The organism is Pseudooceanicola sp. NS-SX9 (genome assembly GCF_057380705.1).
Map to the genome: position 1 here is coordinate 2,136,810 of NZ_CM170818.1, position 55,051 is coordinate 2,191,860.

General features: G+C 65.7%; 56 protein-coding genes, 1 tRNA gene and 1 pseudogene (2 of these 58 only partly in view). 29 read left to right on the forward strand and 29 right to left on the reverse strand.

Translation table 11 applies throughout. The features are described from left to right. On the forward strand, positions 1–413 hold the 3' portion of the coding sequence (locus AC2ITM_RS10205) for a lipid-binding SYLF domain-containing protein (protein WP_486466542.1). Its footprint begins 163 nt before the window's first position; 413 of the gene's 576 nt are visible here — the last part of the coding sequence; the start codon falls outside the window, past its left edge; it ends in the stop codon at positions 411–413. Between the two features lie 108 nt (positions 414–521). Here AC2ITM_RS10205 and AC2ITM_RS10210 read toward each other — a convergent pair whose 3' ends face one another. Further along, a complete protein-coding gene (locus tag AC2ITM_RS10210) occupies positions 522–785 on the reverse strand; it encodes an usg protein (protein WP_486466543.1) in 264 nt (87 codons plus the stop codon). A gap of 195 nt (positions 786–980) precedes the next feature. Between AC2ITM_RS10210 and gyrA the strand changes: the two genes are divergently transcribed. Beyond that, entirely contained in the window at positions 981–3,722 is a 2,742-nt protein-coding gene (gene gyrA, locus AC2ITM_RS10215; protein ID WP_486466544.1) for a DNA gyrase subunit A, read from the forward strand. A 28-nt stretch (positions 3,723–3,750) separates the two neighbouring features. Further along, positions 3,751–4,590 carry a LysR family transcriptional regulator gene (locus AC2ITM_RS10220; RefSeq protein ID WP_486466545.1) on the forward strand — a complete coding sequence of 280 codons (840 nt, stop codon included), beginning with the start codon at positions 3,751–3,753 and terminating at the stop codon, positions 4,588–4,590. Positions 4,591–4,991: 401 nt separating this feature from the next. On the opposite strand, the gene AC2ITM_RS10225 is transcribed toward AC2ITM_RS10220, so the two are convergent. From AC2ITM_RS10225 to AC2ITM_RS10235, 3 genes are all read right to left on the reverse strand, one after another. Continuing rightward, a complete protein-coding gene (locus AC2ITM_RS10225; protein WP_486466546.1) occupies positions 4,992–6,467 on the reverse strand; it encodes a carboxypeptidase M32 in 1,476 nt (491 codons plus the stop codon). After that, on the reverse strand, positions 6,464–7,606 hold the full coding sequence (gene ctaA / locus AC2ITM_RS10230) for a heme A synthase (RefSeq protein ID WP_486466547.1): 1,143 nt from the start codon (positions 7,604–7,606) through the stop codon (positions 6,464–6,466). Before ctaA ends, AC2ITM_RS10225 begins: the two co-directional genes overlap by 4 nt. A gap of 62 nt (positions 7,607–7,668) precedes the next feature. Continuing rightward, on the reverse strand, positions 7,669–8,403 hold the full coding sequence (locus tag AC2ITM_RS10235; RefSeq protein WP_486466548.1) for an RNA methyltransferase: 735 nt from the start codon (positions 8,401–8,403) through the stop codon (positions 7,669–7,671). A 214-nt stretch (positions 8,404–8,617) separates the two neighbouring features. Between AC2ITM_RS10235 and AC2ITM_RS10240 the strand changes: the two genes are divergently transcribed. Further along, positions 8,618–9,235 (forward strand): thiamine phosphate synthase, encoded by a 618-nt coding sequence (locus AC2ITM_RS10240; RefSeq protein WP_486466549.1) that lies wholly within the window; start codon positions 8,618–8,620, stop codon positions 9,233–9,235. Here the strand turns inward: AC2ITM_RS10240 and olsA are convergent, their stop codons facing one another. From olsA to AC2ITM_RS10255, 3 genes are all read right to left on the reverse strand, one after another. Further along, positions 9,236–10,072 (reverse strand): lyso-ornithine lipid O-acyltransferase, encoded by an 837-nt coding sequence (olsA, locus tag AC2ITM_RS10245; RefSeq protein ID WP_486466550.1) that lies wholly within the window; start codon positions 10,070–10,072, stop codon positions 9,236–9,238. It lies immediately after the preceding gene. A gap of 7 nt (positions 10,073–10,079) precedes the next feature. Then, entirely contained in the window at positions 10,080–10,832 is a 753-nt protein-coding gene (gene olsB, locus AC2ITM_RS10250; protein ID WP_486466551.1) for an L-ornithine N(alpha)-acyltransferase, read from the reverse strand. A gap of 144 nt (positions 10,833–10,976) precedes the next feature. Beyond that, a complete protein-coding gene (locus AC2ITM_RS10255) occupies positions 10,977–11,123 on the reverse strand; it encodes a DUF3553 domain-containing protein (RefSeq protein WP_486469417.1) in 147 nt (48 codons plus the stop codon). Positions 11,124–11,195: 72 nt separating this feature from the next. Between AC2ITM_RS10255 and AC2ITM_RS10260 the strand changes: the two genes are divergently transcribed. Then, on the forward strand, positions 11,196–11,798 hold the full coding sequence (locus tag AC2ITM_RS10260) for a histidine phosphotransferase family protein (protein ID WP_486466552.1): 603 nt from the start codon (positions 11,196–11,198) through the stop codon (positions 11,796–11,798). 85 nt (positions 11,799–11,883) lie between these two features. On the opposite strand, the gene AC2ITM_RS10265 is transcribed toward AC2ITM_RS10260, so the two are convergent. From AC2ITM_RS10265 to AC2ITM_RS10295, 7 genes and pseudogenes are all read right to left on the reverse strand, one after another. Beyond that, positions 11,884–13,149: a glutamate-5-semialdehyde dehydrogenase gene (locus AC2ITM_RS10265; protein ID WP_486466553.1), complete on the reverse strand. Its 1,266-nt coding sequence runs from the start codon at positions 13,147–13,149 to the stop codon at positions 11,884–11,886. Positions 13,150–13,167: 18 nt separating this feature from the next. Continuing rightward, complete coding sequence (gene proB, locus AC2ITM_RS10270; RefSeq protein ID WP_486466554.1) at positions 13,168–14,289, reverse strand: glutamate 5-kinase; 1,122 nt, start codon at positions 14,287–14,289, stop codon at positions 13,168–13,170. Beyond that, the gene (gene obgE / locus AC2ITM_RS10275; RefSeq protein ID WP_486466555.1) at positions 14,277–15,317 is read right to left on the reverse strand and encodes a GTPase ObgE; all 1,041 of its coding nucleotides are present in this window, start codon (positions 15,315–15,317) and stop codon (positions 14,277–14,279) included. The genes proB and obgE overlap by 13 nt, the downstream gene beginning before the upstream one ends. A gap of 47 nt (positions 15,318–15,364) precedes the next feature. Next, positions 15,365–15,904, reverse strand: coding sequence for a GNAT family N-acetyltransferase (locus AC2ITM_RS10280; RefSeq protein ID WP_486466556.1), 540 nt, complete (start codon positions 15,902–15,904; stop codon positions 15,365–15,367). Positions 15,905–16,011: 107 nt separating this feature from the next. Then, positions 16,012–16,281, reverse strand: a complete 270-nt coding sequence (rpmA, locus tag AC2ITM_RS10285; protein WP_160890948.1) for a 50S ribosomal protein L27 — start codon at positions 16,279–16,281, stop codon at positions 16,012–16,014. 31 nt (positions 16,282–16,312) lie between these two features. Then, positions 16,313–16,684, reverse strand: a pseudogene (rplU, locus tag AC2ITM_RS10290) (50S ribosomal protein L21); the annotation flags it as partial. Positions 16,685–16,911: 227 nt separating this feature from the next. After that, positions 16,912–17,802 carry a DUF2059 domain-containing protein gene (locus AC2ITM_RS10295; protein WP_486466557.1) on the reverse strand — a complete coding sequence of 297 codons (891 nt, stop codon included), beginning with the start codon at positions 17,800–17,802 and terminating at the stop codon, positions 16,912–16,914. 178 nt (positions 17,803–17,980) lie between these two features. Here AC2ITM_RS10295 and AC2ITM_RS10300 point away from each other — a divergent pair. Further along, a tRNA-Ser gene (locus AC2ITM_RS10300) sits at positions 17,981–18,070 on the forward strand. Between the two features lie 145 nt (positions 18,071–18,215). On the opposite strand, the gene AC2ITM_RS10305 is transcribed toward AC2ITM_RS10300, so the two are convergent. The 7 genes from AC2ITM_RS10305 to AC2ITM_RS10335 all read right to left on the reverse strand — a co-directional run bounded on the left by AC2ITM_RS10305 (position 18,216) and on the right by AC2ITM_RS10335 (position 26,203). Next, positions 18,216–19,301, reverse strand: coding sequence for a hypothetical protein (locus AC2ITM_RS10305; RefSeq protein ID WP_486466558.1), 1,086 nt, complete (start codon positions 19,299–19,301; stop codon positions 18,216–18,218). Further along, the gene (locus AC2ITM_RS10310; RefSeq protein WP_486466559.1) at positions 19,298–20,089 is read right to left on the reverse strand and encodes a hypothetical protein; all 792 of its coding nucleotides are present in this window, start codon (positions 20,087–20,089) and stop codon (positions 19,298–19,300) included. Before AC2ITM_RS10310 ends, AC2ITM_RS10305 begins: the two co-directional genes overlap by 4 nt. Beyond that, complete coding sequence (locus tag AC2ITM_RS10315) at positions 20,090–22,081, reverse strand: glycosyltransferase (RefSeq protein ID WP_486466560.1); 1,992 nt, start codon at positions 22,079–22,081, stop codon at positions 20,090–20,092. 3 nt (positions 22,082–22,084) lie between these two features. Then, positions 22,085–22,801 carry a hypothetical protein gene (locus tag AC2ITM_RS10320; protein WP_486466561.1) on the reverse strand — a complete coding sequence of 239 codons (717 nt, stop codon included), beginning with the start codon at positions 22,799–22,801 and terminating at the stop codon, positions 22,085–22,087. 185 nt (positions 22,802–22,986) lie between these two features. Next, entirely contained in the window at positions 22,987–24,033 is a 1,047-nt protein-coding gene (pdxA, locus tag AC2ITM_RS10325; RefSeq protein WP_486466562.1) for a 4-hydroxythreonine-4-phosphate dehydrogenase PdxA, read from the reverse strand. 124 nt (positions 24,034–24,157) lie between these two features. Then, positions 24,158–24,922, reverse strand: a complete 765-nt coding sequence (locus tag AC2ITM_RS10330; protein ID WP_486466563.1) for an RlmE family RNA methyltransferase — start codon at positions 24,920–24,922, stop codon at positions 24,158–24,160. 168 nt (positions 24,923–25,090) lie between these two features. Beyond that, entirely contained in the window at positions 25,091–26,203 is a 1,113-nt protein-coding gene (locus AC2ITM_RS10335) for a Ppx/GppA phosphatase family protein (RefSeq protein WP_486466564.1), read from the reverse strand. Between the two features lie 181 nt (positions 26,204–26,384). On the opposite strand from AC2ITM_RS10335, the gene AC2ITM_RS10340 reads away from it, so the two are divergent. The 11 genes from AC2ITM_RS10340 to AC2ITM_RS10390 all read left to right on the forward strand — a co-directional run bounded on the left by AC2ITM_RS10340 (position 26,385) and on the right by AC2ITM_RS10390 (position 34,965). Then, positions 26,385–26,693 (forward strand): virulence factor, encoded by a 309-nt coding sequence (locus AC2ITM_RS10340; RefSeq protein WP_486466565.1) that lies wholly within the window; start codon positions 26,385–26,387, stop codon positions 26,691–26,693. A gap of 35 nt (positions 26,694–26,728) precedes the next feature. Then, positions 26,729–27,658, forward strand: a complete 930-nt coding sequence (locus tag AC2ITM_RS10345; RefSeq protein ID WP_486466566.1) for a methylenetetrahydrofolate reductase — start codon at positions 26,729–26,731, stop codon at positions 27,656–27,658. Positions 27,659–27,824: 166 nt separating this feature from the next. Further along, positions 27,825–28,784 (forward strand): methyltetrahydrofolate cobalamin methyltransferase, encoded by a 960-nt coding sequence (locus tag AC2ITM_RS10350; RefSeq protein ID WP_486466567.1) that lies wholly within the window; start codon positions 27,825–27,827, stop codon positions 28,782–28,784. A gap of 233 nt (positions 28,785–29,017) precedes the next feature. After that, positions 29,018–29,299, forward strand: coding sequence for an STAS domain-containing protein (locus AC2ITM_RS10355; RefSeq protein ID WP_486466568.1), 282 nt, complete (start codon positions 29,018–29,020; stop codon positions 29,297–29,299). Next, a complete protein-coding gene (locus AC2ITM_RS10360) occupies positions 29,290–29,655 on the forward strand; it encodes a response regulator (protein ID WP_486466569.1) in 366 nt (121 codons plus the stop codon). Before AC2ITM_RS10355 ends, AC2ITM_RS10360 begins: the two co-directional genes overlap by 10 nt. 11 nt (positions 29,656–29,666) lie before the next feature. Next, positions 29,667–31,826, forward strand: coding sequence for a chemotaxis protein CheA (locus AC2ITM_RS10365; protein ID WP_486466570.1), 2,160 nt, complete (start codon positions 29,667–29,669; stop codon positions 31,824–31,826). Then, positions 31,819–32,277: a chemotaxis protein CheW gene (locus AC2ITM_RS10370; protein ID WP_486466571.1), complete on the forward strand. Its 459-nt coding sequence runs from the start codon at positions 31,819–31,821 to the stop codon at positions 32,275–32,277. Before AC2ITM_RS10365 ends, AC2ITM_RS10370 begins: the two co-directional genes overlap by 8 nt. Next, positions 32,274–33,146 carry a CheR family methyltransferase gene (locus AC2ITM_RS10375; protein ID WP_486466572.1) on the forward strand — a complete coding sequence of 291 codons (873 nt, stop codon included), beginning with the start codon at positions 32,274–32,276 and terminating at the stop codon, positions 33,144–33,146. The genes AC2ITM_RS10370 and AC2ITM_RS10375 overlap by 4 nt, the downstream gene beginning before the upstream one ends. Before the next feature lie 3 nt (positions 33,147–33,149). Beyond that, positions 33,150–33,536: a response regulator gene (locus tag AC2ITM_RS10380; RefSeq protein ID WP_486466573.1), complete on the forward strand. Its 387-nt coding sequence runs from the start codon at positions 33,150–33,152 to the stop codon at positions 33,534–33,536. A 68-nt stretch (positions 33,537–33,604) separates the two neighbouring features. Next, positions 33,605–33,949, forward strand: a complete 345-nt coding sequence (locus tag AC2ITM_RS10385; RefSeq protein ID WP_486466574.1) for a hypothetical protein — start codon at positions 33,605–33,607, stop codon at positions 33,947–33,949. Positions 33,950–34,209: 260 nt separating this feature from the next. Then, positions 34,210–34,965: a LuxR family transcriptional regulator gene (locus tag AC2ITM_RS10390; protein ID WP_486466575.1), complete on the forward strand. Its 756-nt coding sequence runs from the start codon at positions 34,210–34,212 to the stop codon at positions 34,963–34,965. Between the two features lie 433 nt (positions 34,966–35,398). Here the strand turns inward: AC2ITM_RS10390 and tsf are convergent, their stop codons facing one another. Both tsf and rpsB read right to left on the reverse strand, forming a co-directional pair. After that, positions 35,399–36,274 (reverse strand): translation elongation factor Ts, encoded by an 876-nt coding sequence (gene tsf / locus AC2ITM_RS10395; RefSeq protein WP_486466576.1) that lies wholly within the window; start codon positions 36,272–36,274, stop codon positions 35,399–35,401. 80 nt (positions 36,275–36,354) lie between these two features. After that, the gene (gene rpsB, locus AC2ITM_RS10400) at positions 36,355–37,125 is read right to left on the reverse strand and encodes a 30S ribosomal protein S2 (protein WP_486466577.1); all 771 of its coding nucleotides are present in this window, start codon (positions 37,123–37,125) and stop codon (positions 36,355–36,357) included. A 212-nt stretch (positions 37,126–37,337) separates the two neighbouring features. On the opposite strand from rpsB, the gene AC2ITM_RS10405 reads away from it, so the two are divergent. Continuing rightward, complete coding sequence (locus AC2ITM_RS10405; RefSeq protein WP_486466578.1) at positions 37,338–38,231, forward strand: PfkB family carbohydrate kinase; 894 nt, start codon at positions 37,338–37,340, stop codon at positions 38,229–38,231. 109 nt (positions 38,232–38,340) lie between these two features. Beyond that, a complete protein-coding gene (locus tag AC2ITM_RS10410; RefSeq protein ID WP_486466579.1) occupies positions 38,341–39,027 on the forward strand; it encodes a DUF502 domain-containing protein in 687 nt (228 codons plus the stop codon). Here AC2ITM_RS10410 and AC2ITM_RS10415 read toward each other — a convergent pair whose 3' ends face one another. Genes AC2ITM_RS10415 through AC2ITM_RS10425 form a run of 3 tightly spaced genes read right to left on the reverse strand, consistent with a single transcriptional unit; the run spans position 39,028 to position 41,158 of the window. Next, on the reverse strand, positions 39,028–40,068 hold the full coding sequence (locus AC2ITM_RS10415; RefSeq protein ID WP_486466580.1) for a patatin-like phospholipase family protein: 1,041 nt from the start codon (positions 40,066–40,068) through the stop codon (positions 39,028–39,030). It lies immediately after the preceding gene. Between the two features lie 17 nt (positions 40,069–40,085). Continuing rightward, positions 40,086–40,388: a pentapeptide repeat-containing protein gene (locus AC2ITM_RS10420; protein ID WP_486466581.1), complete on the reverse strand. Its 303-nt coding sequence runs from the start codon at positions 40,386–40,388 to the stop codon at positions 40,086–40,088. Next, a complete protein-coding gene (locus AC2ITM_RS10425) occupies positions 40,385–41,158 on the reverse strand; it encodes a 3-hydroxybutyrate dehydrogenase (protein WP_486466582.1) in 774 nt (257 codons plus the stop codon). The genes AC2ITM_RS10420 and AC2ITM_RS10425 overlap by 4 nt, the downstream gene beginning before the upstream one ends. Positions 41,159–41,651: 493 nt before the next feature. Between AC2ITM_RS10425 and AC2ITM_RS10430 the strand changes: the two genes are divergently transcribed. Further along, a complete protein-coding gene (locus AC2ITM_RS10430; protein WP_486466583.1) occupies positions 41,652–43,376 on the forward strand; it encodes an extracellular solute-binding protein in 1,725 nt (574 codons plus the stop codon). A 153-nt stretch (positions 43,377–43,529) separates the two neighbouring features. Here AC2ITM_RS10430 and AC2ITM_RS10435 read toward each other — a convergent pair whose 3' ends face one another. Then, the gene (locus tag AC2ITM_RS10435; RefSeq protein ID WP_486466584.1) at positions 43,530–44,153 is read right to left on the reverse strand and encodes a helix-turn-helix domain-containing protein; all 624 of its coding nucleotides are present in this window, start codon (positions 44,151–44,153) and stop codon (positions 43,530–43,532) included. Positions 44,154–44,217: 64 nt separating this feature from the next. On the opposite strand from AC2ITM_RS10435, the gene AC2ITM_RS10440 reads away from it, so the two are divergent. From AC2ITM_RS10440 to AC2ITM_RS10450, 3 genes are all read left to right on the forward strand, one after another. Then, entirely contained in the window at positions 44,218–44,871 is a 654-nt protein-coding gene (locus tag AC2ITM_RS10440) for a DsbA family oxidoreductase (protein WP_486466585.1), read from the forward strand. A 120-nt stretch (positions 44,872–44,991) separates the two neighbouring features. Then, positions 44,992–46,200 (forward strand): multidrug effflux MFS transporter, encoded by a 1,209-nt coding sequence (locus tag AC2ITM_RS10445; RefSeq protein ID WP_486466586.1) that lies wholly within the window; start codon positions 44,992–44,994, stop codon positions 46,198–46,200. A gap of 186 nt (positions 46,201–46,386) precedes the next feature. Beyond that, entirely contained in the window at positions 46,387–47,601 is a 1,215-nt protein-coding gene (locus tag AC2ITM_RS10450; RefSeq protein WP_486466587.1) for an NADP-dependent isocitrate dehydrogenase, read from the forward strand. A gap of 229 nt (positions 47,602–47,830) precedes the next feature. Here AC2ITM_RS10450 and AC2ITM_RS10455 read toward each other — a convergent pair whose 3' ends face one another. Further along, positions 47,831–48,391 carry a type 1 glutamine amidotransferase domain-containing protein gene (locus tag AC2ITM_RS10455; protein WP_486466588.1) on the reverse strand — a complete coding sequence of 187 codons (561 nt, stop codon included), beginning with the start codon at positions 48,389–48,391 and terminating at the stop codon, positions 47,831–47,833. Positions 48,392–48,574: 183 nt separating this feature from the next. On the opposite strand from AC2ITM_RS10455, the gene AC2ITM_RS10460 reads away from it, so the two are divergent. The 3 genes from AC2ITM_RS10460 to AC2ITM_RS10470 all read left to right on the forward strand — a co-directional run bounded on the left by AC2ITM_RS10460 (position 48,575) and on the right by AC2ITM_RS10470 (position 50,234). Then, positions 48,575–49,201, forward strand: a complete 627-nt coding sequence (locus AC2ITM_RS10460) for a YitT family protein (protein WP_486466589.1) — start codon at positions 48,575–48,577, stop codon at positions 49,199–49,201. Positions 49,202–49,267: 66 nt separating this feature from the next. Continuing rightward, complete coding sequence (locus AC2ITM_RS10465) at positions 49,268–49,891, forward strand: YitT family protein (protein WP_486466590.1); 624 nt, start codon at positions 49,268–49,270, stop codon at positions 49,889–49,891. Between the two features lie 10 nt (positions 49,892–49,901). Continuing rightward, positions 49,902–50,234 carry a DMT family transporter gene (locus AC2ITM_RS10470; RefSeq protein ID WP_486466591.1) on the forward strand — a complete coding sequence of 111 codons (333 nt, stop codon included), beginning with the start codon at positions 49,902–49,904 and terminating at the stop codon, positions 50,232–50,234. Between the two features lie 139 nt (positions 50,235–50,373). Here AC2ITM_RS10470 and AC2ITM_RS10475 read toward each other — a convergent pair whose 3' ends face one another. Then, the gene (locus tag AC2ITM_RS10475; RefSeq protein ID WP_486466592.1) at positions 50,374–51,246 is read right to left on the reverse strand and encodes an NAD(P)-dependent oxidoreductase; all 873 of its coding nucleotides are present in this window, start codon (positions 51,244–51,246) and stop codon (positions 50,374–50,376) included. A 94-nt stretch (positions 51,247–51,340) separates the two neighbouring features. Here AC2ITM_RS10475 and AC2ITM_RS10480 point away from each other — a divergent pair, with 94 nt between their 5' ends. The 3 genes from AC2ITM_RS10480 to trkA form a co-directional block, all read left to right on the forward strand. Then, entirely contained in the window at positions 51,341–53,818 is a 2,478-nt protein-coding gene (locus tag AC2ITM_RS10480; RefSeq protein ID WP_486466593.1) for a penicillin acylase family protein, read from the forward strand. 97 nt (positions 53,819–53,915) lie between these two features. After that, entirely contained in the window at positions 53,916–54,863 is a 948-nt protein-coding gene (locus tag AC2ITM_RS10485) for an aldo/keto reductase (RefSeq protein WP_486466594.1), read from the forward strand. Positions 54,864–54,974: 111 nt separating this feature from the next. Then, positions 54,975–55,051: the 5' end (the start) of a Trk system potassium transporter TrkA gene (gene trkA / locus AC2ITM_RS10490; RefSeq protein WP_486466595.1), read on the forward strand. It continues 1,300 nt past the right edge of the window; 77 of the gene's 1,377 nt are visible here — the first part of the coding sequence; the start codon lies at positions 54,975–54,977; its stop codon lies off the right edge, out of view.

The following is a 55,051-nucleotide window of genomic DNA, read 5'->3' on the forward strand; positions in this document are numbered from 1 at the left end:
TTCCCGCAACGCGCGAGATCGCCCAGAAATCCGCCGGCATGCTGGTCATGCCGCTGATCACCGAGGCGGGCCTGGGCATCGGCGGCGGCTACGGCCGCGGCGCGCTGCGCGTCGGTGGTGCCACGGTCGATTACTACTCGGCCACCCGCGCCAACATCGGCCTGCAGATCGGCGCCCAGCAATATGCCCATGTGCTGTTCTTCATGACCGACGCCGCCCTGGCCGAATTCCGCCATTCCGACGGCTGGGCCGCCAGCGCCGATGCAACGCTGGTCTTCTCGAACCAGGGCCAGACGATCCGCGCCGATACCGTGACCGCGACCCAGCCGGTCATCGCGGTGATCTTCGGGCAGGCGGGCCTCAAGGTCGGCGCCACGATCGAGGGCCTGAAATACTCGCGCATCCTGCCCTGAGGGCCCCGGGGCGCGCGCACCCCGCCCCCATTTTCTTGTCGAAAAATACCTCCGCCGGAGGCACCGGCCCGCAAGGGCCGGTTTTCTTCGCCCCAGGGCGCATCCGCCTCAGTGATAGCGGAACTCCCCCACCACATTGCGCCATTCCCCCGAAGCCAGCCGCCGGCGATGCGCAAAGCGCACCGAATGCAGCGGCCCCTCGATCTCTTCCTGCCAGAAGGCGATGAAACGGAACAGCCGCGGATGGTCCGGCGCCAGATCGTAATCCTGCCAGACGAAGCTGTTCAGCACATGCCGGTGATCCGGCATCCGGTACAGGAATTCCGCCGTCGTCAGCCCGTATCCCTTCAGCAGCATTTCGGTTTCCGTCATGCGATCCTCCTGCCTGCGACGTGACCTCACGGAAAGACTGGCATGGTAGTATTAATTTTCAACAAAAACAGCATGTTGTCAGCCACACCGCCCGGCTGCCAACGCAAGGGGTGGGCAAGGATTGCACCCAAGATAAGCCCGGTGCTATAGTCCCCCCAACAAGATGTAGAAGATCCGACCAGACAGGCGACGCTCGTGACCGATACTCCGGAAACCCCTGAAAACGAAGACGAAAAAGCGGCGCCCAGCGTTTCGGTGCCCTCCGTCTCCATCGCCGAGGAGATGAAGACCTCCTACCTCGACTATGCCATGTCGGTCATCGTCAGCCGGGCCATCCCCGACCTGCGCGACGGCCTAAAACCTGTGCACCGGCGGATCCTCTTCGCCATGAACGAGGTCGGCAACACCCACGACAAGCCCTACCGCAAGTCCTCGCGCCCCGTGGCGGACACGATGGGTAAATATCACCCCCACGGCGACGCGGCGATCTACGACGCGCTGGTGCGGATGGCGCAGGACTTCTCCATGTCGCTGCCGCTGCTCGATGGCCAGGGCAACTTCGGCTCGATGGATGGCGACAAGGCGGCAGCCTTCCGCTACACCGAAGTCCGGATGGACAAGGTCGCCAACTACCTTCTCGACGACATCGACAAGGATACGGTGGACTTCCAGGACAACTACGACGGCAAGGACCGCGAACCCACCGTCCTGCCGGCGAAATTCCCCAACATGCTGGTGAACGGCGCAGGCGGCATCGCCGTCGGCATGGCCACCAACATCCCGCCCCACAACCTGGGCGAGGTCTGCGATGCCACCCTGGCGCTGATCGACAACCCCGACCTGTCGACCGAAGACCTGATCCAGTATGTCCCCGGCCCCGACTTCCCCACCGGCGGCATCGTGCTGGGCCGCTCGGGCGCCCGCAAGGCCTATCTGGAAGGCCGCGGCAGCGTCATCCTGCGCGCCAAGACCCATATCGAGGAACTGCGCAAGGACCGCTACGGGATCATCATCGACGAGATCCCCTATCAGGTGAACAAGGCCGCGATGATCGAGAAGATCGCCGAGCAGGTCCGCGAGAAACGCCTGGAGGGCATCGCCCATGTCCAGGACGAATCCGACCGCGACGGCGTGCGCGTGGTGATCGAACTGAAGCGCGACGCCACCCCCGATGTCGTGCTGAACCAGCTGTTCCGCTTCACGCCCATGCAGACGACCTTCGGCTGCAACATGCTGGCGCTGAACGGTGGCCGCCCGGAAACCCTGTCGCTCTACGGCTTCCTGTCGGCCTTCATCGACTTCCGCGAGGATGTCGTCGCCCGCCGCACCGCCTACCTGCTGCGCAAGGCCCGCGAACGCGCCCATCTGCTGTGCGGTCTGGCCGTGGCCGTGTCGAACGTGGACGAGATCGTCGCGACGATCCGCGCCTCGGCCGATGCATCCGATGCCCGCGAAAAGCTGATGACGCGGCGCTGGCCCGCGCATTCGATCCTTGAATACATCAAGCTGATCGACGACCCGACCCACACGGTCAACGAGGACGGCACCTACAACCTCTCCGAGGCCCAGGCCCGCGCGATTCTGGAACTGCGCCTGCAGCGCCTGACCCAGCTGGGCGTCAAGGAAGTCACCGACGAGCTGCAGGAACTGGCCGGCAAGATCCGCGAATACCTGGAAATCCTCGGCTCGCGCGAGCGGATCATGGAAATCATTTCCAACGAGCTGCGCGAGATCAAGGACCAGTTCGCCGTGCCCCGCCGCACCGAGATCGCCGACTGGTCCGGCGACATGGAAGACGAGGACCTGATCGAACGCGAGGACATGGTGGTGACCGTGACTGCGGGCGGCTGGATCAAGCGCACGCCGCTGACCGATTTCCGCTCGCAAAAGCGCGGTGGCAAGGGGCTGTCGGGCGGCGCGATGAAGGATGACGATGCCGTCACCACCCTCTTCGTCGCCAATACCCACACGCAGCTGCTGTTCTTCACCACCGAAGGCATGGTCTACAAACTGAAGACCTGGCGCCTGCCCGCGGGCGGGCGGACCTCGAAGGGTAAGGCGATCGTCAACATCCTGCCGATTCCGACGGGCGTGTCGATCGCTGCCATCATGCCGGTGGACCGGGACGAATCCGAATGGGGCGATCTGCAGATCGTCTTCGCGACCTCGGCCGGGACCGTGCGCCGCAACGCGCTGTCGGATTTCACCAACGTCATGCGCAACGGCAAGATCGCGATGAAATTCGAGGGCGAGGATGAAGGCATGCGCCTGATCAACGCCCGCATCTGCTCGCCCGAGGACGACGTGATGCTGTTCACCCGTTCGGGCCGGGCGATCCGGTTCCGCTCAGAAGATGTGCGCGTTTTCAACTCGCGCAACTCGACCGGTGTGCGCGGTGTGAAGCTTTCCGAGAATGACGAGGTCGCCTCGATGTTCGTCCTGCCGCATTTCCTTGCAGAGAGCGACGAAAGAGCCTCTTATCTGAAAATGCGCCGGGCAATGGCCGGTGATGTCGAACAAACCCAGGATGACGAGGACGGCAATGCCGACCTGCCGCTCAGCCAGGAACGCTATGCCGAGATGTCGGCCGCCGAGACCCTGATCCTGACGATCACCGACGGCGGGCACGGCCACGTCAGCTCTTCGCACGACTATCCGGTGCGGGGCCGTGGCGGCCAGGGCGTGACGGCCTGGGAAAAGAGCATGCGCTCGGGTCCGATCATCGCCGCCTTCCCGGTGGAATTGGATGACCAGATCATGCTGGCAACCTCCCGCGGGCAATCGATCCGCGTGCCGGTGGATGGGATCTCGTTCCGCTCGCGCAGTGCAGGTGGCGTGCGGGTGTTCAACACCGGCGCCGACGAACATGTTGTTTCTGTTGCCCGGATCGTGGACCAGGGTGATGAGGCCGAAAACGCTGGCCCGACCGAGGATTGATCCGGCGGGCGCTTGAGGACGATTAGACGTGAAGAATTGGGACGACCTGAGGTACCTGGTAGCGGTTCACAAGACAGGCTCGATGAGCGCTGCGGCGCGGTTGCTGGATACCAATCCGGCCACCGTGTCGCGGCGCCTGGCGCGCCTGTCGGAAACCCTGGGATTTGATCTTTTCCTGAAGACTCCCCAAGGGTGGACGGCGAACGAGGCCATCACGGATCTTATCGAAAGCATAACTGCCTTCGAGAACGAGATCGAAAGCTACCTGAACGCCCGCGACCAGCACCCCGATCAGGTTACCGGCCATATCAACATCGGCTGTCCTCCTTCCATCGCCAGTTTCGTCCTTTTCCCCGGTTTGCGCCAGTTCCTTGCCGACAACCCCGGGCTTGAAATTACCTTCACCGGTCAGTTCTATCAGGACGCCCTGGGCGACAACGACCTGTTCGTTTCGGCGGCGAGGCCGCAGCAGGGTCGGCTGGTGGTGCGCTACATCGGCAAGTACCACACCAATGTCTTTTGCTACGAAGACAGCCCCCGTGATGCCGGCTGGATCGGCCTGCACACCAAACACGACCGCTACCCCCCCTCGCAACATGCCCGCAGCATCCTGGGCGGCACCGATCCGGTGATCCGCGTGGAAAGCCTGACCGAGGTCCTGGCCACCGTCCAGGGCACCCGTCTGCCCGGCCTGATGCCCGCCATCGCGGCCCGTCAGGACACATCCCTGGTGCCCTTCGACCCCGAGTCGGAACCCCAGCAGACGCCGCTTTACCTGTGCTTCCACGAGACCCGCCGCAAGGATCCGCTGCTGCAACTGGTGGCGGACTGGATTGCCGAACAGTTCAACGCCATCGAGGGGCTCTGATCCCGGCGGGGATCCGAAATCGGGAACACCCGCCCGTGCACTGCGCAGAAAGCGGCGTCCGGGCGGCCCCGAACGACAGACCGGAGAGAAAAGACCTTTGCGTTCCGGTTTGAAAACGTTATTGTACAGCTTGTGACTTAATCGTCTCGACACAGAGTTTCCGTGGCAGAGTTTATCCCGATCCTTCGGGAATCCGATGTCCCTTGGAAGATCACTTTAAATGCCTGTTCAGCGGCGTTTCTTTGGAAACGTAGGGATCTTCTGAATAAGGCTTGACGCTTCTACCCCGTCAATCCCTTCACTTGGGCCAGCCTGAACAGCTGGCCCAATTTTTTTGGCGATCAGGATAGGCAAAGAAAAACGGCCCCTTGCGGGACCGTCTTCATGCGATGCATCAGCTGTTACAGGTCGTAGATGCCCTGGAACTTGGCCTCGATATACTGCAGCAGCGGCTCGGCATCGGGGGCCTTGCCGCAGGCGCGGGTGATCGTCTCGCGCGGCTCGTAGAGGCTGCCGTGGCGCTGCACCTTCTCCTTCAGCCAGGACATGGCGGGGCGGGTATCGCCCTGCGCCAGCGCGGCATCCAGATCCGGCAGGTCCTGCCGCAGCGCCTGGTGCAGGCAGCCGGCATAGACATTGCCCAGGGCATAGGTCGGGAAATAACCGAACAGCCCCAGCGACCAGTGCACATCCTGCAGGCACCCGAGCGATGGGCGCGGCACGGCATAGCCGAAATCGGCCTCGAACCGGGTGTTCCAGGCCTCTTGCAGATCGGCCACTTGCAGAGCGCCGCCAATCAGCTGCTGCTCAAGGTCAAAGCGCAACATGATGTGCAGGTTGTACTGCAATTCATCCGCCTCGGTGCGGATCCAGTCCTTCTGAACGCGGTTCACGGCGGCATAGAAGGCCTCGGGCGTGTCGATGCCGATGTCGCCGTAGGTGGCGCGGAAACGCTCGAACAGCCAGCCGGTGAAGGCGCGCGACCGGCCCAGCTGGTTCTCGAAGATCCGGCTCTGGCTTTCGTGCACCCCCATCGAGACCCCCTGGCCCAGGGGCGTCAGCAGGTAGTCGGGGTCGATGTTCTGCTCGTAGCAGGCATGACCCGTCTCGTGGATGGTGGAATAGAGGCAGTTGAACGGATCGTCGGGATTGGTCCGCGTGGTGATGCGCACGTCATCCCCCGACCCGGACGAGAACGGATGCACCGCCTTGTCGATCCGGCCGCGGGTCAGGTCATAACCGAAGGCCAGGGCGACCTCTTGGGTCATGGCCATCTGGGCGGCTTCGGGGAAGGTTCCGCTGGTGCCCTTCGGCGCGGGTTTCTCCAGCACGCGGGCGCGCAGGTCGACCAGCCGGGGGCGCATCGCATCGAAGATCGCGCCCAGTTCGGCCGCCGTCGTGCCCGGTTCGTAATCGGCGATCAGCGCGTCATAGGGCGTGCCGTCCCCCGCCAGCGCCGTGCCCTCTTCGCGGCGCAGCGCGATGACGCGCTCCAGCACCGGGGCGAAGGCGGCGAAGTCGTCATTGGCGCGCGCCTCGGCCCACTGGCCCTGCGCCAGCGAGGTGACGCGGGCGATCTCGGTTGCCAGACGCGCCGGGATCTTGACCGAGCGGTCGTAGCTGCGGCGGATCAGGCGGATCTGCGCAGCCTCGGCCTGGGTCATCGCGGTGCCTTCGCAGGCGGCAAGCCAGTCCGCGAGGCGCGGATCGGTGCGGCGCGCGTGCAGCACGCTTTCCATCGCCGCCATTTCCTCGCCCCGTTGGGTGGCAGCGCCCTTGGGCATCATGGTTTCCTGGTCCCAGCCCAGGCGGCCGGCGACCTGCGCCAGCGCCTCGGTTTCCTTCTGGAAGGCCAGCAGATCGGAAAGCGCGCTCATGCCCGGCCCTCCCGGATGCCGGCGACCACCGGATAGCCTGCCATGAAGCGGGCGCGGATGATCAGCGCGAAGGTCAGCACCGCAACCAGCTGGTGGGTGATGGCGACGTGCACCATGGCGGCCGTCATCACCGTGGTGATGCCAAGCGCCACCTGCACGACCATGGCCCCCCAGGCCCAGGCAAAGGCCCGGCGGGTGGCGGCATTGGGCGAACGGCGGGACTTGATGAAGCAGACGGTGCCGAAGATGAACACCAGATAGCCGAAGCAGCGGTGGATGAACTGCACCAGCCCCGGGTTCGCCAGGAAGTTCTGCCACAGCGGATGGATGTCAAAGGCATAGGGCGGGAAGAACTGCCCACCCATCAGCGGCCAGTCGGTGAACGAGCGGCCCGCGTCGATGCCCGCCGTCAGCGCGCCCAGCAGCACCTGAAGGAACAGCATATGCATCCAGCCCGTCGACATGCCGAACAGCTTGCGCTCGCGCAGGCGGCGCGCCTGCATCAGGTCGCGTTCCTCGCGGCCGAGGCCGTAGAAGAACCAGGCGATGCAGCCCAGGATGGTGAAGGCCACGCCCAGGTGGATTGCCAGCCGGTACGAGGCCACGCGCAGCATGTCGCCACCCAGCCCCGAGGACACCATCCACCAGCCGACCGCGCCCTGGATGCCGCCCAGGATGCCGATGCCGAAGCAGCGCTTCTTCCAGCCCTGCGGGATCAGCCCGAAGGCCCAGAACCCGAAGAAACCGAGCGCCCAGACCAGGCCGATGCTGCGGCCCAGGTTCCGGTGGCTCCATTCCCACCAGTAGATGTGCTTGAAGTCGGAAAGCTGCATCCAGCTGTTCTGCTCGGTGAACTGCGGGATCTGCTTGTAGAGGTCAAACTCATGCTGCCAGTCGGCCTGGCTGAGCGGCGGCAGCGCCCCCGACAGGGGCTTCCACTGGGTGATCGACAGGCCGGAATCGGTCAGGCGCGTCAGCCCGCCCAGCACGATCATCGCCACCACCATCAGGAACAGCAGCGCCATCCAGACCCGGACCGCCCGCCGCGACCCGCGCCGCGCGCCGTCGATGGCACCGGTGCGGATTGCAGGTTTCTGCGTGTCCGAAACCTCTTCGAAAATGCTTCTCTTCTGGCTCATACCAGTCTCCTTCGGCCCGGACAGGGGGCTGCCCGGAGATGAATTCGGGGGGGGTGGGCGCGTTACTCGCCGCGGTCCTTCCAGCGCACCATCTGGCGCAGAATGCCATGCAGCATCTGCACGTCCGAGGTGGTCAGGGGCATCCGGCTCCAGAAGTTGCGCAGCACGGTCTTCATGCCCTCGGCCTTGGTCTCGGGGAAGAAGAACCCGGCCGTGTCGAGGCGGGACTCGTAATGTTCGGCAAGCTTCTGGATCTCGATGTTCGAAGCCCAGTCAGAGCCCGCAAGCTCGGTCCGCTCGGCCTCGACAGCAGCGGTCTGGCGGCGCCATTCATAGGCCGTCAGCAGCACGCATTGCGCCAGGTTCAACGAGGCGAATTCCGGGTTCACCGGCACGTTGATGATGGCATTGGCGCGTGCGATGTCGTCGTTTTCCAGCCCCGCGCGTTCCGGGCCGAAGAGGACGGCCACCTTTTCACCGGCGGCGATCTTCTCTCGGGCCAGTTCCATCGCGCGTTCCGGGGTGACGACGGGTTTCGTCAGGCCGCGGGCCCGGGCGGTGGTGGCAAAGACATAGGTGCAGTCGCCGATCGCCTGGTCGGTGGTTTCGGTCAGCAGTGCCTCGTCCAGCAGGCGGCCCGCGCCCGAGGCCATGGCGACGGCCTTCTGGTTCGGCCAGCCGTCCCGCGGCGCGACAAGGCGCATCCGGTCGAGGCCGAAATTCCACATCGCGCGGGCGGCGCCTCCGATATTCTCTCCCATCTGGGGACGGACGAGGACGAAAACGGGCTGCGACATGGGGTTCCTTTCTCTGTTGTGTTTCGTCTAGCCGGGTGGGCCGGAGGTGTCGAGGGCGTGTGGCAAGCCACATCGCATCATATCTGCGTGGGCCGTGGGGGAAGCCTTGGGGATTGCATATTTGGGGAAAGATGAAAGGCAGGGCGCCGCGCAATCCCTTTGCCTCTGTTGCGGCGGCGCGGTATAGCGGCGCGAACTTTCGAGAGGATCGGACATGTCGCAGGACGAAAAGCCCCAGATCTACCTGATCTCGCCGCCGGAATTCGATCTGATGGAATTCCCCGTCCAGCTGGCCCGCGTGCTGGACGCCCAGGAGATCGCCTGCGTGCGGCTGGCGCTGGCCACCCATGACGAGGACCGGCTGTGCCGTGCCGTCGACACCCTGCGCGAGGTCACCGAGGTGCGCGACGTGGCGCTGGTGATCGAACGCCATATCCTTCTGGCCGAGCGGCTGGGGCTGGATGGCGTGCATCTGGACGACGGCTCGCGCTCGGTGCGCAAGGCGCGCAAGGCGCTTGGCAATGATGCCATCGTTGGCGCCTTCTGCGGCACCTCGCGCCATGACGGCATGAGCGCGGGCGAGGCAGGCGGCGATTACGTCTGCTTCGGCCCCTCCAGCGAGACCGCGCTGGTCGATGGCACCGTGGCGCCGTTCGAGCTGTTCGAATGGTGGTCGCAGATGATCGAGATCCCGGTGGTCGCCGAAGGCGGGCTGGACATCGAGACCATCACCCGCCTGTCGCCGGTCACCGATTTCTTCGGCATCGGCGAGGAAATCTGGCGCGCCGAGGATCCGGTGGCCGAGCTTGCCCGGCTGACCGCCGCCTTCTGATCAGCGGTCCTGCTGGAAGTCCCAGGGCATGCCTGACCGCACCGCCGCCTCGCAGGCATCGGACAGATGCTTGCGGGTGGCGAAATCGGCCACCTTCAGCGGCGCGTGGTAGATCACTTCGACGCTGCCCTGACGGCGGTGGCCCAGCACCTTTGCCAGGTGCGCCCCGAAATCCATATCGCCCCACCAGCCGTAAAAGCGCGGCTCGGCCCCTTCGGGGGGGCGGTAGAGGACCGTCACCGGCTGGATCCACAGACGCTCGCGCAGGCCTTCGGCAAAGAAGGCGGCGAAAAGCGAGGATTTGAAGCGCAGCACCCGGCGGCCGTCGGTCGAGGTGCCTTCGGGGAAGAACATCAGCCTGTGCCCCGCCAGCAGGCGGTCGCGGAAGACCTGTTCCTGCAGCTTGGCCTCGGCGCGGTTGCGGTTGATGAAGACGGTGCCGGTGGCCCGGGCCAGAACGCCGATGCCGGGCCAGCCGGCGACCTCGGATTTCGAGACGAAATAGACGGCGCGGGGGGCGGAAAGCGTGAAGATGTCGCTCCAGGAGACGTGGTTCGAGACCATCGCGCCCGGGTGGCGCATCGGCTGGCCGCTGACGCGCAGGCGGATCCCCGAGATGCGGAAGAACGCCCGGCAGACGGTCTTCTGGAACCAGGGCGTGACGGGGCGGTGATCGCCGCAAAGCGGCCGTTCGACCAGCCGCACCAGCAGCAGGCACACAAGGCCCAGCCCGCAGACCAGCAGGAAGGGCACGGCGCGCAATGCGAATAGCGCCCAGCCCGCCGCGGTCAGCTTGGGTTCGGGGGGCGTGTCGTCGGAATACCAGGTGTCGCTCATGCGGGCCTCAGGGACGGGTCAGGATCAGGCGGCTCTGCTTTTCGTTCAGCTGCGCGCTGTCGAGGATCAGGCAGATGTCCACCGTGTTGAAGGCATGGTCGATGAAGGCCCCCTCGCCCACGAAACCGCCCAGCTTGAGGTAGCCCTTGATCAGCGGCGGCACGGCGCGCATGGCGGCAACGCGGTCGATCCGGTCGACCGGCAGCAGGTCCATCGGCTGGAAGGTCCGGGCGCGGACGCGCAGGTTTTCGGGGGCCAGGTGGCGGGCGTGCAGCAGCGACAGCGCGGGGGCCAACGGCGCGATGTCGGTGCCGTGGAACGAGGCAGTGCCGAAAAGGATCTCGATCCCGCGGGCGCGGACGTAATCGGCCACCGCGTTCCACATCACCATCATGGCCGGGCCGCCGCGGTAATCGGGATGCAGGCACGAGCGCCCCAGTTCCAGCAGGCGACGACCTGAATTGCGCAGCAAGGTCAGGTCGTATTCGTCCTCGCCATAGAACTGGCCGGCATCGCGTGCGGCCGTGTCGGTCAGCAGCCGGTAGACCCCCACCACCGGATCGCCCGGCCGCGCCAGATCCAGCAGCAGCAGGTGGTCGAAGAAGGGATCGAAGCGGTCGCGCTCCAGCCGGTGGACGTGATCGACCAGATCGCCGCCACCGCCCAGCTCTTCGACGAAGACCTGGTAGCGCAGGCGCTGCGCCGCCTGCAATTCGGCGTCGCTCTGCGCCAGGCGCACTTCGAATTGGGGCTGGGTCATGGGGGTCCGTTCGGGCAGATCGCAGGTTCGGACCTTCTAGGGAATGCCCAAGGCCCGTGCAAGAGAGCGCCCGGGACCCTCACGCGGTTTCGATTTCCCGCAAGTCCCGGTTGTGTTAACCTTTTGGTAACCACATTTCGGCCATCAGTCGAAGATGGGAACCAGCTCGATGCGGGAGCCATCGATGACGACCTTCCCCTGGTCCGGAAAGTTGACTGTGATGCGTCCGGCGATATTTGATTGCACCTGTCCGACGCCCCAGTCCGGCTGGTTGGGATGGCGGACCCGCATTCCGGGTTCGAGGAGATCGTTCAATGCGCTCACTTCGGGCTCCTGCACGTTTAGAAAAGGTTAAGCCTACACATGATGCAGAATAGCCATCTCCTAGCCTCGCTCATAGGGTCGCGCATCTGCCATGACCTGATTTCCCCTGTCGGCGCCATCCAGAACGGGATCGAACTTTTGTCGCTGGAAGGCGCGGTGCGGGGCCCGGAGATGCTGCTGATTTCCGACAGCGTCAGCGCCGCCTCTGCCAAAATCCGCTTTCTGCGCATCGCCTTCGGCATGGCGGGATCGGGCCAGAAGATCGGCAAGCGCGAGGTCGCCTCGATCCTTGATGACCTGAGCCAGAACGGCCGCGTCACCTATGACTGGACGCCGATCGGCGATTTCGACCGCACCCAGATCCAGGAGGTCTTTCTGGCGCTGCTGTGCCTGGAAAGCGCGATGCCCCATGGCGGCGTCATCTCGGTCACGCGGGCCGAAGACGACGGATGGGAGATCAGCGGCCCGGCACAGACCGCCCGCCCCGATCCGAAGCTGTGGAAGACGCTGGAAACCGGCGAGGGCGCCGAGACGGTGATGCCCGCCCATGTCCAGTTCGCACTTCTGCCTGCGGTGGTGGCGGAAAGATTCGGCACCATTACCATCCGCGAAAGCGCGGACAGCCTGACCATCACCCTGTAAAGCGTTCACCACCTGATGCCCGGGCAGGCAGGCTGCCCGGAAATCAGGCGCGGGATGCGGTACAGGCCCGCATCCGCCGATGCCCTTAGCGGCGCACGGTGCCGTCGCCCACCACCAGATATTTGAAGCTGGTCAGCTGTTCGGCCCCGACGGGACCACGGGCATGCATCTTGCCGGTGGCGATGCCGATTTCCGCGCCCATGCCGAATTCACCGCCATCGGCGAACTGCGTCGAGGCATTGTGCATCAGGATCGCGCTGTCCAGCCGCTCAAAGAAATGGTCGGCCGCCTGCTGGTCCTGGGTGATGATCGCCTCGGTGTGCTGGCTGCCATAGGCGCGGATGTGCTCGATCGCCTCGTCGACCCCGTCAACCAGCTTGGCCGCGCAGATCATGTCCAGGAATTCCTTGCCGAAATCATCGGGCTGCGCCGGGGTCACGCCGGGGATCTTCTGCAGCTCGCCGGCACCGCGCACCTCGACACCGGCCTTCAGCAGGGCCTCGATCACGATCGGGCCGTGCTGGGTGTAAAAGCGCCAGTCCAGCAGCAGGCATTCCATCGCGCCGCAAATGCCGGTGCGGCGGGTCTTGGCGTTCAGCACGACCTCGACCGCCATGGCGGGATCGGCCGTGGCACCGACATAGGTGTGGCAGATGCCTTCCAGATGCGCAAAAACCGGCACGCGGGCCTCGCGCTGGACCAGCCCCACCAGACCCTTGCCGCCGCGCGGCACGATCACGTCGATGTATTCGACCATGCCCAGCATCTCGCTGACGGCGGCGCGGTCGCGGGTCGGCACCAGCTGGATCGCGGCCTCGGGCAGGCCGGCCTGGCGCAGACCTTCGACCAGGCACTCGTGGATCGCGCGCGAGCTGTGGAAGCTTTCCGAGCCGCCGCGCAGGATCACCGCATTGCCCGCCTTCAGGCACAGCGCCCCGGCATCGGCGGTGACGTTCGGACGGCTTTCGTAGATGACACCCACGACGCCCAGCGGCGTGCGCACCCGGCGGATGTTCAGCCCCGAGGGCATGTCCCAGTCGGCCATCACCTTGCCCACCGGATCGGCCTGTTCGGCCACGGTGCGCAGGCTGTCGACGATGCCGCGGATGCGCCGTTCGTCCAGCATCAGCCGGTCGATCATCGCCCCCGACAGGCCCTTGGCCTCGGCATAGGCCAGATCCTCGCAATTCGCGTCGATGATCGCCTCGCGCCGGGCCCAGACCGCATCGGCCGCCCCGACAAGGGCGGCGTATTTGCGTTCCTGGCTGGCATAGGCCAGCTCGGCCGCGGCGGCACGGGCGGCCCGGCCGATGCCGGTCATGACCTCGTGAATGTCCTGAGCGTCCTTCATGTCCTCACTCCCCTTCCGTCAGGCGACGCGCTGCGGCAGCGCCATGTCATCGCGGTGCACCAGCGCGGCGCGCCCCGGATAGCCCAGCAGGGCCTCGATCTCGTGGCTTTGATGGCCGGCAAGCTGCGCGGCCTCCTCGGCGGTGTAGCGGGTCAGGCCCTGGCCCAGGACATGGCCCGCGGGGCTGACGATCTCGACCGCGTCGCCACGGCCAAAGCCGCCCTCGACCCGGACCACACCGGCCGGCAGAAGCGAGCGGCCGTGATCCAGCGCCCGTTCCGCCCCGGCATCCACATGCACCCGGCCACGCGGCTTCATCGCCGCGATCCAGCCCTTGCGGGCGGTCTGCGGATCACCGTCGGCGGCAAACCAGGTGGCCGCCGCGCCCTCCTGCAGCGCCCGCAGCGGATTGGGCCGCGAGCCCAGCGTGATCGCCATCGCACAGCCCGCCTGGGTGGCGGTCTTGGCGGCCATCAGCTTGGTCTTCATGCCGCCCTTCGACAGGCCCGAGGCCGCATCGCCCGCCATCGCCTCGATCTCCGGGGTGATGCGGTCAACCAGATCAAAGCGCCGCGCCGTGGGATCAAGGTTCGGGTTCGCGGTATAAAGGCCATCGACATCCGACAGCAGCACCAGCCGGTCGGCGCCCACCGTCACAGCGACCTGCGCCGCCAGGCGGTCGTTGTCGCCATAGCGGATCTCGTCGGTGGCGATGGTGTCGTTCTCGTTCACGATGGGCACGGTGCCAAGCGACAGCAGCGTTTCCATCGTATTGCGAGAGTTGATGTAGCGGCGGCGGTTGGCGCTGTCTTCCAGCGTCACCAGCACCTGCGCCACGGTGATCCCGTGGGCGCCAAGAGCCTTGTCATAGGCGGCTGCCAGGCCGATCTGACCCACGGCGGCCGCCGCCTGCGCCTGTTCCAGCGCCAGCGTGCCAAGGCCCAGCCCCAGCACGCCCCGGCCAAGCGCGATCGAGCCCGAGGACACCAGCACCACCTCGGTCCCCTGCCCGCGCAGCCAGGCCACATCCTGCGCCAGGCCGGTCAGCCAGTCGTCGCGCAGCCGGCCCGTGGTGGAATTCACCAGCAGGGCCGAGCCGATCTTGACGACGACGCGCTTTGCACCGGTCAGGGACGCCACGGCGCTTCCTCCTCTTCGTCGCCCGCCTTGCGACGCAGGCGGTCTTCGTCGATGCGGGCGCGCAGGGCACGCAGAACCTCGGTCGTGCCTTGGCCGGTGGCGCCCGACATGAACATCACCGGGGTACCGGTGACCTCTTCCAGGAATTCGCGCTGCATCTCGCGCAGCTCGTCATCCAGGCTGTCGATCTTGTTCAGCACGGTGATCCGGGGCTTGTCGGCCAGGCCCGCGCCATAGGCTTCAAGTTCGCCGATGATGGTCTCGTAATCCTGCGCGATCTCGTCCGAGGTGCCGTCGACCAGATGCAGCAGCACGGCGCAGCGTTCGACATGGCCCAGGAACAGATCGCCCAGGCCGCGGCCTTCCGAGGCGCCCTCGATCAGGCCGGGAATGTCGGCCACGACGAATTCGACGCCATCGACACCGACGACGCCCAGATTCGGGTGCAGCGTGGTGAAGGGATAATCCGCCACCTTCGGCCGCGCATTCGAGGTCGCCGCCAGGAAGGTCGACTTGCCGGCGTTCGGCAGCCCCAGCAGGCCCACATCGGCAATCAGCTTCAGCCGCAGCCAGACGGTGCGTTCGACCGCCGGTTGCCCGGGGTTGGCCCGACGCGGCGCCTGGTTGGTCGCGGATTTGAAATAGGCGTTGCCGAAACCGCCGTTGCCGCCCTTGCACAGCACCACGCGCTGGCCGACCTCGGTCAGGTCGGCGATCACCGTTTCCTCGTCTTCCTCAAGGATCTCGGTGCCGACAGGCACACGCAGGATGATGTCGTTGCCATCGGCACCGGTGCGCAGACGGCCCGCGCCGCCCTGGCCGTTGCGGGCGAAGAAGTGCTGCTGATAGCGGAAGTCGATCAGGGTGTTCAGCCCCTCGACCGCCTCGGCGATCACATCGCCACCACCGCCGCCGTTGCCGCCATCGGGCCCGCCGTATTCGATGAATTTCTCGCGCCGGAACGAGACGGCGCCGTTACCGCCGGCGCCGGACTTCAGATAGACCTTTGCGAGATCGAGGAATTTCATGTCACTGTCCCTGCCGCAAAGGTCGCTGTCCTAGCGCGCCCGGCGGCTCAATCTAGTTTTCGGATATATGTCCAGGTCGCGACGGAAGCGCCGCGCGCCACCGAATAGCTTTCCGCATCCCCGACATATTCGAAGCCGTTCTTGGTGAGAACCCGTGCCGAAGCCGGATTGTCCTGGAAAACCGATGCAAAGATCGAACGATCCCCCAGCGGGTTCGCCTCGACCAGCGCGGTGACGGCCGCAGACGCCATGTTGCCACCCCACCAGGCGGGTGCCACCCAGTAGCCGATTTCCGACTGCCCGGCATCCATCCGCTTCAGGCTGATGATGCCCTTCAGCTCGGCCCCGCCCACGCGAGAGCTGTCGAGCGCCCAGATCACCTCGCGCGGGTCGGCCGCCATGGCACGGGCCAGGAAGGCCTCGGTCAGGCCGGGCGGCAGCGGATGCGGGATCGAGGTCGTCATCTGCGCGACGCGGGCGTCGGCGGCGTAGAACTCGATCAGGCCGGCATCGGCCTTGGTCAGCGGACGAAGATCGACGTCTTCGCCCCGGATGAAGGGCTGCGCGAACGCGGTGTCTTCTGCCATTGGGTCCTCCCTCGGGCTGTTGCGTCCCTCGCTCCACCGGCAAAACGGCAGAGGGGACCGGCGGGTTGGCCGATCCCCTCAATGAACCATCACTGGTGAAGGTCGGCTTACTCCGCGGCCTCTGCCACTGGCAGAACGGAGATGAAGGTGCGACCCTTCAGGCCCTTGTGGAACTTCACGTTGCCTTCGACGGTGGCGAAGATCGTGTGATCCTTGCCCATGCCGACGCCGGCACCCGGGTACCATTTCGTGCCGCGCTGACGCGCGATGATGTTGCCGGGGATGACGACTTCGCCGCCGTACTTCTTGACGCCAAGACGGCGGCCAATGGAGTCGCGGCCGTTGCGGGAGCTACCGCCAGCTTTCTTGTGTGCCATATCTGGTCTCTCCTACTCTGGATTACTCGGCTGCGACTGCAGCGACGGAGCCTGCACCGATCGCGGCTTTCACGCCGGTGTCGGCAGCGCCGGAGGTCAGGATCTCGGTGACCTTGATCAGCGTCAGCTGCTGACGGTGGCCCTTCGTGCGCTTCGACGAATGCTTACGACGACGCTTGACGAAGTGGATGACCTTCTCGCCCTTGATCTGGTCGATGACGTCAGCCTGAACAGCGGCACCTTCGACGAAGGGCGCGCCAACGGTCACATCGTCACCGCCGAGCATCAGGATGTCGTTGAATTGGACTTTCTCGCCGGCATCAGCTGCCAGCTTTTCGACGCGCAGCACATCGCCCGACTGGACCTTGTACTGTTTGCCGCCGGTTTTCAGAACCGCGAACATGACGTTCTTCCTTTTGCTTCGCGTCCTTTGGCCCCCCGGGATCCCGGGTGTTGGTGGTGACCGGCACCGCCATCGAACAGCGCGCCCCGCCAGGGGCGACATTGAAATGCCCGGCAAGGCGGGTGCCTGCCGGGATGGGCGGCTTATCCTTCCGCAGCGACACGATGTCAAGCCCGGAAGACCGGCCCGCCCCCGGAAAGGCGGGCCTTTTCACCGTATCGAGAGGCCTAGAGGTCGGTCGAGGGCTCGACCCCCTTCAGCTTGGCGGCTGCGGCCTCGAACTGCTGGGCCATGACCTCGTACTGGACGTCGTTCATCAGCTTGTAGACCGCCTGCATCTTGGGATCTTCCAGCGCCTTGGCGTAGGTCTCAAGCTCGGCATTGCTGAAATCGCGGTAGGTATAGGCCGCGTTGGTCAGCGCGTTCATCCGGCTCTGGTCCTTGTTGGACTTGGCGTTGTTGACCAGGCTGTCGTGCAGCGTCTTGTCATCGACCTGGAAGTCGATCACGCCCGCATCGCGCGCCGCCAGCAGAAAGCGGTACTGCACCTCGGCCATCGGCGCCACGGCATCATCGGCGGCCTCGACCGCGGCGTTCAGCCGGTCGAGCAGCGCCACGCGGTCGCTCTTGCCCTCGTCCAGCAGCTTACTGAGGGTTTCCTCGGCATTGGCGCTGCGGTCCTGGTCGGTATCCATGTGCGAGGCGTTCTCGGCCGCGACCAGGCGTTTGCCCAGGTCGGTCTCGTAGAACTTGGTCGCGAAATCCATGTCGGGGTCGGTGATCTTCTGCTGGATCATCTTGGCGCCCATCGCCTTCAGCTTGTCGGGTGCGAAGACGTCATCGGTCAGCACCTTCCAGGTGGTGGCGAAATCGCTTTGCTGCAGGTTCAGCATCTGCGGCCCGGCGGCGGCGCTCAGCTGGATGCTTTCCAGCGCCACGTCGAATCCGGTCGCCTTGAGGAACTGATCCACCTGCGCATCGGTGGCCGCCCTGCCCGGCAGCGCGTAGGCCGCCAGCAGAATCAGCGAGGCCAGGACCACAGCCCCCGCACGCCGCAGCGCACCGGCCTGTCCCGCCTGAACCGCCATCGCGGCTCCGCTTTGCTCTGCTTGCCTCATTGCTGCTTACTCCTTCTGATACTGTGTCCCATGGGACCTTTTACCCGGCTTCCACGGCGACGGGGGGACTGTCACGGCCCCCTTACGCAAAGGTAGGCGGAATATTGGCCTTCGCAATGCAAAAAGCCCTTGAACCCTATCACAAGTCTCTGTAAATCGCCCCTCACCACACCAACACGGAGAGGTGCCGGAGTGGTCGAACGGGGCGGTCTCGAAAACCGTTGAGCCTTTACGGGTTCCCAGGGTTCGAATCCCTGTCTCTCCGCCACTTTCCTTCCGGCAACGGATCGGAAAGACGGCGCAAGCCGAAAGACCGAACGGGGCGTTCAGCATCAGCTGGGCGCCCCGTCGTCGTTTCAGCCCTTTGGATCGCAGCGGGAAAACGTGCAGAATCATCGGGCTGCCCGGGTGACTTAAGGTGATGCGTGAAGATGGGATTCGGCGGTGGCCTGCCCCGGCCCGTGCAGCCCCTCCAGGAAACGCACCTGGGCATCGTAGGATTCGACCATCCGCAGATCGGCATCCACATGAGCCCGGAAGCGCGGCGCAGGCGGGCTGCCCTGCAGCAGCGTCCACAGACGGTCATGATCGCCCTGCGCCTCCATGTCGCCGGGGTTCAGATCGCGTGCCATCCCGGCATAGCGCAGCGCCATGTCGGGGCGGTCCTGACGCTCATGCGCGCGGGCGATGGCAAGGCACAGGTAGCCGCGCAGATAGAGGTCTTCCGGCAGGGCGTTCAGATAGGCCACGGCACGCGCCACCGGCAGCCGCCCGAGGTCCATCAGGTACAGCAGCGCGGCCAGGTCGGGATAGCGGCTCAGCTCGCCGCGCAGGGGCGCCAGCAGCCGGTCCAGGCGATCCTCGGCCAGCGCCGAAACCAGCGCGTCCAGCCCGAAGCGGGCCTGCAGGAAGGCCGGAATGGTATGCGGGCAATTGCGCAGGCTGATCACCCGGGGCGAATTCACCTCGGTCAGACAGAACAGGTCGCTCGAGACCTTCTCTCCGACCAGGATCCAGGGGCGGAACTCGGGGTTGCGCATGAACAGCGCCGACAGCGCGGGCGGCGGCCCCTCGACCCCGGCGCAGCGCAGGAAGAAACCGCGCCGCAGCCCGCCGTAGATCTCGGGCGCCATGGCCAGCACCTTGGCGCCCGGCAGGTCGGCCCCATAAAGCAGCGCCCCGTAGGCCCCCATCGAGCCGCCGAAAACCAGCACCTCGTCATAATCCGCCGCAATCCCGCGCAGGAACTGCCGGGTCCGGGCCCGCGACGGCGCGCCCTGCCCCAGCGGCACGCCATCGAAGAACCAGCCGTTGTCGGGGCAGTTCAGCAACAGCTGGTCGCAGTCGCCCCGCGCCAGCACGTCGTAATAGGCAAAGCGCCCCTGCGGACAGTCTATCCCCGACAGCGCGATCACCAGCCGCCGCTGCCCGCGCTGACGCAGCAGTGCCCAGTCGCTGAAAGGGCGGTCGCGGGCCGGGGCGGCGGTGTCGGATGTCATGCGCCCTCCAGCATCCAGGCGTGGCGGGTGCCCGCGAGCGCCTGCACAAGATCGGCATGGTTCTGCACCAGATCGGCCAGGCCTTCGGGATTCATGCGCAGGTTGCCGGGCGTGGCATCGACCGCCGCACCGTCCAGGATCCGCCCGCCGATGGTACAGACATCAGGGGCGAAATGGCCGTCGGGGGTGAACATGTCCTCGTAATCCAGCCGCATCACCCCGGGCAGCTGCGCCAGCAGCCCCTGCACGCGGGCATCCTGCGCCTCCAGCCGGTCGATCACCCCCAGCGCGGCGGGAATGTCGAGGGTCAGCTTGGGCTTCTCCTGCACCATCTGCTCGGCCCGTTCGGCGGACCATTTGCCGGTCGCGATCGAGATCTGCTCGGACACGTGGACCCGCAGCTTGTTGCGCCGCCGGATATGCACCACATGGGCGCCGGACTGCTTCATGAAACCGATCACGAAGGGTGCACGCCCATCGACATCCTCGCGCTGCGGGATCAGGTTCAGCCCGAAGTACTTGACGTCCATCACCAGCTTGCGCCCCCCAGCGCCAGCGCGCAGCTGGGTGATGTAATCGCGAAAGAGCCGCGGATGATGCTGCGGATGCACCAGGTCGGGCTGCTGCAGGACACGTTCGCGCACATAGGCGTAGAAACGGTTCGGCCGGTCGAGATCGCCATGGAAGATCTCGTCGCAATTGAGCGCCCCAGCGCCGGTCAGAAGAGTGCGGAAGACGGTGGTGCCACTGCGCTGCCGTCCAATGACAAAGATCAGGTCACTGCTCATCTAGGCCCCCTGACGCGAGACAGCCTGGGCATAGAGCGCCCGGGCAAGCTGACGCGCGGCGGCGGGATCGGCGGCGCACATCTCCTCCATGGCGTCGCGCAGCATGGCGCGACTGCCGACATTCTGCCCCCGCGACCAGGGCCAGGACATGGACCCCTTGCGGAAGCGATAGTGGAACCCCTGTTCGGGCAGCAGCAGACCACGATAGCCGCGCGCGGTGAAGCGCAGCCAGAAGGACCAATCATCGCCTTCGCCATTGCGCCTTGTGGCATCAAAGCCGATGTCGCGCAGGATGGCGGTGGGCAGAAGCGCGGTCATGCGATAGTCGTTCTCCAAAAGGTGCAGATGGTCCCCCAGCAGATGCTGCAGCACGGGCTCGGCGCTTTCGCCGAAATTGCGCCTCTGGGGGATCACGGCATCGGGACACAGGGGCGAGCCGTTCCAGGCGTCCAGCATCTGCCGCAGCAGGTCGGGCGCCAGGATGTCATCGGTATCAAGGAACAGCGCCAGCGGGGTGTCACAGGCCTCGATCAGCGTGTTACGCGCGGCCAGCAGCCCTCCGTTCGGCTGCTGCACGATCTCCAGCTGCGGCAACAGGGCACGGGCGTAATCGAAGTGACCCAGCGCAGAGGGGCTGGAGCCATCGTCGCAGATCAGCACCCTAGGCGGTGCAGTGGTCTGCCAGACCAGACTGTCGACGGTCTCGCGAAAGCTTTCGTCGGGCTGGTAGGCGGGGATCAGCACGGTCAGCGCCTCGGGCCCCATGGGGACACGCGCACTGGCATGGGTCATGGCTCCCCGCTTCTGCTGCAGACGCGCGTCATATAGCTGCCCCATCTCTTCGGCGATCTTCGCGGGATCAAGGGTCTCGCGGCAATGGGCGCGGACACGCTCGACGATGGCGGGGGCATCGGCGGCCATCTCGGTCAGGCGGGTCTGCAGGGTGCGGACATTCGCCATGGACCGATCCAGAACAAATTGAGAACAATCCGGTGGAAAGAACTCGGCCATGGGGGTGCCGTCACGCACCACCGGCAGAAGCCCCGCATCGATGGATTCCACGCAGGCATAAGAGAACGTCTCGGCCGAACCGAGGCTGGGACAGATGGCCCCGGGTTCCAGCAGCGCCCGGGCATCCTCGCGCGGCAGATAGCCGGTGAAGGACAGCCGGTCACGCAGCGCGGGCGTCAGCCGGGCGCGCACATAGGCCTGCATGTCGCGCTGGCGGAAGGGCGTGTCGACCACCCGTCCGATCAGGCGGATCTGGCGCAGCGGCAGGACCGGCTGGATGGCATTCGCCAGATAGACCAGCTTGTCGATCCCCTTCGAGATCGAGATCCGCCCGATATACTGGATCTCGGACCTGAGGGCGGGAAAGGCGCCCCCCGCGGCAAAGACATAGGGTTCCCGCACACAGGTGACATTGTCGCGGATGGCATAACCCTCCAGCCGCAGGCGTGCCGTCTGCGAGGGCGCGATCACCAGATCCGAGACCCGGCATTGCTGACGCTCGCACAGGTGGTTGATGCGGGCCCCCTGGTCCATGTCGATCTGGTCGGCCTCGTGGAAATCCTCGATGAAGCCGTGGTTATAGGTGACAAGCAGATGATCCCTGCCCCCCGGCGTGGCCTGCAGCCCCTGATAGGCCGCAAGGCAGGGCGCCAGGAAATCGGTGCCCTCAACCACGTCGATGCGCCAGTCGGCAATCACCCGGCGCAGCGCGGGGGCCAGGTGGGATCCGACGAAGAGGTTGTGAGAACATACCGGAAACATCCGCCAGACCTGCCGTGGGTCCAGATGTTCCACATGGACGTGATCGGGCCGGAAGGGGCGCGTGTCGCGGAACGGCACCGGCTGCGGCCCCTCGGTCCAGGTGAACAGGAACACCTCGTGACCGGCGGCGCGCATGGCGGGCACCATGTACTCCAGGTAGGTGGCAATCCCGCCCGAGGGCGTGAACGGCGTCTCGCGCGAGACATAGAGGATGCGCATGGCTCACGCCTCCTCGGATTGCAGCGCGAAATGGTCCAGATGCAGGGTGAATTCCCCGGCCAGAGGCAATTCCAGGATCAGGATCGCCTCCGAGGTCGTATCAAAGGCCATGTCCTTCAGCGCCGCTTCTCCGACGCGGATGCTGTGTTCGAAGGGCATGGACGAAACGGGAACATGTCGGTTCAGATGGTCCTTGCGCGTGCCATCCCGCTGCTGCAGCCGCAGGGTCACCGTCAGTTGCCGGGGGATCTGCGCAGTGTTGCGGGCGCCGATTTCGAAGAAACTGATCATGTCGAGGCGCAGCGCCTTCGCCCGCCGCAGCGCCGGCAGGTCCAGCGCGCATTCCAGCGTCAGCCAGCGCGGCTTGGCGGCCAGCGGAAAGACCGGGTTCACCGACAGCCGCGACACCCGCGGCCCGGCGCCGGGCCCGGCGGGCAGGCTGCGCAGGCAGACGGTGGCACCGCTGTCGCCGACCTCGGGGTCCAGACCGATCCAGACGCCCGGGGCGAAATGCTGGTAGGGATCGGCGGCGAAGGCGGGCATCGGCGCCCCCTCGGTCAGCAGCGTCCCCAGCCCCGAATGCAGCGTGCTTGCCACGGCGATCTCGGCCGGAGCAAAGGAAGAGACCTGGCTTTCCACCTCGGCCCGCAGGGTGCGGATCATCCGCTCCATCCCCTGAAGTTGCAGCCTGATGCGATCCAGATTGGCCTGTGCCGTCATCGCGTCCCCCGTTTCACGGCGATGTCGCGATCCGGGCAAAGCGTCGTCCCGGACCGGGCGCGGGTTCTCCGCGCCACGCCTCCGGGGATCCGGCGGCGCGACTCCGTTCTAGGCGGGACTTCCTTAGCGAAAGGTAAAGGCGGGCCCGGCGGGCCTTTTGCAAGCCGGGCCCGCGTCTTTGCAAATCAGCCGGCGCGGCGCGCCTGCACCATGGCAGCGGCCTGCTGCAGCGCCAGCATCATCGAGCGCGGATCGGCCACGCCCTGGCCCGCGATGTCGAAGGCCGTGCCATGATCGGGCGAGGTCCGCACGAAGGGCAGCCCCAGGGTGATGTTCACCCCTTCCTCCAGCCCAAGGTACTTGACCGGGATCAGCCCCTGGTCGTGATACTGCGCCACCACCACGTCGAAGGCCCCCTTCCTGGCCTGCATGAAGACCGTATCCCCCGGCCAGGGTCCCGAAGCCTCGATCCCCTCGGCCCGCGCCGCGGCAATGGCGGGGGCGATGATCTCGATCTCTTCGCGCCCGAACAGGCCGCCCTCGCCGGCATGGGGGTTCAGCCCTGCCACCGCCACCCGGGGCGCGGCAATGCCGAAGGCCCGGCAGCCCTCGTGCGCCAGCCGGATCGCCCGCATCTGGGCGTCGAAATCCGCCAGCCGGATGGCCTCGGACAGCGCCACATGGATGGTCACCAGCACCGTGCGGATCACATCATTGGCCAGCATCATCGCCACAGGCACGTCGCCCGCGTAATGCGCCAGCATCTCGGTATGGCCGGGGAATTTCACTCCGGCCGCCGAAAGGGCCTCCTTGTGGATCGGCGCCGTCACGATCCCCGAGGTCCGCCCCTCCATCGCCAGGGCAATGCCCTGCCGGATCGCGGCAAAGGCCGCCGCACCGGCCTGGGCGGAAATCCGTCCATAGGCGGGGGGCACATCCATCGGCACACCGGTTTCGATCAGCCGCAGGTGACGATCCGACAGCGGCGCCTCCTCGGGGCCGGATACCCGCTGCAGCACATGTCCCGGCGCCACCAGCGCCCGCGCCCGCTCGGCCACGGCCCAGTGCCCCAGCAGAACTGCCTCGGGCGCGCCATCGGCCATCACGGCCCGCAAGGCGATCTCGGGGCCGATGCCCGCCGGATCCCCCAGACTGACCCCCAGCGGCCTTGCCCCACCAGAGCCCACCACAGCCCGCCCTTCCCTCATCCCGCCTGCCAGATCACCGCTCATGCCGTTTGCCTTTTCACACATGCCAAAGGCCCCTCTCAGGGCCTTTGCAAATTCCACAGATCCGTATGCAAAGTCATCCACCGTGTTACAAAGGGCATCCCACCCATTTGCAAACTCGGCCGTATCACGCTTCGTCGACCTCGTCCGCGCCGTCGTCAGCCGCACGCAAGCCGTGCCCCCGATAGCCCGTCGCCACGACAAATTTCTCAGAGGAATCCGATCGCGAGGCCGGCGGCTTGACATTCGCCACCTTGGTAAAGCGCTGCTTCAGGATCGCCTGCAGCTGCCCCTCGGCACCGCCCGCCAGAACCTTGGCCACGAAGGTGCCCCCTTCAGCCAGCACATCGAAGGCCAGATAGGCCGCCGCCTCGCACAGCGCGATGATCCGCAGGTGGTCGGTCTGCTTGTGCCCCGAGGATGCCGCGGCCATGTCGCTCATCACCACGTCGGCCTCGCCGCCCAGCCAGCCCTTCACCAGCTCGTCCGCCCCGTCCGACAGGAAATCAAGCTGATGCACCTCGGCGCCCGGGATCGGCTCGACCTCCTGCAGGTCGACGCCGATGATCCGGCCCACCGACTTGCCGGACTTCTCGCCCAGCGCATTGATCCGCGGCACGGCCACCTGGATCCAGCCGCCCGGCGCACAGCCCAGGTCGACCACCCGCGCCCCCGGCACCAGGAAGCGGAACTTGTCGTCCAGCTCCATGATCTTGAAGGCCGCGCGCCCGCGATAGCCCTCGGCCTTGGCGCGCGTCACATAGGGGTCGTTCAGCTGCCGCTGCAGCCAGCGGGTCGAGGACAGCTTGCGCCCCCGTGCTGTCTTCACCTTGACGGTCAGGTCACGGTAGCCCCGCCCCGAAGAGTTCTTGCCGGTCGGTTTCTTCGCCACGCCCTGCCCTTTCGCCTTTCCAAAAATATGTCGGGGGAGCGGCCGCAGGCCGCGGGGGCAGAGCCCCCGGCCCGCTGGCCGCTCTCGCGCCCGTAGAATACCAGAACGCGGCGCTTGTCAAAACCCGACAGCGCATACCGGCCCCCACGTCCCCCGCCGGGGCCGCAGTCAGTAGGGCGCATCCTCCAGCACGCCATCGGCGCTCATCTGGGCATAAAGCAGCCCCTCCCGCAGCCCGCGGTCTGCCACGCTCAGCCGGTCGGTGGGCCAGCAGCGCAGCAGCGCCTGCAGGATGGCACTGCCCGACATGATCAGCGCATGACGGTCCTGACCGATGCGGGGATCCTTGCGGCGCCCCTCGGGGCCCATCTCCAGGTAGCCGCGGATCACCCGGTCGATCTGGTCCGAGGTCATCCGCAGCCCGTCGACCTTGGTCCGGTCATAGCGCTTCAGCCCCAGGTGGCTGGCCGCCACCGTCGTCACCGTCCCCGAGGTCCCGACGATCTGGAACCCGGCGCGCGCCTGCACATCCTTGTAGGGCGCGAAATCGGCCAGCGCCTCTTCGAAGAACCACGACATCAGCGCGAAACGCGCCGCATCGTCCTCGACGTCGCGGAACTGGTCGCGCAGCGTCGCCACCCCCAGCGGCACGGAAATCCAGTCCACCACCTTGGCGGCGGGGAACGGGCTTTCCGGCGGGTGGAACCCGGCATGCAGCCGCATGATCGCCCGCGGACGCTCGCGCTGCGGCACCGAAGTCAGGTCGATCCACACCAGTTCCGTGGACCCCCCGCCGATATCGACCACCAGCAGCTGCTCGGTCCGGGTGGACACCAGCGGCGCGCAGGAGATCACCGCCAGGCGGGCCTCTTCCTCGGGCTCGATGATCTCCAGCTTCAGGCCGGTTTCCCGGCGCACCTGCTGGATGAACCCGGCCGCATTGGTCGCCCGGCGGCAGGCCTCGGTCGCGACCAGCCGCATGTGCCGGACCCGGTGCCGCTTCAGCTTCTGCTGACAGATGCGCATGGCCTGGATGGTACGTGCCATCGAGACACGCGAAAGCCGCCCGGATCGTTCCAGCCCGGAGCCGAGCTGAACCGATTTCGAGAAGCTGTCGACCACATGAAACTGACTGCCCTTCGGTTGGGCAATCAGCATGCGGCATGAGTTCGTTCCCAGATCCAGCGCAGCGTAAAGCTCCGCCGGATCGGGCGGGTTGGATGCGGGACTCTCGACCGGTTTAGGGAAAGCGCCCGCACCTTTCGGACGCCTGGGCGCCATGGTTGCGCCCTCCATATCGTGTTGATTACCAGAGTAATCATTCCCCCTCGCCTCCGCAAGATCCTTCCGCGCGCCCGGTTGCGGCCCGCCTCCCGATCTGCTTTGCAGCAGGGATCCGAAGCCGGCCCTTGCCAGGCCCCCCGTGCTTCATTATACATTCGTTTAAATAGGAGGAGGGCACATGCCCGACGTCACCATCGTCTACTGGCGCGACATCCCGGCCCAGGTCATCGTCGGCAAGGGCCGGCGCGCCACCAAGGCCGTGCTGCCGGAACGTTTCGAACAGGCCATCGACCGCGCCGCCATGAAGGTCGGCGCCTCGGATACCGATGCCTATCTGGCCGAGTGGCGCAAGGCAGAGCCCTTCCCTGTCGAAGGCGACCCGCAACAGGTCGCGAATGACGAAATCGCCCGCCTCGATCAGGCGTATGATCGGGACAGGATCAAGCAGCTGATCGCCAATGACGGCTGGGACGCCCCGCGGGGCTGACCATGGTCAACCGGCGCAAGATAAAGGAACTGGCCATGTCCCTACTTCCCTTCCGCCGCAAGACCACCGCCCCGGCGCCCGGCCCCGCCCCGATCGAGGGGATGCTCTCGGGCTATTCGATCGAGGTGATGCCGCGCACCGCCGCCAAGGTTGCCGATTTCCGGGCGCTGCTGCCCGGCGGCACCCGGGTTTACATCGCCCATATCGACGGCACACCCATCGACGACATGGTGGCCACCGCCCGGCGCCTGGCCGCCGAGGGGTTCGAGGTGATGCCGCATGTCCCGGCCCGGCTGATCCCGGACCGGGCCACCCTGGCCGACTGGATCGCCCGCTACCAGGGCGAGGCCGGCGTCACCCAGGCGCTGCTGCTGGGCGGCGGACTGGCCCGCCCGGCGGGGGATTTCGACAATTCGATGCAACTGATGGAGACCGGCCTGTTCGACGCCGCGGGCTTTGTCCGCCTGCATGTCGCCGGCCACCCCGAGGGCAACCGCGACATCGACCCCGACGGCAGCGACCGCGCGGTGACGCAGGCGCTGCGCTGGAAGCAGGCCTTCCGCGACCGCTCGGATGCCGAGATGGCCATCGTCACCCAGTTCGCCTTCGAGGCCGCCCCCGTCCTCGACTGGGCGCGCCGGCTGCGGGCCGAGGGCATCGCCCTGCCCGTGCACCTTGGCATCGCGGGGCCTGCCAAGCTGCAGACTCTGATCCGCTTCGCCATTGCCTGCGGCGTCGGCCCCTCGCTGAAGGTGCTGCAGAAACGCGCCCTTGATGTCACCAAGCTGATGCTGCCTTACGCGCCGACCGAGATCCTGACCGATCTGGCGCAGGCCGCCGCGAGCGACCCGGATTTCCCCATCGAACAGCTGCACCTCTTCCCGCTGGGCGGCATCCAGCCCTGCGCCGACTATGCGATCCGCCACGGCGGCGCCGCCACGCAGCCGCGCAGCGCACGCGGCTGAACCCGGACACCGACAGCGCGCTTGCCGCCGCCCGGCCAAGCCACTAGCAAGGGCCCGAAACCACCCCGGGATCGGCCCGGGGCCGGAACCGCGCGGCACCGGGCTTGCGCCCCGGCGCCGCGCCCGTCATACCCTGACGCCAACCGCCGCCTCAGAAGGATCAGACATGACCCGCACCGTCCTCGAATCCCAGTCCAAGACCGTGACCATCGGCTTTGACGAGCCCTTCTGCGTCATCGGCGAACGCATCAATCCCACCGGCCGCAAGAAACTGGCGGCCGAGCTGGAGGCGAGCGATTTCTCGACCGTGGAACGCGACGCGCTGGAGCAGGTCGCCTGTGGCGCCGCCGTGCTCGATATCAATGCGGGCGTGGTCTACAACTCGAACCCGAACCCGAACGAGACCGAGCCGCCGCTGATGCGCCAGATGATCGAGCTGGTGCAGGGGCTGGTCGACGTGCCGCTGTGCATCGACAGCTCGGTTCCCGGTGCGCTGGAGGCCGGCCTTGCGGTCGCCAAGGGCCGCCCGCTGGTCAATTCCGTCACCGGGGAAGAAGACCGGCTGGAGCTGGTGCTGCCGCTGATCAAGAAATACAACGTTCCCGTGGTGGCGATTTCCAACGACGATACCGGCATTTCCGAGGACCCCGAGGTCCGCTTTGCCGTCGCCAAGAAGATCGTCGAGCGCGCCGCCGATTACGGCATTCCCGCCCATGACATCGTGGTCGACCCGCTGGTGATGCCGGTGGGCGCGATGGCCACCGCCGGTCAGCAGGTCTTTGCCCTGGTGCGCAAGCTGCGCGAGGAACTGGGCGTGAATACCACCTGCGGCGCCTCCAACATCAGCTTCGGCCTGCCCTCGCGCCATGGCGTCAGCGCCGCCTTCCTGCCGATGGCGATCGGAGCGGGCATGACCTCGGCGATCATGAACCCCACCCGCCACGGCGAGATGGAGGCGATCAAGGCCGCCAACCTGCTGATGAATCACGATCCGAACGGCGGCGAGTGGATCCGCTTCTCGCGCATCACCGATGCGATGAAGGAAGGCGCCAGCTTTGCCGAGGCCGCGCAGGCCGCCGGTGCCGCGGCCGGTGGCCGGGGCGGGCGTCGCCGCCGCCGCGGCTGATCCCTGGATCCGCTCTGAAAACGCTGCGCCGGCCGGACCTTCCGACCGGCGCTTTTTCTTTTCCGGCAACGTGTTGGTGCAACCCCACCCGGCAGTTTCACTCAAAACCGAGCGAAACGCCCTTGCCGCGTAACTTCGTCTTAACGGCCCGCGCTCTATCACCCTATCGACGCATAGGAACAATTGGAGTCTGGCATGCTTTCGCTTCGCCCGCTTGCCCGGAGCAGGTGCCCATGACCGCGCCGCTGGTCCTTCCCCCCAAGCTGGATCTTCCAGCCGCCGGGCCCCTCGCGGATACGCTGCGCGGGCACCTCGACGCGGACCTGCAGATCGACGCCGGAGAGGTGACGCATCTCGGCGCACTTTGCCTTCAGGTGCTGCTGTCCGCCGCCAGCTCGCTGCGCGCCGCTGGCCACAGCATGACCATCCTCCATGCGACCGACCGCCTGGTGGAACAGATGGCCCAGATGGGCTTTACCCCCGAAACCGTGGCGGAGGGTCGGGAATGGGCCTGACAGTACTGGCAGTCGACGACAGCCGCACCATGCGGGACATGATCCGCATGGCGCTGGCCCCCGCAGGCTTCACCGTGCATCTGGCCGAGGATGGCGTGCACGGGATCGAGGTCCTGCAGGGCATCGAACCCGATGCCATCATCACCGACATCAACATGCCGCGCATGGATGGCTTCGGCTTCATTGACGCGGTGCGCGACCAGGAATCGCATCGTGCCACGCCGATCCTGGTCCTGACCACCGAAAGCGCGCCCGAACTGAAGATGCGGGCCCGCCAGGCCGGGGCCACCGGCTGGATCGTCAAACCCTTCGATCCGGCCAAGCTGGTCAAGGCGCTGCACATGGTCGCCGGCTAGAGGAGAGGCAGATGTCCGATCAGAATGACCCGATGGCAGAAATCCGCGCCTCGTTCTTCATTGAATGCGAGGAATTGCTGGAAGCGCTGCAGGATGGCCTGCAGGAGCTTGACGATGGCTCCGAGGATCCGGAAACCATCAACGTTGTCTTCCGCGCGGTCCATTCGATCAAGGGCGGCGCCGGGGCCTTCGGCCTAGAGGCGCTGGTCCGCTTTGCCCACCGATACGAAACCGTGCTGGACGAAGTGCGCAACGGATCGCTGCATCCCGACAGCGAGGCGATGAAGCTGTTCTTCCTGGCCGCAGACCAGCTGTCGGATCTGGTGCGCGCCAGCCGCGACGACATGCCCCTGCCCGAGGAAACCAGCGAAGAGCTGCTGTCGCGCCTGGATGCGCTTCTGGGCGACGAAGGGGCCGCCGAAGAGGTGTCGTCCGCCGATTTCACACCGATGGGGCTCAGCCTGTCGCTGGATCTGCCGGATCTCGACGCGGGGCCGGTGCTGAACCACTTCACCGTCCGCTTCAAGCCCGAGCAGGAGCTGTTCGCCACCGGCAACGAGCCGCAGATGCTGCTGCGCAACCTGGCGGGCTTGGGGACAGCGAAGGTAAGCTGCGACATGTCCGAGCTGCCGCCGCTGACCGAGCTGGCGCCGGAAACCCCCTATCTGCAATGGATCATTGATCTCGAGACCGAGGCCTCGGAACCCGAGATCCGCGATATTTTCGAATTCGTCGATGGCCTGTGCGAGGTCGAGATCAGCGGCGATGGCCTGCCGGGCCCCGCCCCGGAGGATCCGCCGCAGCCGATCGAGACCGCACCGCCACCACCCAAGCCGGCTGCGGCCGCCGCGCCGGCAGTGGCGCCGCCGCCACAACCCACCGCACAGAGCGTCGCGCCCCCCCCTGCAGAGTCCGGCAAGGAAGCCGAAGGGGACCGCAAGAATGCCGCCGCTGCCAAATCCGTGGTCCGCGTTGACCTGGAGCGGATCGAGCGGCTGGTGAACCTGGTGGGCGAGCTGGTGATCAACCAGGCGATGCTGTCGCAAAGCCTCGACGAGGCTGGCCTGTCGCCGCATTCCGATGCGATGAACGGGCTGGAGGAGTTCCAGCGCCTGACCCGGGACATCCAGGATTCGGTGATGATGATCCGCGCGCAGCCGGTGAAGTCGCTGTTCCAGCGCATGTCCCGGATCGTCCGCGAATCCTCGGCCGCAGTGGAAAAGGATGTCCGTTTCGTCACCGAAGGCGAGGCGACCGAGGTCGACAAGACCGTGATCGAACGTCTGTCCGACCCTCTGACCCACATGATCCGCAATGCCGTCGACCACGGTCTGGAAACCGCAGACAAGCGCCTGGCCGCAGGCAAGCCCCGCGCCGGCACCGTGACCCTGACGGCCGCGCATCGCTCTGGCCGGGTCATCATTGAAGTGGCCGACGACGGCGCCGGCATCAACCGTCCCCGCGTGCAAGAGATTGCCGCGAACAAGGGCCTGATCTCTCCCGATGCGCAGCTTTCCGACAGTGAGATCGACAACCTTTTGTTCCTGCCAGGATTTTCGACTGCCAGCAAGGTGTCGAACCTCTCCGGTCGCGGCGTCGGCATGGATGTGGTCAAGACCTCGATCCAGTCCCTGGGGGGGCGAATCTCGATCAATTCCGAACCGGGCAAGGGCACGACGTTTTCGATCAGCCTGCCGCTGACTCTTGCAGTGCTCGACGGGATGGTGGTCAATGTCGCGGGCGAAACGCTGGTCCTGCCGCTGAACGTGGTGGTGGAAACCCTTTCTCTGGGCCCCGACGACGTTCAGATGCTACGCCCTGGCGCCTATGTGGTGCGGGTACGCGGCGGTTTCGTGCCACTTTATGATCTGGGGATGATGCTGGGCTACCGCAGCACCCGCAAGACCGGCGAGGGCAGTATCGTTCTGCTCATCTCACTGGAGGACGGCAGCCGTGCCGCCCTTGTGATCGATGGCATCCAGGACCAGCGCCAGGTCGTGATCAAGGGCCTGGACGACAGCTTCTACCGCGCCCCCGGCATCGCCGCCGCGACGATCCTGGGCGACGGGCAGATCGCGCTGATCCTCGATCCGGCGGATGTCATCGCCGGCATGGGGCATATGCGCGGCTCGGATTTCATGTTCTCGGAAAGGATGACCGCAAATGAGTGAACATGGCCAGACCAGTGACCTGGAGCTGCTGACCTTCCGTGTCGCCGACCAGGAATATTCCCTCGACATCATGTCGGTGCGCGAGATCCGAGGATGGACCCGGACCACGCCAATGCCCCATGCCCCGGATTACATGCGTGGCGTGATCAACCTTCGCGGCACAGTGCTGCCGGTGATGGACCTGGCGCGACGGCTGAACCTTCCGTCTCAGGAAACCAATGACCGCAATGTGATCATCGTCGTGAAGATGAACGGGACATTGACCGGCCTCCTCGTCGATGCCGTATCCGACATCGTCGCCATCACAGAGGACGACCTGCAGGTCCCGCCCGACATTTCCTCGGATCCACAGTTGTCGGTGGTACGTGCCCTGACCGTCATCGATGATCGGATGATCCGCGTGCTCGACTTGGCGGCCGTGGTGCCCAGCCGCAGCGACGAGGCCGCATGAGCCCTTCTGCAACCGACACCTCGGCCATGGTGATGGATGACAAATCCTTTGCCACGCTCTCGGCACTTGCCAAGGCCGAGGCCGGTCTGGTCTTGCCGGTCGGCAAGATGACAATGGTACAATCCCGGCTGCGCAAGCGGCTGATTGCCAGCGGGCAGCCGGATTATCAGAGCTACTGCAAGCTGGTCTCTTCGCCCGAGGGCGAAGAGGAACGCCGACAGATGATTTCGGCGCTGACGACAAACGTGTCTCACTTTTTCCGCGAGTCTCACCATTTCGACATCCTGCGCGAAAAGCTGGTGCCAGTGCTGCTGCGCAAGGCGCGCGCGGGCGAGAAGATCCGCATCTGGTCTGCCGGATGCTCCAGCGGGCAAGAGCCCTATTCGATCGGCATGTGCCTACTGACCGCCGCCCCGGAACTGGCCAGCAAAGACCTGTTGATCCTCGGCACGGATATCGACCCGGCGATCCTAGAAAAGGCCGAGGCCGCGACCTATGGCAGCCAGCAGATTTCCGGCGTGCCCGAGGCGATGCGCAAGCTCTACCTGGAATCTGCCGGAGGCGATCACTTCAGGGTCGCCCCCAATGTCCGCCGTCTGGTGCGTTTCCGTGAACTCAACCTCTTGCGCGACTGGCCCATGAAAGGCCAGTTCGATGCCATCTTTTGCCGGAACGTCGTGATCTATTTCGACGCGGATACCCAGGCCTCCCTCTGGCCGCGATTCCGGCAAAGGCTCACCAGCGAAGGCTGGATCTTCCTCGGGCATTCCGAGCGGATCTCGGATGCCGCGCTTCCTCTCTTCGAACCCAATGGAATGACGGCCTATCGCGTGGCCGGTTCCACGCCTCTCACTTCCCGGAAGGATTGATACATGGCCCTGAGAGATCAGATCAGAATCATGGTGGTGGACGACATGTCCACAAGCCGGGGATTGATTACTCAGGCGCTGGACGCTTTCGGGATCCGCAATGTCGCCAGCACCTCGGATGGCCCCTCGGCCCTGAAAGAGCTTGAGACCAAGCCCGTGCACCTGGTGATTTCGGACTTCAACATGCCCGGCATGGACGGCCTGCAGCTGCTGCATGCACTGCGCACCGGCGCCAAGACCAAGGGGGTCGGATTCATCCTGATCACCGGCAAGGCGGACAAGGCGATCATTGACAAGGGCCGTGCTCTGGGCATGAACAACTTCCTGAAAAAGCCCTTCGAGCCAAACGATCTGAGGGCCTGCATCGAAGCGGTCGTCGGGCGTCTGTGATGCGGGCCCCGTCGAAAGGTCCCCCGCAGGACGAGCCCTCGGACAGTCTGGACATTGAGGCGGCAGCAATGGCCGAGGTTCTCGTCGGGCAACTGGCCAGCCTGCGCGGCCTGACCGCCGGACTGGAGGATGCGCTTTCTGCCAGTTTGTGTTCCTGCAAGCCGCTGACCGAGGACGCCTTCCTGTCCTTCCAGCGTATCGACTACATGCGCCAGTCCCTGAAGGATATGGAAGGGATGCTGACCGAATTCGGGCCTCTTTTCACCTGGAAACCAGGGCAGAGCCTTAGCCGCAGCCGGCTGCGGGCCAGTGTCGACATGGGCGACAGCATCTCGATGCTGCTGCGCGACGCACCGCCCCCCCTGGCCGAACGGGACGAGGATGGAGAAAGCGGGATACCTGACCTTTGGTAGCGCAGCCAGCGGGCGCTTTCGAAATGCCCGATCCCAAGGCCCGCCGCCGCCGGATCGGGCCTTTACGTGCTTCAGGCGGCATACCGAGGGGGATTTGTGGCCCCTCGGCCCCAGATCGCCTCCGTGCCTTTCTGGCAGGGCCAGGACCATATCGACAGTCGGGCCGTTCCGGCATAGCACCAAGTCCGAGGATGGCACGCGGTCCCGTCGACGACCCCGGCAAGACCACCTCCGGTTTCCGAAGCATGAGAGGCGGCACCATGACCCATCGGGAGGACCTGGAGCAATTGATCAATGCGCCCTCCATCGAGGAACTTTGGGCGGTGCATTGCGCGCGGATGGCCGAATACGGCTTTGACCGGCTGATCTACGGCTATACCCGCTATCGGACCGCCACGTCTTTGGGGGATCCCGAAGATTTCGTCATCCTGACCAACCAGACCCAGGAGTATATGGACGGGTTCCTGGGCAACGGGCTGTATTTCCACGCCCCGATGGTCCGCTGGGCGCTCGACAATGACGGCGCCTGTTCCTGGAAGATCCTGGCCGAAATGCTGGCCTCGGGGACGATCACCGAGAGCGAGCGCAAGGTGATCGAGTTCAACCGCTCCATGCAGGTCACTGCCGGCTATTCGGTGTCGTTCAAATCGCTGTCGCCGCGCACCAAGGGGGCGATCGCCCTGACGGCCCGGCCCGACCTGACACAGGACCAGATCGATGCCATGTGGCACGAGCACGGCCGCGACATCATCATCCTGAACAATATCGCGCATCTGAAGATCCTGACCCTGCCCTACAACAGCGCCGCCCGCGAATTGACGCGCCGCCAGCGCGAGGCGCTGCAATGGGTCGGCGACGGCAAGACCACACAGGACATCGCCCTGCTGATGGGCCTGACCCCGGCCACCGTCGAAAAGCACCTGCGCCTGGCCCGTGACACGCTCAACGTCGAGACCACCGCCCAGGCCGTGCTGAAAGCGGCCTTCCTGAACCAGATGTTCATCCTGGATGCCTGACCGACCGGACAGGTTTGTCAACCGCAGATTGCCCTTTTACCATTAACCTCATGGTAAGGTTTCCCTTACTTTTCGAAGGACCGTCGAATTGGCATATCAGGGCCGTTCCCTGAGTGATGGCCTTTGGCCATGGAACAACAGGATCCCGCCCCGACATTATCAGGGCCCCGGGTTCCGACCGGGCAACCGGATGCCGGGCATGGCGGTCTATTGGTCGACCGCAGGCACGGCTTCATCGGCGGGAGGTTTCGCATCCCCAAGAAGATCCTCCCCAACCGTCACGGTGCCGGCCCGTCCAGCCGGCACCGTTTTTCCATTCCGAAAACCCGCAGTGGCCGGCGCCTCCACAGCCTTGCCTTTGCCGTGCAAAGACCTGTCAGGCATGAAAAAAGGGCCAGAGAAACTCTGGCCCTTCTTCCACATGTCGAAAGGATCAGACCTGCGCGGCCTTGGCCACTTCTGCGGCGAAATCCTCTTCTTTCTTCTCGATACCTTCGCCGACTTCCAGACGGACAAAGCCCACGACTTCGACGCCGGCTTCCTTGGCGGCCGCTTCGACGGTCAGGTCGGGGTTGATCACGAAGGCCTGGCCCAGCAGCGTCACTTCGCCGAGGAACTTCTTCATGCGGCCCTTGATCATGTTCTCGATGATCGCTTCCGGCTTGCCGGATTCACGGGCCTGCTCGGTCAGGACCGAACGCTCGCGCTCGACCAGGGCCGGATCCAGATCCGCTTCGCCCAGCGAGGCGGGGTTGGCAGCGGCGACGTGCATCGCGACCTGACGGCCGAACTCTTCGTTCGAGCCCTTCAGCGCGACCAGAACACCGATGTTGCCCATGTTGGGGGCAGCCGCGTTGTGGACGTAGGACACGACCTGATCGCCTTCCAGCGACGCCATGCGGCGCAGGGTCATGTGCTCGCCGATGGTGGCGACCTTGTCGGTGATCAGCGCGTCAACGGTCTTGCCGCCGACCTCTGCGGTTTTCAGCGCCTCGATGTCGGACACGGTCAGGGCTGCGCCGACGATCGTCGACACCATGTCCTGGAAGTCCTTGTTCTTCGCAACGAAGTCGGTTTCCGAGTTCACCTCGACGGCGACACCCTTGCCACCTTCGACGGCCAGGGCAACCAGGCCCTCGGCAGCGGTGCGGCCGGCCTTCTTGGCGGCTTTCGCCAGGCCCTTGGTGCGCAGCCAGTCAACGGCAGCTTCCATGTCGCCATCGGTCTCGGTCAGAGCCTTCTTGGCATCCATCATGCCTGCGCCGGTCATTTCGCGCAGTTCTTTAACCTGTGCAGCAGTGATCGCCATGGGGGATCTCCTTACGTCTGAATAGGGTTCCGGCCGCGACTAGCACGCGGCCGGTGACACTTCTGTAACGAACGGACGGCTTACGCCTGCTCTGCCTCGGCAGCTGCGAGCTCTTCCTCGTAGCCTTCGACCAGTTCGCCAACGTCGACGCCTGCGGCGCCCAGCTGTGCGGTCATGCCGTCAAGCGCAGCGCGCGAGGCCAGATCGCAGTACAGCGAGATCGCGCGGGCCGCGTCGTCGTTGCCGGGGATGATGTAGTCCACGCCCTCGGGCGAGCAGTTGGTGTCGACGATGGCGACGACCGGGATGCCCAGCTTCTTGGCTTCCAGGATGGCCAGGGCCTCTTTCTTGACGTCGATCACGAACAGCAGGTCGGGAATGCCGCCCATTTCGCGGATGCCGCCCAGCGACGCCTGCAGCTTGGCCTGCTCGCGTTCCATGCCCAGACGCTCTTTCTTGGTCAGGCCTTCGGCGCCGCCTTCCATCTTCTCGTCGATTTCTTTCAGACGGTTGATGGACTGGGACACGGTTTTCCAGTTGGTCAGCGTGCCGCCCAGCCAGCGGTGGTTCATGTAGTACTGAGCGCATTTTTCAGCGGCTTCGGCGACCGGGCCCGAGGCCTGACGCTTGGTGCCGACGAACAGCACGCGGCCGCCCTTGGCAACGGTCTCGCGGATGACGTTCAGCGCCGCGTCCAGCATCGGAACGGTCTGCGTCAGGTCGAGGATGTGGATGCCGTTGCGGGCGCCGTAGATGAACTCGCCCATGCGGGGGTTCCAGCGCTGCGTCTGGTGGCCGAAGTGCACGCCAGCTTCAAGCAGCTGACGCATGGAGAACTCGGGAAGAGCCATGGTCTTTACCTTTCCGGTTTGCGCCTTGGCGGGGGTGTGAACCTGATGGTCAACCGGTGGACGCATGGGGATGTCTCCCCCATGGGCCCGACCCCGCCTGCGGGATTGAGTGGCGCCCCTTTACACGGCGGGACCTGCCTTGGCAACCCCGGCCGGGCAAAAGACGCAAAGGCGCCCCTTGCCTTTCGCCCGGACCCCGGCACAGATGGCGCATGAGCCAAGATTCCACCATCCTCTGCATCGGCGCCGTCCTGTGGGACATCATCGGACGCTCGCCCAACCACATGGAGCGCGGCGCCGACGTGCCGGGCCGCATCACGCGCCTGCCGGGCGGCGTGGCCATGAACATCGCCATGACGCTGGCGGGCTTCGGCATGAAGCCCACCCTGCTGACCGCCATCGGCCGCGACCCCGAGGGCGATGAGCTGGTGCAATCGTGCCGGGACCTCGGCATGGACTGCGGCCATATCTACCGCTCGGAGGACCTGCCCACCGACCGCTACATGGCGGTCGAGGGCGCCAACGGGCTGATCGCCGCCATTGCCGACGCACATTCCCTTGAGGCCGCCGGCGCCAAGATCCTGCGGCCGCTGACCGAAGGCCCGCTGGGCACGCTGGATCAGCCCTTCGCGGGGCGTGTGGCGCTGGATGGCAACCTGACGCTGCACCTGCTGGAGGAAATCGCCTCCTCGCCCGCCTTCGCGCAGGCGGATCTGCGGGTGGCGCCGGCCTCGCCCGGCAAGGCGCTGCGGCTGCGGCCCTTCCTGCGCCATCCCGGTGCGCTGCTCTATGTGAACCTGGAAGAGGCCGGGCTGCTCTGCGCGACCGATTTCCCCGATGCCGAAAGCGCGGCCCTGGGGCTGCTGGCCAAGGGCGCACGGCGGGCGCTGGTGACCGATGGCGGCAAGTCGGCCTGCGATGCCACCGCCGAGGGGCCGATCACCCTGACCCCGCCCAAGGTGATGGTGACGCGCGTCACCGGCGCGGGCGACACCTTCATGGCCGCCCATATCGTCGCCGAGGCCGAGGGCGCGCCGCGCGAAGAGGCGCTGCGCCGGGCCCTGCAGGCCGCCGCACGCTACGTTTCGGGGCAGAACCCGCTCTGACCCCCAACAGGCGGTGGCCATATTCCCGGCCGCCGCCCATTGCCGCAGGCGGGCGCACCCCTTACCTTGCGGAGATCCGTCCTCCTCCTGCTTCCGGCGCCCCAGACCCATGAACGATCACATCCCCACCCCGCATCCCCGTCACGGCCTTCTGGCCCGGCTGCGGTCCTCTTTCCTGACCGGGATCGTGGTGATCCTGCCGGTGGCGCTGACGATCTGGGTGCTGTGGTCGATCCTGGGATGGATCGACGGCGTGGTGCTGCCGCTGGTGCCCGAACGCTTCCAGCCCGAACATTACATCGGCATCAACCTGCGCGGCGTCGGCATCATCTTCTTCCTGGTCTTCACGGTGATCATCGGCTGGGTCGCCAAGGGGCTGATCGGCCGGTCTCTGATCCGCTACGGCGAAAGCCTGGTGGACCGCATGCCCATCGTGCGCACCGTCTATTCCGGCGCCAAGCAAATCGCCGAGACCGTCTTTGCCCAGTCCGAACGCAGCTTCGAACGCGCCTGCCTGGTGGAATATCCACGCAAGGGCATCTGGGCCATCGGCTTTGTCTCGACCGAGGCGAAGGGAGAGATCGCCCTGCGCGCCCCGGGCGGATCGCGGCTGATGTCGATCTTCGTGCCGACCACGCCCAACCCGACCTCGGGGTTCCTGCTGTACCTGCCGGAAGAGGACGTGACCTATCTCGACATGTCGATCGAGGACGCGGCCAAGCTGATCATCTCCGCGGGCCTGGTCTATCCGAACCCGAAGGATCCGACGAAACCGGCCCGCGGCGCCGGGCGCTGATCAGCCGAACATCGCCGCCATGTCGACGGTCGAGCGCTTGCCAAGCGCATCGCGATGCTGCGTCAGGAACCCCTCGGCCGAGGCCCGCCCCGCCGCTTTCAACCCTTCCAGCAGGCCGAAGGACGGAAACACCTTCGTCACCGATCCCAGGTCGCGCATGATCTCGTCATCGGCGATCATGTGGATCAGCACGTCCTTCTTCTCGGCCGTGGTGACCATTCCCGAAGACAACAGCCGCTTGACGTATTCGATGGCGCGCAGTTCGCGCAGCAGGGTGGTGTTAAAGCTGATCTCGGCCATCCGGTTCTGGATGCGGTCCGGCAGCATCGGCAGCTCGTCGCGCTCCAGCGGGTTCAGGGCGATGATGACGATATCGTCGGGCAGCGAGGGGTCGAACAGCGGGAACAGCGCCGGGTTGCCGGTATAGCCGCCATCCCAGAAGGCCTCGACCCGGTCGGATTGCGGATCGTAGAATTCGACCGCGCGGAACACGGTGGGCAGGCAGGCCGAGGCCAGCAGCGCATCCGGTGTCACCTCCTCGCCGGCAAAGACGCGGATCTTGCCGTCGCGCACCTTGGTGGCGTTGACGAACAGCTGCGGCCCCTGGGCATGGCAGACCTCGTCGAAGTTCAGCCGCTCGACCACCGCGCGCAGCGGGTTGGCATAGAACGGCCCCGAGGCATAGGGCGTGCTGACCGCCGACAGAACGTCCAGCGTCCGCCCCATCAGCGAATATTCCGCCGCCATGCCGATCTGGCGCACCCCCGGCACCGGGATGCCCGACATGATCCAGCCGAACAGGCCGCCGTCGCGCACCAGGCTCATCTCGCCCCAGAAGGCATCGAGGGCCGCGCGCGCGCCCGCGCGGCCGCCGCGCACCCAGCCCGCCTTCAGCGCCGCCCCGTTCATCGCCCCTGCCGAGGTCCCCGAGATCGCGGCGATCTCGATGTCTTCCTCCTCCAGCAGGCGGTCCAGCACGCCCCAGGTATAGGCGCCATGGGCGCCCCCGCCCTGCAGGGCCAGGTTGATCCTGATCGTCATATCGGTCCTTTCCGGGGTCAGCCGTCGCGCCACTTGCGCAGAAGATCGGTCACGGGGATGCCGTCGATGGTCATCCCCTCCATCCCGGCCTCGCGAATCGCAAGGCCCGTCAGATCGGCATGGCTGATCTCGGCATCCGCCAGCGACAGCTGCTCCAACCGCGCCCCCGACAGATCGGCGCCAAGGATCCGCAGGCCCCGGCCGTCGATCCCCGACAGCCGCGCCCCCGCAAGCGAGCTGTCAGAGACCTCGGCCCCCGACAGGTCCAGCCGCGTGATCGCGGCCGGCGCCCCACCTTCGCTCTCCGCGCCTTCGTTCATTGCGCGGTCCAGCCGCCATCGGCGCTGATCGTGGTGCCGGTGATCTGCGCCGCAGCATCCGAGCACAGGAAGACCGCGATGCCGCCCAGCTGCTCGACGGTGACGAAATCCTTCGAGGGCTGCTTGGCCAGGATCACCTGTTCGATCACCTCTTCCTCGGACATCTTGTATTCCTTGGCGGTGTCGGGGATCTGCTTTTCCACCAGCGGCGTCAGCACATAGCCGGGGCAGATCGCATTGGCGGTGATCGGTTCCTTGGCGGTTTCCAGACCCACGGTCTTGGTCATGCCGACGATGCCGTGCTTGGCGCTGATATAGGCCGACTTGTAGGGCGAGGCGCGCAGCCCATGCGCCGAGGCGATATTGACGATCCGCCCCCAGCCCGCCGCACGCATCTTCGGCAGCGCGGCGGCGGTGGTGTGGAAGGCCGAGCACAGGTTGATCGCGATGATCGCATCCCATTTCTCGACCGGGAATTCATCGATCGGCGCGACGTGCTGGATACCGGCATTGTTGACCAGGATATCGCATTTCCCGGCCTTCTCGATCAGCGCGCGGCACTGCTCGCCCTTGGACATGTCGGCCTGGATATAGCGCACGGTGACGCCGAATTCCTTGCCCATGTCCTCGGCCAGCTTGTGGTCCTTTTCATCATCGGTGAACGAGTTCAGCACCACATCCGCCCCCGCCGCCGCGAGCGCCCGCGCGACCCCCAGCCCGATCCCCGAATTCGATCCCGTCACGACCGCCGTCTTGCCGTTCAAGCTCATGGCACTTCTCCTCGTCTGGGGCCCGGCACAGTCCGGGCCGTTCGCAGCCGAAGATAATGCCGCAGCGGCAAAAGGCGAGTACCCGTGCTGTCTCTGATCTGCGTCAGAACGCCATTCGTGAACAGCCACGCGGCCGCTGCCGCGCCCAAAATTCCCGCAGATCGAAGGCCGGAGGGGGACGCGGCGGACAAAAAAACGCCGGCACAAGGCCGGCGTCAAGTCTTTGAGGCAGGTTTCATACAGGCAAGAAACCTATCGAGCAGTACGTCCTTTATAAGCAATCTCGCGCCGGCATGGAAGCTAAAAGTTTGAAAACATGTAAATCCAAAGGTAGCCTAAAGGCCAAGAAAACAAGGGCAAGAGCAGGGCCTGAGGCAGGATGACCTTTACCATACGCTTCACCGCAAGGGTGAAACCCATGATTCTAACGGTTTTCGCGGGGGCAATGATTCTCGGCGGACCACTGCAGGCAGAGCCCTCATATGGTATCGCCATGTATGGCAAGCCCGCCCTTCCCCCAGATTTTGCGGCCCTGCCCTATGCCAATCCCGACGCGCCCAAGGGCGGCACGCTGGTCACCGGCGACACCGGCACGTTTGATTCGCTGAACCCCTTCACGCAAAAGGGTACGCCACCCTGGCAACTGCGCTTTCTCACCCATGAAAGCCTGATGATCCGCAACTATGACGAACCCTTCACCCTCTACGGTCTGCTGGCCGAATCGGTCGACACCGACCCCGACCGCCACTGGGTCGAATACACGCTGAACCCGAAGGCGAAATTCTCGGACGGATCACCGGTCACTGCCGAAGACGTGATCTGGAGTTACCGCGAACTCGGCACCGAGGGGAACGCCCGTTACGCCGGCCTCTGGAGCCAGATCGACAAGATCGAACAGACCGGCCCCGGCCGCGTGCGCATCACCTTCAAGGGCGACAACCGCGAACTGGCACTGGTGGCGGGGCTGGTGCCGATCCTGAAGAAGGCGCAGTGGGACGGCAAGGATTTCGCCAATGCGGGGCTGGACCAGATCCCGATCGGCTCGGCGCCCTATGTCATCGACAGCTATGTCGCCGGCCGCAACGTGGTGCTCAAACGCAACCCGAACTACTGGGGCAACGACCTGCCCGTGCGCCGCGGCACGGAAAACTTCGACACCATAAGGATCGAGTTCTTCGGCGACCAGGGCGTCCTCTTCGAGGCCTTCAAGGCCGGAGAGATCTCTTTCCTGCGCGAATTCAACGCCGAGAAATGGCAGCGCGACTATGATTTCCCCGCCGTCCAGTCCGGCCAGATCGTCAAGTCGGAGATTCCCACCCAGCGGCCCTCGGGGATGACCGGCTTCGTGATGAACACCCGCCGCGCGCCCTTCAACGACATCCGCGTACGCGACGCGATGCTGCTGGCGTTCAACTTCGGCTACATCAACGGCACGATCACCGGCGGCAAGCAGCCCCGCATCACCTCGTATTTCTCGCATTCGACGCTGGGGATGCAGCCCGGCCCCGCGACGGGTCCCGTCCGCGCCCTTCTGACCCCCTTCGCCGCCAGCCTGCCGCCCGGCGCGCTCGACGGCTACACCCTGCCCCAGGGCGACGGCACCGCGCGCAACCGCACCGACCTGCGCAAGGCCTCCGAAGAGCTCGACGCCGCCGGCTGGAAGGTCGGCCCCGACGGGCTGCGCCACGATGCCCAGGGCCACCCCTTCACCTTCGATATCCTGCTGCGCCAGGGCGACACCCAGAACCAGTCGATCATCGACATCTACCAGGACGCGCTCAAGCGCCTCGGGATCCGCTCGACGATCACCCTGGTCGACAATGCGCAATACGCCATGCGGGTGCAGGACTTCGACTTCGACATGACCGATTTCCGCCGCGAACTCTCGCTCTCTCCGGGCAATGAGCAGCGCCTCTACTGGGGCTCGAAGGAGGCCGACCTGCCCGGCTCGCGCAACCTGATGGGCATGAAAAGCCCCGCGGCAGACGCGATGATCGACGCCATGCTCGCCTCGCGCAGCCTCGAAGACTTCACCGATGCCACCCGCGCCCTCGACCGGGTGCTGACGGCAGGCCGCTACGTGATCCCGATCTTCATGTTCGACAAGGGCCGCATCGCCCACAAGGCCGATCTGAAATACCCCGCCCACATCCCGCTCTACGGCGACGGCTATTATTTCCTCCCCGAGGTCTGGTGGCAGGCCCCGGCCGCCCCCTGACCTTTCATCTTTCCCCAAATATGCAAAACCGGCCCGCCACCCGCGCGGGCCGCCTGCCTTTCATCTTTCCCCAAATACGGAAAAACTCACCGCCCGCCCCGGGCCGCGCCCTCACCCCGGGGCCCTCAGCCCAGTGAAATCACCGCAGTGAAATCACCCCAGCGACGTCACCCACAGGATCAGCGCATCATCCTCGCTGACCGAGATCACGTTATGCCCCATCGAGGCATCGTAATAGGCGCTGTCGCCGCGGCGCAGCTCCAGCGGCTCGTAGAACTCGGTATAAAGCCGCACCACCCCGGTCAGCACGTACAGGAACTCTTCGCCGTCATGGCGCACCCAGCCGTCGAATTCCTCCAGCTTGCGGGCCCGGATCCGCGCCCGGTAGGGCAGCATCTTTTTCTTCGACAGCCCCGCCGCCAGCAGCTCGTGCTCGTAGGTGGCGGTGGCATGGGCCTGGCCCTCGCCCTCGCGGGTCGACACCATCCGCCCCGTCACCTGCCCCGGCTTCGGCGCCGTGAACAGCTGCGGCACCGAAATCCCCAGCCCCGTCGCCAGTTTCTTCAGCGCGTCATAGGTGGGCGACATCTGCCCGTTCTCGATCTTCGACAGGGTCGAGCGCGCCAGCCCCGCCTTGTGGGCGGCAAATTCCAGCGTCCAGTCGCGCGCCCGGCGCAGCTCTCGCACCCGTTCGCCCAGATCCAGAGGCTCGGCGCCCTCCTCGGGGCCGGCCTCGCGGGCGATGCGGATCAGGTTGCGGGGATTGGTCTCGGTCATGGCGCGACGCTACCCCGCATCAGGCCGCGCTTGCAAGCGCCGCACCGGCGTCCTAGCAAGGCGCATGGCCATCAAGCTCGACATCCTCTCCGACCCCATCTGCCCCTGGTGCTACATCGGCAAGACGCTCCTCGACCGGGCGCTTGGCGAACGGCCCGGGCATCCCTTCACCCTGGAATGGCATCCGTTCCAGCTGAACCCCGACATGCCCCGCGAGGGCATGGAGCGTCAGGCCTACCTGCGCGCCAAGTTCGGCGAAGAAGGGGCCGAGGACACCTATGCCAATATCGCGGCCCAGGCCGCGGCGCTGAACATCCCCGCCGATTTCGCCGCCATCACCCGCACGCCCAACACGCTGGACGCGCACCGGCTGATCCACTGGGCCGGGATCGAGAACCTGCAGGGCGCGGTGGTCGACGGCCTCTTTGCCGCGAATTTCGTCGAAGGCCGCGACATCGGCCAGCATGACGTGCTGTGCGACGTAGCCGACAGCGCGGGCCTTGATGCGGCGCTGATCGGGCGGCTGCTGCGCACCGATGCCGATGAACAGGCGATCCGCGACCGCGACGCGCATTCCCGCTCGATGGGCATCACCTCGGTTCCGACCTTCATCGTCGCCCAGCAGCATGCCGTCCCCGGCGCCCAGCCGGTCGAGCTGTGGCTGAAGGTCATCGACGAGATCACCGCCAAGCTGGCCGAGGAAGACACCGCCGACTGAGCCGCCCGTTTGACGTGCAATCATGCACAACCGGCTGCGACAGCGCCGGGTCGTTCTGCATGTGGCGACGGGTCCGAAAACCTGCTAGCGGCGGAACAAACCGTTCAAGAGGATCCCTTCATGGCGCAACGCGTACATCCGGTGGAATTCGTCGCGATCATGGCCATGCTGATGGCCTCTGTCGCCTTTTCCATCGACTCCATGCTGCCCGCCCTGCCGGAAATGGCCCGGGCGCTGAACCTGCAGGATGCCAACGACATCCAGCTGGTGCTTTCGGCCTTCATGATCGGCATGGGGCTGGGCACCTTCGTCACCGGGCCGCTGTCCGACAGCTTTGGGCGCAAGAACATCATCCTGCTGGGCATGGCCGTCTACATCCTGGGCACCGTGCTGGCCTGGAAGGCGCCGACGCTGAACCTGCTGGTCGCCGCCCGCGTGCTTGAGGGCCTGGGCGCCGCCGCCCCCCGCATCATCGCCATCGCCATCATCCGAGACCTCTATTCAGGCCGCGAGATGGCCCGCCTGGTGTCCTTCGTGATGATGGTCTTCACCATCTTCCCGGCGATTGCGCCGCTGGCCGGGTCGGGCATCATCGCCATCGGCGGCTGGCGCGCGATCTTCCTGGCCTTCCTGGTCTTCGTGCTGATCGGCGGCACCTGGTTCACCGCCCGCATCCAGGAACCGCTGCCGAAGGAACGCCGCCGACCGTTCAGCGTCAGCGCCCTCAGCGCCGCCGCAAAAGAGATGATGGCCATCCCCATGGTCCGCCTGACCCTGGTGGTGCAGGTGCTGATCATGTCGACCATGTTCACCACCATCTCGCTGATCGAGCCCGCCTTCTCGCAGGTCTTCCACCGCGCCGACCAGTTCCCCTACTGGTTCTTCGGCCTGGGCATCCTGGCGGGAACCTCGTCGCTGGTGAATGCCTCGCTGGTGGGCAAATACGGGATGCGCAAGATCATCACCTTCGTGGTCTCGTGCTTCCTGGTGATCAGCCTGGCGATGCTGGCCTTCCACTTCTTCGGGCCGCGCGGACTGCCCTATTTCGTCGCCTACCTGATCTGGCAGGGCGCGGTCTACTACCAGATCGGCATGACAATGGGCAACCTCAACGCCCTCGCGATGGAACCGGTGGGCCATATCGCCGGGCTGGCGGCCTCGGTCATCGGGGCGATCTCGACCATCAGCAGCGCCATTCTGTCGACCATCGTGGCGCAGCTGTTCGACGGCACGATCCTGCCGCAGCTGCTGGCCTCTACCATCCTGTCGGCGCTGGCGCTGCTGGTGATGACCCGGGTGAAACGCCTGGAGCGCCACAAGGACCAGTGATCCCGCACCTTCTGGTAGCGTTATCGGAACCCCGCGGCCCCGGTCGCGGGGTTTTGACGTTTCCGGGCGCCCTCACGTCACGGAAACACCCGTATACCAAAGTATACCACCGTGGACCTTCATCAAAACTTAGTCTAAGGAGGCGCAGTAATCCCACTGCATCGCGATTCCTCCGAGGAGCCACCCATGTCCAGGATCAAGGTAGACAACCCCATCGTCGATATCGACGGCGACGAGATGACCCGCATCATCTGGTCGTTCATCAAGAAGAAGCTGATCGAACCCTACCTTGAGCTCGACCTGCTGTACTACGACCTCGGGATCGAGGAACGCGACCGCACCGAAGACCAGATCACCATCGACGCGGCGATGAAGATCAAGGAAGTCGGCGTCGGCGTGAAATGCGCCACCATCACCCCGGACGAAGCCCGCGTGGAAGAGTTCGGCCTGAAGAAGATGTGGAAATCGCCGAACGGCACCATTCGCAACATCCTGGGCGGTGTGGTATTCCGCAAGCCGATCATCTGCAAGAACGTGCCGCGTCTGGTCCCCGGCTGGACCAAGCCCATCGTGGTCGGCCGTCACGCCTTCGGCGACCAGTACAAGGCCACCGATTTCCACTTCCCCTCGAAGGGTAAGCTGACGATGAAATTCGTCGGCGAGGACGGCACCGAGATCGAGCGCGAAGTCTACGACGCGCCCTCCGCCGGCGTCTTCATGGGCATGTACAACCTCGACCAGTCGATCATGGACTTCGCCCGCGCGTCGTTCAACTATGGCCTGTCGCTGAAATGGCCGGTCTTCCTGTCGACCAAGAACACCATCCTCAAGGCCTATGACGGCCGTTTCAAGGACCTGTTCGCCAAGGTCTACGAGGAAGAGTTCGCCGAAGAGTTCAAGAAGGCGGGCATCTGGTACGAACACCGCCTGATCGACGACATGGTGGCCTCGGCGCTGAAATGGTCGGGCGGCTATGTCTGGGCCTGCAAGAACTACGATGGCGACGTGCAGTCGGACACCGTGGCACAGGGCTATGGTTCGCTGGGTCTGATGACCTCGCAGCTGATGACCCCCGATGGCAAGATCGTCGAGGCCGAGGCCGCCCACGGCACCGTGACCCGCCACTTCCGCCAGCATCAGGAAGGCAAGCAGACCTCGACCAACTCGATCGCGTCGATCTACGCTTGGACGGGCGGGCTGAAGCACCGCGCGCTGCTGGATGGCAATGACGCGCTGATGACCTTTGCCACCACGCTGGAAAAGGTCGTCGTGGACACCGTGGAGTCGGGCTACATGACCAAGGACCTGGCGCTGCTGGTCGGCCCCGATCAGGGCTGGCTGACCACCATGGGCTTCCTGGAAAAGATCGACCAGAACCTGAACAAGGCGCTGAAGCTCTGATTTCCGCCCCCTTCGTGCAAATCCCAAAGGCCGCCCCTCCGAGGGCGGCCTTTTCACATCGCGAAGCGTTAATGCGTCAGATGAAGAATGCCTGACAAAGCACTTCATTTATTAGGTAATATAGTCACACAAGGCGCCCTGTACTTGGGCCATGTCCGGGCCCTGGGCACGCCACCCGGACGCGGCCCAACTGGGTGCCATTGCTTCGCCCGGTGGCCTTTGGCACGTATCAGGCCGCCCGGCGTCCATGGCGCCCTTCCTCGATCTCCTCGATGATCCTGGCGACGAACGCATCCAGATCCCCGGGATTGCGCGCGGTCACGATCCCCCTGTCGCAGACCACCGCCGCATCCCGCCACAGGCCGCCGGCATTTTCCAGATCCGTCCGGATCGAGCCATAAGACGTCACCTCGTACCCCTTCACGATCCCGGCCTCGACCAGCATCCAGGGGCCGTGGCAGATCGCAGCCACCACCTTGCCCTGCTGGTGGAACATCTTCACCAGCTTCACCGCCTCGCCCCGGGTGCGCAGTATATCCGGGTTGATCTGCCCACCAGGCAGCAGCACCGCGTCATAATCATCGACCGAGACCTCGACCAGGGCACGGTCTGCCGCGACCTCGCGGCCCCAGTCGCCCTTCTCCCAGCCGCGGATCGTCCGGCGGTCCGGCGTGGCGACATGGACGGTGGCGCCGGTGGCGGCCAGCCGGTCGCGGGGCACCTCCAGCTCGGATTGCTCGAACCCGTCGGTGGACAGGATGACCATGCGGGCGTGGCTGATATCGGGCATGAGGACGTCCTTTCTTTCTGCCATGGGGCAAGCGCCCCTGCCCATTCAACGGGCAGCCCCCGCCCCAAGGTTCCCTCGCGATCCCGCGAGGTGCCGCCCCCGGCACGATTTCGCACTGGCCCCGCGCCGCCGCCCGATCTATACATACGGAAGCATTACTGACCCATTTACCCCCGAGGTCCCATGCCCGCACCGATCCCGATTCCGACCGAATACCGCCAGCACCACAGCCCGATCGAGGACATCCAGGGCCTTGCCATCGCCCTCCTGACCTCGGCGACGGGGCTGGTGTTCATCTCGTCGCTGGGCTTCATCACCGGCCAGACGGCGGGCCTGGCGCTGATCATCGCCTACCTCTCGGGCTGGAGCTTCGGGCTGGTGTTCTTCCTGGTGAACCTGCCCTTCTACGCGCTGGCCTGGAAACGCCTGGGCGCCGAATTCACGCTGAAATCCTTCTTCTGCGTCACGGTCGTGTCGGTGGCGGTCGATTACATCCCCCTCGGCATGACATTCGCACATCTTGACCCGATCCTCGGCACGGCGATCTTCGGCGTGCTGACGGGCTACGGCCTGCTGGGGATCTTCCGGCACAAGGGCTCGCTCGGGGGACTCGGGGTGATCGCGCTGATGATCCAGGACAGGACCGGGTTCCGCGCGGGCTATGTGCAGATCATCGTCGATGCCTGCCTGTTCACCGTGGCCTTCTTCCTCTTCGACACCCGCACCGTCGCCTATTCCCTGTTCGGAGCCCTGATCCTGAACGCCGTCATCGCCTTCAACCACCGCCGCGACCGCTACATCGCCGACTGACGCGCGGGCCCGATTGACCGCCCCGCCCCCCCCGCTTAGCAAGACGCGACACCACCGGAGCCCCCCATGACCACGTCCGAAGACCCGATCACCAAGACCACCGGCCACAGCCTTCTGGCCGATGCCCAGGGGATCTTCTTCGGCAGTTCGATGGCGGGCTTCGGCATCATCGTGCTGACCCATCTGGGGCTGGTCACCGGCCAGACGGCGGGCCTGGCGGTGATTCTGTCGTACCTGACGGGGCTGTCGTTCGGGCCGGTCTTCTTCGTGGTGAACCTGCCGTTCTACTGGCTGGGCTACCGCCGCATGGGCCTGCGCTTCGTGCTGAAGACCTTCATCGCGGTGGCGCTGCTGTCGGTCATGTCCAAGCTGCTGCCGACCCAGATCGCCTTCGCCCACCTCACCCCCTGGACCGGCGCGATCCTCTTCGGCTTCGTCACCGGCGCGGGGCTTCTGGCGCTCTTCCGGCACGGCGCCTCGCTGGGGGGCATCGGCATCCTGGCACTCTACCTGCAGGAAAAGACCGGCTTCCGGGCGGGCTGGACACAGCTGATCTTTGATGGCTGCCTGTTCCTGGTGGCCTTCTTCCTGCTGCCCCTCGACAAGTTCGCCTGGTCGCTCCTCGGCGCCGTCATCGTGAACTTCGTCATCGCCATCAACCACCGCCGCGACTGGTACGTCGCCACCTGAGGAAGTCCTCATGCCCGCCTGGCTGATCCTGATCCTTGCCGTCGCCGCCGAGACCATCGGCACCACCGCCCTGCAGGCCAGCCAGCAGTTCAGCCGCCTCGTGCCCTCGCTGATCGTCGTGATTTCCTATGCCCTGGCCTTCTGGCTGCTGTCGCTGACCCTGCGCCAGATGCCGGTGGGCGTGGTCTACGCTATCTGGTCCGGCATGGGCATCGTCTTCATCGCGCTGATCGGCTATTTCGTCTTCGGGCAAAAACTCGACCTGCCGGCAATCCTGGGCATGGCGCTGATCGGCGCCGGGATCCTGCTGATCCAGCTCTTCTCGAAATCTTCGGGCCACTGAGGCCCTTCACCTTTCCGCCAAATACGGCCGCCGGCAGGCGGAACCGCGTCCCGCGCGCGCCGCCGCCCTTTCATCTTTCCCGCAAATATGCCCGCCGGAGGCTGGCGCCGGGCCCGCCCGGCGCCAATCCCGCAGCCGCTCAGCCCATCACGCTCAATCGCTTGATCAGCGCCGAGGTATCCCAGCGGCCCCCCCCCAGCTTCTGCACATCCTTGTAGAACTGGTCGACCAGTGCCGTGACCGGCAGGCTGGCGCCAATCTGGTCGGCGGTGGTCAGACAGATATCCAGATCCTTGCGCATCCAGTCGACGGCAAAACCGTGATCAAAGTGATCCTCCAGCATGGTGCGATAGCGGTTCTGCATCTGCCACGAACCCGCCGCCCCCTGAGAGATCACCTCGACCACCTTGTCGCCGTCCAGCCCCGCCTTCTGGCAGAAATGCAGCGCCTCCGAGAGGCCCTGCACCAGCCCCGCGATGGCGATCTGGTTGCACATCTTGGTCATTTGCCCCGCGCCCACATCGCCCATCAGCCGGCAGATCTTGGCATAGGCCTCGATCACCGGGGCCACGCAGACGAAATCGGCCTCGGATCCGCCGCACATCACCGACAGCTGGCCATTTTCCGCCCCCGCCTGCCCGCCCGAGATCGGCGCATCGACATAGCCCAGCCCCCGCGCAGCCGCTGCTTCGGCCAGCGCGCGGGTGACGGCTGCCGAAACCGTGGTGTGATCGACCAGGATCGCCCCCGCCGCCATGCCCTCGAAGGCCCCATCCGGGCCCGCGCAGACCACCCGCAGGTCGTCGTCATTGCCGACGCAGGTCATCACGAAAGCAGCGCCCTCGGCCGCCTCGGCCGGCGTCAGCCCCATCCGGCCCCCATGCTCGGCCACCCATTTTTCCGCCTTCGCGGCCGTGCGGTTATAGACGGTGACATCGTGACCTTTCGCGCAAAGGTGACCGGCCATCGGATAGCCCATCACCCCAAGACCCAGAAACGCGACTTTCGCCATGGCTCAAACCTCTGTATTGAAACGTGCGCCGGAACATTCTCCGCGCTGCGAATGCAGACGATTATGGCGCGGAACGCAAGGGCATGGGGAACATATGAGATTCGTCTTTCGCTGGCTGCTGCGCATTGCCGGGACAATGGTCATCATTGCGGTACTGGGCGCAGGGCTGGCCTACTACCTTGCCTCGCGCTCGTTGCCGACCTACGACAAGACGCTGAGCGTCAAGGGCATTTCCGCCCCCGTCGACATCGTGCGCGACAATGCCGACGTCCCCCATATCTTCGGCGCCACCGATGCCGACGTGTTCTTCGGCCTGGGCTATGCCCATGCCCAGGACCGGCTGTGGCAGATGATCGTGCTGCGCCGCACCGTCGAGGGCCGCCTGTCCGAGATCTTCGGCACCCGCACCGTGGCCATCGACAAGCTGATGCGGCGCTATGACCTTTATAAGGCGGCACAGGCCTCGGTGGCGGCGCAGGATGCCCGCACCACGGCAGCGCTGACGGCCTATGCCGCGGGCGTCAACGCCCGGCTCGACGAGATCAACAAGGACAGCCTGGGCCGCGGCGCGCCCGAGATGTTCCTGTTCAACATCCCCGTCGCCCCCTGGACCCCTGCGGATTCGATCGCCATCGGCAAGCTGATCGCGCTGGAGCAGGACGGATCCCTGGCCAACGAGGTGCTGCGCGCCCAGCTGTCGCTGGCGCTGCCCGCGGGCCAGATGGTCAATGACCTGATGCCCGTGGCCCCCGGCACGCCGGAAACCGCCCTGCCCGATTATGCCCAGCTGATGCAGGCGCCCGGGATGGCGCAGGTGGCCGCGATCACCGATGACGGCCTGCCCCAGGACCCGCTGTCGCCCTTCCCGGCGCCCGGCCGCGAAGGCGCATCGAACGCCTTCGCGGCCGCGCCGCAGCGTTCCGCCACCGGCGGAACCCTGCTGGCGAACGACCCCCAGATGACCTTTACCGCGCCGTCCCAATGGTACCTCGCCCGGCTGCAGCTGCAGCAGGGGGGCGTCATCGGCGGCACCATCCCGGGCCTGCCGGTGGTGCTGTCGGGGCGCTCGCAGTTCCTGGGCTGGGGGATCACCGCCGCCGGTCTGGATGACCTTGACGTCTACATGGAAGAGCTGAAGCCCGGCGATCCCGAACAGTACCGCACCCCCGACGGCTGGAAGCCCTTCCGCACGGCGAAGACCATCATCGCCATCAAGAACGCCAAGCCCATCACCCTGACCCTGCGCTGGAGCGACAACGGCCCCGTGCTGCCCGGCAGCTTCTACAACCTCGACACCGTGACGCCCCCGGGGCATGTGGCGGCGATCAACTGGACGGCGCTGTCGGATCACGACACGACGCTCTCGGCCGGGGTGGATCTGATGTACGCCAAGACCGTGCAGCAGGGCATCGACGCGGGCAAGCTGCAGATCGCCCCGGCGCAGAACCTGATGCTGGCGGATGCGACCTCGATCGCGATGAAGACCATCGGGGCGGTGCCGGCGCGCGATCCCGGCCACGACAGCCAGGGCCGGATGCCGACGCTGGGCTGGAAGCCCGAGAACCGCTGGACCGGCATCTTCCCCTATGCCGACAACCCCGAGATCGTGAACCCCGACAGCGGCATCCTGGGCAATACCAACAACAAGGTCACCGACGCCGCCTTCCCCCACAACATCACCTTCGACTGGGGCGACACGCAGCGCATCCACCGCTGGCAGAAGCTGATGGAAAGCCGCAAGGTGCACACCCGCGACAGCTTCATCGAGGCGCAGCTGGATACCGTCAGCTTCACCGCGCGCTCGCTGCTGCCGCTGATCGGCAAGAACCTGTGGTACACCGGCGATCCCGCCCCCAAGGGCACGCCCGACCGGATGCGCCAGGATGCGCTGAAGATGCTGGCCGACTGGAACGGCGAGATGAACGAGCACATGCCCGAGCCGCTGATCTACGCGGTCTGGATCTCGACCCTGCAGGACCGGCTGATCCGGGACGAGCTGGGCCCGCTGGCCGACAACTTCACCCATGTCCAGCCGGTCTTCATCGAGCGCGTCTTCCGCAACATCAACGGCGCCTCGAAATGGTGCGACGTGGTGCAGACCCAGCAGGTCGAGACCTGCGACGAGATCGCCAGGCAATCGCTGGATGCGGCGCTTCTGTGGATCAAGGAACGCTATGGCGACAACCTGGAAAGCCTGCGGTGGGGCGATGTGCACCAGGCCGCGCAGGACCATCCGGTGCTGGGTCAGGTGCCGATCCTGAAATACCTGGTGAACATCCGCCAGCAGACCTCGGGGGGGGACAACACGCTGAACCGTGGTGCCACCCGCGGCAGCGGTGCCGATCCCTTCCTGGATGTCAGCGGGCCGGGCTATCGCGGGGTCTATGATTTCGCCGATCCCGACAGTTCGGTCTTCATCATCTCGACCGGGCAATCGGGCCATCCGCTGTCGCGCCATTACGACGACCTGGGCGATCTGTGGCGGCGCGGGGAATACATCCCGATGTCGCTGGATACAGCCCTGGCCAAGGCCGCTTCGGTGGGCGAAACCCACCTCCTCCCGCAGAAGTGACGCCGCATGGCGCCCCGGTCCGCCTTTGCGCGGATCGGGGCCTGTACGCCCTGCGGTCCGGCGCTAACATCCGCGCCGTATCCCGCAGGAGACCCAGATGAAATCCATTCCCTTCGGCCACACGGGCCTGCAGACCTCGCCGGTGATCTTCGGCGGCAATGTCTTTGGCTGGACCGTCGACCAGGCCGGATCCTTCCGGCTGCTCGACCAGATGACCGAGGCCGGGCTGACCACGATCGACACCGCCGATGTCTATTCCGCCTGGGCCGAGGGCAACGAAGGCGGCGAAAGCGAGACGATCATCGGCAACTGGCTGGCCGCCAACCCCGGCAAGCGCGACCGGGTGACGCTGATCACCAAGGTCGGATCCGACATGGGACGCCCCGGCGAAAAGGGCCTGTCGGCCACCTGGATCGAACGCGCGGTAGAGCAGTCCCTGCGCCGCCTGCAGACCGAGGTGATCGACCTTTACCTGTCGCACTGGCCCGACCCCGACACCCGGCACGAGGAAACCCTGTGCGCCTATGACCGCCTGCTGAAGGCCGGCAAGGTGCGCGCCATCGGGGCCTCGAACTATAGCGCGCAGATGATGCAGGCGGCCGATGACGTGGCGCAGGCCAACGGGCTGACGGGCTACAGCGCGCTGCAACCGAAATACAACCTCTGTGCCCGCGACGAATTCGAAGGGGCACTTGCCGATTACTGCACCGCCCATGGCGTGGCGGTCATTCCCTATGCGGCGCTGGCTTCGGGGTTCCTGACCGGCAAGTACCGCAGCAGCGACGACATCCGCGGCGCCCGCGGCGGCAGCGTGTCGAAATACCTGACCCCGCAGGGCCTGGGCATCCTGTCGGTCATGGATGCGATTGCCGCCGAAACCGGCGCCACCCTGGCCGAGATCGCCATCGCCTGGGTCCGCAGCAAGCCCGCGGTGACGGCGCCCATCGCCTCGGCCACCTCCGAGGCGCAGCTGGCCACGCTGATCCGCGCGGCCGAACTGCAGCTGACGCAGGATCAGATGGCCCGCCTTGACGCGACGCTCTGAGGCAGGGCCGCGAAAACCGCTGATGGCGCAAACAGCGTGCGGGGGATTTGAATTGACCCCCCCACGCCGCTCTGCCATGCAGAACTCCCAGAGACAGCAGGATCCCAACGCATGAAGGTCATCATCTGCGGCGCCGGTCAGGTCGGATGGCAGATCGCCCGCCACCTGTCGGGCGAGAAGAACGATGT

Excerpts from the sequence above, each read along its gene's own strand:
- AC2ITM_RS10385 (WP_486466574.1), top strand. The coding sequence starts at position 33,605 with ATGGCCGAGGTTCTCGTCGGGCAACTGGCCAGCCTGCGCGGCCTGACC.
- olsA (WP_486466550.1), bottom strand. The coding sequence starts at position 10,072 with ATGAGCGACACCTGGTATTCCGACGACACGCCCCCCGAACCCAAGCTG.
- AC2ITM_RS10365 (WP_486466570.1), top strand. The coding sequence starts at position 29,667 with ATGTCCGATCAGAATGACCCGATGGCAGAAATCCGCGCCTCGTTCTTC.
- AC2ITM_RS10265 (WP_486466553.1), bottom strand. The coding sequence starts at position 13,149 with ATGAAGGACGCTCAGGACATTCACGAGGTCATGACCGGCATCGGCCGG.
- AC2ITM_RS10240 (WP_486466549.1), top strand. The coding sequence starts at position 8,618 with ATGTCGCAGGACGAAAAGCCCCAGATCTACCTGATCTCGCCGCCGGAA.
- AC2ITM_RS10345 (WP_486466566.1), top strand. The coding sequence starts at position 26,729 with ATGTCCCTACTTCCCTTCCGCCGCAAGACCACCGCCCCGGCGCCCGGC.
- AC2ITM_RS10465 (WP_486466590.1), top strand. The coding sequence starts at position 49,268 with ATGACCACGTCCGAAGACCCGATCACCAAGACCACCGGCCACAGCCTT.
- AC2ITM_RS10350 (WP_486466567.1), top strand. The coding sequence starts at position 27,825 with ATGACCCGCACCGTCCTCGAATCCCAGTCCAAGACCGTGACCATCGGC.
- AC2ITM_RS10380 (WP_486466573.1), top strand. The coding sequence starts at position 33,150 with ATGGCCCTGAGAGATCAGATCAGAATCATGGTGGTGGACGACATGTCC.
- obgE (WP_486466555.1), bottom strand. The coding sequence starts at position 15,317 with ATGAAATTCCTCGATCTCGCAAAGGTCTATCTGAAGTCCGGCGCCGGC.
- AC2ITM_RS10430 (WP_486466583.1), top strand. The coding sequence starts at position 41,652 with ATGTATGGCAAGCCCGCCCTTCCCCCAGATTTTGCGGCCCTGCCCTAT.
- AC2ITM_RS10460 (WP_486466589.1), top strand. The coding sequence starts at position 48,575 with ATGCCCGCACCGATCCCGATTCCGACCGAATACCGCCAGCACCACAGC.
- AC2ITM_RS10480 (WP_486466593.1), top strand. The coding sequence starts at position 51,341 with ATGAGATTCGTCTTTCGCTGGCTGCTGCGCATTGCCGGGACAATGGTC.
- AC2ITM_RS10295 (WP_486466557.1), bottom strand. The coding sequence starts at position 17,802 with ATGAGGCAAGCAGAGCAAAGCGGAGCCGCGATGGCGGTTCAGGCGGGA.
- AC2ITM_RS10320 (WP_486466561.1), bottom strand. The coding sequence starts at position 22,801 with ATGACGGCACAGGCCAATCTGGATCGCATCAGGCTGCAACTTCAGGGG.
- AC2ITM_RS10390 (WP_486466575.1), top strand. The coding sequence starts at position 34,210 with ATGACCCATCGGGAGGACCTGGAGCAATTGATCAATGCGCCCTCCATC.
- AC2ITM_RS10280 (WP_486466556.1), bottom strand. The coding sequence starts at position 15,904 with ATGGCAGAAGACACCGCGTTCGCGCAGCCCTTCATCCGGGGCGAAGAC.
- rpsB (WP_486466577.1), bottom strand. The coding sequence starts at position 37,125 with ATGGCTCTTCCCGAGTTCTCCATGCGTCAGCTGCTTGAAGCTGGCGTG.
- AC2ITM_RS10440 (WP_486466585.1), top strand. The coding sequence starts at position 44,218 with ATGGCCATCAAGCTCGACATCCTCTCCGACCCCATCTGCCCCTGGTGC.
- AC2ITM_RS10470 (WP_486466591.1), top strand. The coding sequence starts at position 49,902 with ATGCCCGCCTGGCTGATCCTGATCCTTGCCGTCGCCGCCGAGACCATC.
- AC2ITM_RS10420 (WP_486466581.1), bottom strand. The coding sequence starts at position 40,388 with ATGAACGAAGGCGCGGAGAGCGAAGGTGGGGCGCCGGCCGCGATCACG.
- AC2ITM_RS10210 (WP_486466543.1), bottom strand. The coding sequence starts at position 785 with ATGACGGAAACCGAAATGCTGCTGAAGGGATACGGGCTGACGACGGCG.
- AC2ITM_RS10405 (WP_486466578.1), top strand. The coding sequence starts at position 37,338 with ATGAGCCAAGATTCCACCATCCTCTGCATCGGCGCCGTCCTGTGGGAC.
- AC2ITM_RS10340 (WP_486466565.1), top strand. The coding sequence starts at position 26,385 with ATGCCCGACGTCACCATCGTCTACTGGCGCGACATCCCGGCCCAGGTC.
- AC2ITM_RS10475 (WP_486466592.1), bottom strand. The coding sequence starts at position 51,246 with ATGGCGAAAGTCGCGTTTCTGGGTCTTGGGGTGATGGGCTATCCGATG.
- AC2ITM_RS10255 (WP_486469417.1), bottom strand. The coding sequence starts at position 11,123 with ATGCGGGTCCGCCATCCCAACCAGCCGGACTGGGGCGTCGGACAGGTG.
- AC2ITM_RS10235 (WP_486466548.1), bottom strand. The coding sequence starts at position 8,403 with ATGTCGCAGCCCGTTTTCGTCCTCGTCCGTCCCCAGATGGGAGAGAAT.
- ctaA (WP_486466547.1), bottom strand. The coding sequence starts at position 7,606 with ATGAGCCAGAAGAGAAGCATTTTCGAAGAGGTTTCGGACACGCAGAAA.
- AC2ITM_RS10260 (WP_486466552.1), top strand. The coding sequence starts at position 11,196 with ATGATGCAGAATAGCCATCTCCTAGCCTCGCTCATAGGGTCGCGCATC.
- AC2ITM_RS10225 (WP_486466546.1), bottom strand. The coding sequence starts at position 6,467 with ATGAGCGCGCTTTCCGATCTGCTGGCCTTCCAGAAGGAAACCGAGGCG.
- AC2ITM_RS10445 (WP_486466586.1), top strand. The coding sequence starts at position 44,992 with ATGGCGCAACGCGTACATCCGGTGGAATTCGTCGCGATCATGGCCATG.
- AC2ITM_RS10450 (WP_486466587.1), top strand. The coding sequence starts at position 46,387 with ATGTCCAGGATCAAGGTAGACAACCCCATCGTCGATATCGACGGCGAC.
- AC2ITM_RS10410 (WP_486466579.1), top strand. The coding sequence starts at position 38,341 with ATGAACGATCACATCCCCACCCCGCATCCCCGTCACGGCCTTCTGGCC.
- AC2ITM_RS10370 (WP_486466571.1), top strand. The coding sequence starts at position 31,819 with ATGAGTGAACATGGCCAGACCAGTGACCTGGAGCTGCTGACCTTCCGT.
- AC2ITM_RS10360 (WP_486466569.1), top strand. The coding sequence starts at position 29,290 with ATGGGCCTGACAGTACTGGCAGTCGACGACAGCCGCACCATGCGGGAC.
- AC2ITM_RS10375 (WP_486466572.1), top strand. The coding sequence starts at position 32,274 with ATGAGCCCTTCTGCAACCGACACCTCGGCCATGGTGATGGATGACAAA.
- AC2ITM_RS10315 (WP_486466560.1), bottom strand. The coding sequence starts at position 22,081 with ATGCGCATCCTCTATGTCTCGCGCGAGACGCCGTTCACGCCCTCGGGC.
- pdxA (WP_486466562.1), bottom strand. The coding sequence starts at position 24,033 with ATGAGCGGTGATCTGGCAGGCGGGATGAGGGAAGGGCGGGCTGTGGTG.
- AC2ITM_RS10455 (WP_486466588.1), bottom strand. The coding sequence starts at position 48,391 with ATGCCCGATATCAGCCACGCCCGCATGGTCATCCTGTCCACCGACGGG.
- AC2ITM_RS10435 (WP_486466584.1), bottom strand. The coding sequence starts at position 44,153 with ATGACCGAGACCAATCCCCGCAACCTGATCCGCATCGCCCGCGAGGCC.
- AC2ITM_RS10335 (WP_486466564.1), bottom strand. The coding sequence starts at position 26,203 with ATGGCGCCCAGGCGTCCGAAAGGTGCGGGCGCTTTCCCTAAACCGGTC.
- AC2ITM_RS10485 (WP_486466594.1), top strand. The coding sequence starts at position 53,916 with ATGAAATCCATTCCCTTCGGCCACACGGGCCTGCAGACCTCGCCGGTG.
- rpmA (WP_160890948.1), bottom strand. The coding sequence starts at position 16,281 with ATGGCACACAAGAAAGCTGGCGGTAGCTCCCGCAACGGCCGCGACTCC.
- AC2ITM_RS10310 (WP_486466559.1), bottom strand. The coding sequence starts at position 20,089 with ATGAGCAGTGACCTGATCTTTGTCATTGGACGGCAGCGCAGTGGCACC.
- AC2ITM_RS10305 (WP_486466558.1), bottom strand. The coding sequence starts at position 19,301 with ATGACATCCGACACCGCCGCCCCGGCCCGCGACCGCCCTTTCAGCGAC.
- tsf (WP_486466576.1), bottom strand. The coding sequence starts at position 36,274 with ATGGCGATCACTGCTGCACAGGTTAAAGAACTGCGCGAAATGACCGGC.
- AC2ITM_RS10425 (WP_486466582.1), bottom strand. The coding sequence starts at position 41,158 with ATGAGCTTGAACGGCAAGACGGCGGTCGTGACGGGATCGAATTCGGGG.
- AC2ITM_RS10355 (WP_486466568.1), top strand. The coding sequence starts at position 29,018 with ATGACCGCGCCGCTGGTCCTTCCCCCCAAGCTGGATCTTCCAGCCGCC.
- olsB (WP_486466551.1), bottom strand. The coding sequence starts at position 10,832 with ATGACCCAGCCCCAATTCGAAGTGCGCCTGGCGCAGAGCGACGCCGAA.
- AC2ITM_RS10415 (WP_486466580.1), bottom strand. The coding sequence starts at position 40,068 with ATGACGATCAGGATCAACCTGGCCCTGCAGGGCGGGGGCGCCCATGGC.